The 57,671-nt window shown below is 55.0% G+C and carries 37 protein-coding genes (2 of these 37 cut by a window edge); 17 read left to right on the forward strand and 20 right to left on the reverse strand.

The window, feature by feature from the left end:
* Positions 1–1,569, reverse strand: the 5' portion of a protein-coding gene (locus tag ACOSDM_RS06815) for an ABC transporter substrate-binding protein (RefSeq protein WP_420723750.1). It extends 15 nt beyond the left edge of the window; 1,569 of the gene's 1,584 nt are visible here — the first part of the coding sequence; it begins with the start codon at positions 1,567–1,569; its stop codon lies beyond the left edge, outside the window.
* A gap of 415 nt (positions 1,570–1,984) precedes the next feature.
* Between ACOSDM_RS06815 and ACOSDM_RS06820 the strand changes: the two genes are divergently transcribed.
* Complete coding sequence (locus ACOSDM_RS06820; protein ID WP_420723751.1) at positions 1,985–2,827, forward strand: fumarylacetoacetate hydrolase family protein; 843 nt, start codon at positions 1,985–1,987, stop codon at positions 2,825–2,827.
* 35 nt (positions 2,828–2,862) lie between these two features.
* Here ACOSDM_RS06820 and ACOSDM_RS06825 read toward each other — a convergent pair whose 3' ends face one another.
* A complete protein-coding gene (locus ACOSDM_RS06825; protein ID WP_420723752.1) occupies positions 2,863–4,038 on the reverse strand; it encodes a hypothetical protein in 1,176 nt (391 codons plus the stop codon).
* Between the two features lie 245 nt (positions 4,039–4,283).
* Here ACOSDM_RS06825 and ACOSDM_RS06830 point away from each other — a divergent pair, with 245 nt between their 5' ends.
* Entirely contained in the window at positions 4,284–6,482 is a 2,199-nt protein-coding gene (locus ACOSDM_RS06830) for a tetratricopeptide repeat protein (protein ID WP_420723753.1), read from the forward strand.
* Positions 6,483–6,522: 40 nt separating this feature from the next.
* Here ACOSDM_RS06830 and ACOSDM_RS06835 read toward each other — a convergent pair whose 3' ends face one another.
* Together ACOSDM_RS06835 and ACOSDM_RS06840 are read right to left on the reverse strand one after the other, a co-directional pair.
* Positions 6,523–8,898 (reverse strand): CHASE2 domain-containing protein, encoded by a 2,376-nt coding sequence (locus ACOSDM_RS06835; RefSeq protein ID WP_420723754.1) that lies wholly within the window; start codon positions 8,896–8,898, stop codon positions 6,523–6,525.
* A 94-nt stretch (positions 8,899–8,992) separates the two neighbouring features.
* Entirely contained in the window at positions 8,993–21,898 is a 12,906-nt protein-coding gene (locus tag ACOSDM_RS06840; protein ID WP_420723755.1) for a FecR domain-containing protein, read from the reverse strand.
* Between the two features lie 347 nt (positions 21,899–22,245).
* Here ACOSDM_RS06840 and ACOSDM_RS06845 point away from each other — a divergent pair, with 347 nt between their 5' ends.
* The 4 genes from ACOSDM_RS06845 to ACOSDM_RS06860 all read left to right on the forward strand — a co-directional run bounded on the left by ACOSDM_RS06845 (position 22,246) and on the right by ACOSDM_RS06860 (position 28,929).
* Positions 22,246–24,051: a peptidase domain-containing ABC transporter gene (locus tag ACOSDM_RS06845; protein WP_420723756.1), complete on the forward strand. Its 1,806-nt coding sequence runs from the start codon at positions 22,246–22,248 to the stop codon at positions 24,049–24,051.
* Positions 24,052–24,108: 57 nt separating this feature from the next.
* Positions 24,109–25,434, forward strand: coding sequence for an HlyD family type I secretion periplasmic adaptor subunit (locus ACOSDM_RS06850; RefSeq protein ID WP_420723757.1), 1,326 nt, complete (start codon positions 24,109–24,111; stop codon positions 25,432–25,434).
* A 117-nt stretch (positions 25,435–25,551) separates the two neighbouring features.
* Positions 25,552–27,729 (forward strand): TolC family outer membrane protein, encoded by a 2,178-nt coding sequence (locus ACOSDM_RS06855; RefSeq protein WP_420723758.1) that lies wholly within the window; start codon positions 25,552–25,554, stop codon positions 27,727–27,729.
* An 18-nt stretch (positions 27,730–27,747) separates the two neighbouring features.
* Complete coding sequence (locus tag ACOSDM_RS06860; protein WP_420723759.1) at positions 27,748–28,929, forward strand: SPOR domain-containing protein; 1,182 nt, start codon at positions 27,748–27,750, stop codon at positions 28,927–28,929.
* 109 nt (positions 28,930–29,038) lie between these two features.
* Here the strand turns inward: ACOSDM_RS06860 and rpmG are convergent, their stop codons facing one another.
* The 7 genes from rpmG to dprA form a co-directional block, all read right to left on the reverse strand.
* Positions 29,039–29,206 carry a 50S ribosomal protein L33 gene (rpmG, locus tag ACOSDM_RS06865; protein ID WP_420723760.1) on the reverse strand — a complete coding sequence of 56 codons (168 nt, stop codon included), beginning with the start codon at positions 29,204–29,206 and terminating at the stop codon, positions 29,039–29,041.
* Positions 29,207–29,328: 122 nt separating this feature from the next.
* Complete coding sequence (locus ACOSDM_RS06870; RefSeq protein ID WP_420723761.1) at positions 29,329–30,003, reverse strand: NUDIX domain-containing protein; 675 nt, start codon at positions 30,001–30,003, stop codon at positions 29,329–29,331.
* Position 30,004: 1 nt separating this feature from the next.
* The gene (locus ACOSDM_RS06875; protein ID WP_420723762.1) at positions 30,005–31,591 is read right to left on the reverse strand and encodes a S41 family peptidase; all 1,587 of its coding nucleotides are present in this window, start codon (positions 31,589–31,591) and stop codon (positions 30,005–30,007) included.
* Between the two features lie 71 nt (positions 31,592–31,662).
* A complete protein-coding gene (gene rnr / locus ACOSDM_RS06880) occupies positions 31,663–34,014 on the reverse strand; it encodes a ribonuclease R (protein ID WP_420723763.1) in 2,352 nt (783 codons plus the stop codon).
* A gap of 1 nt (position 34,015) precedes the next feature.
* Entirely contained in the window at positions 34,016–36,721 is a 2,706-nt protein-coding gene (gene topA, locus ACOSDM_RS06885; protein WP_420723764.1) for a type I DNA topoisomerase, read from the reverse strand.
* 118 nt (positions 36,722–36,839) lie between these two features.
* Positions 36,840–37,925 carry a DUF2336 domain-containing protein gene (locus tag ACOSDM_RS06890; RefSeq protein ID WP_420723765.1) on the reverse strand — a complete coding sequence of 362 codons (1,086 nt, stop codon included), beginning with the start codon at positions 37,923–37,925 and terminating at the stop codon, positions 36,840–36,842.
* Between the two features lie 227 nt (positions 37,926–38,152).
* A complete protein-coding gene (dprA, locus tag ACOSDM_RS06895; RefSeq protein WP_420723766.1) occupies positions 38,153–39,352 on the reverse strand; it encodes a DNA-processing protein DprA in 1,200 nt (399 codons plus the stop codon).
* Between the two features lie 193 nt (positions 39,353–39,545).
* Here dprA and ACOSDM_RS06900 point away from each other — a divergent pair, with 193 nt between their 5' ends.
* Positions 39,546–39,935 (forward strand): TerB family tellurite resistance protein, encoded by a 390-nt coding sequence (locus ACOSDM_RS06900; RefSeq protein WP_420723767.1) that lies wholly within the window; start codon positions 39,546–39,548, stop codon positions 39,933–39,935.
* A 34-nt stretch (positions 39,936–39,969) separates the two neighbouring features.
* On the opposite strand, the gene plsY is transcribed toward ACOSDM_RS06900, so the two are convergent.
* The 3 genes from plsY to ACOSDM_RS06915 are packed head-to-tail and all read right to left on the reverse strand — an operon-like array spanning position 39,970 to position 42,854.
* Positions 39,970–40,581, reverse strand: a complete 612-nt coding sequence (plsY, locus tag ACOSDM_RS06905) for a glycerol-3-phosphate 1-O-acyltransferase PlsY (protein WP_420723768.1) — start codon at positions 40,579–40,581, stop codon at positions 39,970–39,972.
* Positions 40,582–40,593: 12 nt separating this feature from the next.
* Positions 40,594–41,895 carry a dihydroorotase gene (gene pyrC / locus ACOSDM_RS06910; protein ID WP_420723769.1) on the reverse strand — a complete coding sequence of 434 codons (1,302 nt, stop codon included), beginning with the start codon at positions 41,893–41,895 and terminating at the stop codon, positions 40,594–40,596.
* On the reverse strand, positions 41,895–42,854 hold the full coding sequence (locus ACOSDM_RS06915; RefSeq protein WP_420723770.1) for an aspartate carbamoyltransferase catalytic subunit: 960 nt from the start codon (positions 42,852–42,854) through the stop codon (positions 41,895–41,897). The genes pyrC and ACOSDM_RS06915 overlap by 1 nt, the downstream gene beginning before the upstream one ends.
* Before the next feature lie 161 nt (positions 42,855–43,015).
* Between ACOSDM_RS06915 and ACOSDM_RS06920 the strand changes: the two genes are divergently transcribed.
* The 4 genes from ACOSDM_RS06920 (at position 43,016) to ACOSDM_RS06935 (ending at position 46,585) form a co-directional block, all read left to right on the forward strand.
* On the forward strand, positions 43,016–44,707 hold the full coding sequence (locus ACOSDM_RS06920; RefSeq protein WP_420723771.1) for a PAS domain-containing sensor histidine kinase: 1,692 nt from the start codon (positions 43,016–43,018) through the stop codon (positions 44,705–44,707).
* Between the two features lie 64 nt (positions 44,708–44,771).
* On the forward strand, positions 44,772–45,731 hold the full coding sequence (locus ACOSDM_RS06925) for a zinc transporter ZntB (RefSeq protein WP_420723772.1): 960 nt from the start codon (positions 44,772–44,774) through the stop codon (positions 45,729–45,731).
* Positions 45,732–45,736: 5 nt separating this feature from the next.
* The gene (locus tag ACOSDM_RS06930; RefSeq protein ID WP_420723773.1) at positions 45,737–46,237 is read left to right on the forward strand and encodes a GNAT family N-acetyltransferase; all 501 of its coding nucleotides are present in this window, start codon (positions 45,737–45,739) and stop codon (positions 46,235–46,237) included.
* A gap of 132 nt (positions 46,238–46,369) precedes the next feature.
* Complete coding sequence (locus tag ACOSDM_RS06935; RefSeq protein ID WP_420723774.1) at positions 46,370–46,585, forward strand: DUF2061 domain-containing protein; 216 nt, start codon at positions 46,370–46,372, stop codon at positions 46,583–46,585.
* A 68-nt stretch (positions 46,586–46,653) separates the two neighbouring features.
* On the opposite strand, the gene ACOSDM_RS06940 is transcribed toward ACOSDM_RS06935, so the two are convergent.
* Positions 46,654–47,364, reverse strand: coding sequence for a hypothetical protein (locus tag ACOSDM_RS06940; RefSeq protein WP_420723775.1), 711 nt, complete (start codon positions 47,362–47,364; stop codon positions 46,654–46,656).
* A 259-nt stretch (positions 47,365–47,623) separates the two neighbouring features.
* Here ACOSDM_RS06940 and argC point away from each other — a divergent pair, with 259 nt between their 5' ends.
* The 4 genes from argC to ACOSDM_RS06960 are packed head-to-tail and all read left to right on the forward strand — an operon-like array spanning position 47,624 to position 50,635.
* A complete protein-coding gene (gene argC / locus ACOSDM_RS06945) occupies positions 47,624–48,592 on the forward strand; it encodes an N-acetyl-gamma-glutamyl-phosphate reductase (RefSeq protein WP_420723776.1) in 969 nt (322 codons plus the stop codon).
* Positions 48,589–49,182 carry a nucleotidyltransferase family protein gene (locus ACOSDM_RS06950; RefSeq protein WP_420723777.1) on the forward strand — a complete coding sequence of 198 codons (594 nt, stop codon included), beginning with the start codon at positions 48,589–48,591 and terminating at the stop codon, positions 49,180–49,182. The genes argC and ACOSDM_RS06950 overlap by 4 nt, the downstream gene beginning before the upstream one ends.
* Entirely contained in the window at positions 49,179–50,114 is a 936-nt protein-coding gene (murI, locus tag ACOSDM_RS06955; protein WP_420723778.1) for a glutamate racemase, read from the forward strand. Before ACOSDM_RS06950 ends, murI begins: the two co-directional genes overlap by 4 nt.
* A complete protein-coding gene (locus ACOSDM_RS06960) occupies positions 50,111–50,635 on the forward strand; it encodes a gamma carbonic anhydrase family protein (RefSeq protein WP_420723779.1) in 525 nt (174 codons plus the stop codon). Before murI ends, ACOSDM_RS06960 begins: the two co-directional genes overlap by 4 nt.
* Positions 50,636–50,639: 4 nt before the next feature.
* Here ACOSDM_RS06960 and ACOSDM_RS06965 read toward each other — a convergent pair whose 3' ends face one another.
* On the reverse strand, positions 50,640–51,893 hold the full coding sequence (locus ACOSDM_RS06965; RefSeq protein WP_420723780.1) for a M23 family metallopeptidase: 1,254 nt from the start codon (positions 51,891–51,893) through the stop codon (positions 50,640–50,642).
* Positions 51,890–53,056, reverse strand: a complete 1,167-nt coding sequence (gene rnd, locus ACOSDM_RS06970) for a ribonuclease D (RefSeq protein WP_420723781.1) — start codon at positions 53,054–53,056, stop codon at positions 51,890–51,892. Before rnd ends, ACOSDM_RS06965 begins: the two co-directional genes overlap by 4 nt.
* Positions 53,057–53,207: 151 nt before the next feature.
* On the opposite strand from rnd, the gene ACOSDM_RS06975 reads away from it, so the two are divergent.
* Positions 53,208–54,926 carry a SulP family inorganic anion transporter gene (locus ACOSDM_RS06975; protein ID WP_420723782.1) on the forward strand — a complete coding sequence of 573 codons (1,719 nt, stop codon included), beginning with the start codon at positions 53,208–53,210 and terminating at the stop codon, positions 54,924–54,926.
* Here ACOSDM_RS06975 and ACOSDM_RS06980 read toward each other — a convergent pair.
* From ACOSDM_RS06980 to nhaA, 3 genes are read right to left on the reverse strand one after another with little or no spacing between them, the layout of a single operon-like run.
* Positions 54,891–55,205 carry a DUF190 domain-containing protein gene (locus ACOSDM_RS06980; protein WP_420723783.1) on the reverse strand — a complete coding sequence of 105 codons (315 nt, stop codon included), beginning with the start codon at positions 55,203–55,205 and terminating at the stop codon, positions 54,891–54,893. The genes ACOSDM_RS06975 and ACOSDM_RS06980 overlap by 36 nt on opposite strands.
* Before the next feature lie 13 nt (positions 55,206–55,218).
* Positions 55,219–56,187, reverse strand: coding sequence for a sodium-dependent bicarbonate transport family permease (locus ACOSDM_RS06985; RefSeq protein ID WP_420723784.1), 969 nt, complete (start codon positions 56,185–56,187; stop codon positions 55,219–55,221).
* A 38-nt stretch (positions 56,188–56,225) separates the two neighbouring features.
* Positions 56,226–57,407, reverse strand: coding sequence for a Na+/H+ antiporter NhaA (gene nhaA, locus ACOSDM_RS06990; RefSeq protein ID WP_420723785.1), 1,182 nt, complete (start codon positions 57,405–57,407; stop codon positions 56,226–56,228).
* Between the two features lie 117 nt (positions 57,408–57,524).
* On the opposite strand from nhaA, the gene ACOSDM_RS06995 reads away from it, so the two are divergent.
* A protein-coding gene (locus ACOSDM_RS06995; RefSeq protein WP_420723786.1) for a helix-turn-helix domain-containing protein crosses the window boundary here: on the forward strand, positions 57,525–57,671 show its 5' portion. 45 nt of this gene lie beyond the right edge of the window; 147 of the gene's 192 nt are visible here — the first part of the coding sequence; the start codon lies at positions 57,525–57,527; its stop codon lies beyond the right edge, outside the window.

The following is a 57,671-nucleotide window of genomic DNA, read 5'->3' on the forward strand; positions in this document are numbered from 1 at the left end:
CACACCATAGAAGATGTGACCGCCGAAGGGATCAATCTTGAAGTCTTTGACTTCCTTGCGGATCGGCTTGAACACAACGGAATGGGCAATCGTGTCCCATGGTGCCTGTTCTTTGAAGACGATCTGCGCTTGCTCATACAATTTGGTCCGTTCGGCAGGATCGGATACGATCTTCGCTTTCTGGATAAGGTCTTCGAAAGGCTGATAGCACCATTGTGCACGGTTTGCGCCGCCAACGGCATCACAGCCCAACAGCACAGCCAGGAAGTTATCCGGATCACCATTATCCCCTGTCCAGCCCAGCAGTACGGCCCCTTTGCGGTCCAGTTCCTTTGACCGTTTCAGGTATTCGCCCCATTCGAAGGAGACGATTTCAACCTCAACCCCGATTTTTGCCAGATCGGCCTGCATCAGTTCGGCCATGCGACGGGCATTCGGGTTGTAAGGGCGCTGAACGGGCATCGCCCAGATTTCCATTTTCAAATCCGTAACGCCTGCATCCGCCAGCATTTTCTTGGCAGCTTCCGGGTCATAAGGATCGTCAACGGTGGCTTCGTTATAGGACCAGATGGTCGGTGGGATCGGATTTTTCGCAATCTTACCGGCGCCCTGGAAAACGGCGTCGATAATGGCCTGCTTGTCGATAGCCATATTCAGGGCCTTGCGGACCTCAACCTTGTCGAACGGGGCGACCTGGGTGTTGTATGCCAGATAACCGACATTCAGGCCTTCCTGTTCCATCACAACCAGATCCGCATTGGCCTTCATCGAGTCGATGTCCGCAGGATTTGGATAGGGCATGACGTGGCATTCGCCCGCTTTCAGCTTTTCATACCGCACAGAGGCATCAGGTGTAATGGCGAAAATCAGATCATCAATCTTCGCCTTGCCAGCCCAATAATCTGGGTGAGCCTTGTAGCGGATCACAGCATCTTTTTGATAGGCGACCAGTTGGAAAGGTCCGGTGCCGACTGGCGCCTGATCCACCATATCGGGCGTCCCGGCTTTCAGCATCTGATCGGCATATTCCGCTGACATGATAGAGGCGAAATCCATCGCCAGATTGGCAATCATTGGCGCTTCCGGGCGGTTCAGCATGAATTTCACGGTGTAATCGTCCACCGCGACGATGTCTTTCAACAGGTCTGGCATGGACATGCCGTTGAAATACTCGTACGTGCCGCCGGAAATCATATGATATGGGTTTTCTTTATCCAGCTGACGCTTGAAAGAGAAGACCACATCTTCGGCGTTAAAGTCGCGCGACGGGGTGAAATTTTCTGTGGTTTGGAATTTCACGCCTTTGCGCAGGTTGAACGTATATTCCAACCCGTCATCGGAAACCGACCAGCTTTCGGCCAGACCGGGGGCAATTTTGGTTGTACCCCGTTCGAATTCCACCAGTTTGTTGAAGATCTGGCGCGAGGATGCGTCAAAGGTTGTGCCAGCGGTAAAGAGGGAAGGGTTGAACCCTTCAGGGCTGCCTTCTGAACAGAAGACAAGGGTTTTGGCTTGAGCCGCTTGCGCGCCAAGAGCCAAGGAAAGGCCGGTCGCGGCCACGAGTAGCATTTTTCGCACTTTTGAGACTCCCTGTCTTACGTCCGACACTGTCACCCCCGTGCCGGATGTGCTGTAGAGGTTTATCAACCGCAGTTTTTGTTTGGGTGTATTCGGGTTCTTGACCCTATTTAACCGCTAAATTGATGGTTAAAGACATCATGGGTATGAAGGTCTGTCAAACCGGAAGTGCGGTTTCACAGAATGGCCGCACAGCCGCGAATCGGCATTCCTTGCGCCAATATCCGGCGTTTCATTGGCCCGGATGGATCCCTTAACATCGATTTGTGTGGATTTTCCTGTTTCAGAACGGAGAAGCATGGGTCAGAAATGGCGGAAATATAGCGGAAATCTGCGAAGCGTTGCAATTCGCCTGACTGGCATGCACCATCCTTTCTAAATGGATGAAACTTAGGGAGGCGTGGCCATGAAATTGGTTCGCTATGGACAAAAGGGATCGGAAAAGCCAGGTCTGCTGGATGGCGATGGCAATTTGCGTGATTTGTCCCATGAATTTTCTGATTTCGGCGCGGAGTCAATGACGTCGCAGGCGCTTCAGGCGATCAAGGATCTTGATATCAAGGATCTGCCGATGGTCGACGGCAAGCCCCGACTTGGTGTGCCGCTGACCGGGATTGGCAAGCTGGTCTGTATTGGGTTGAACTATTCCGATCATGCCAAGGAATTGGGGGCGGATACACCAACGGAACCAGTTATTTTTATGAAAGCGACCAGTTCCCTGACCGGGCCATTTGATGACATCCGGTTGCCGCGAGACTCGACGCGAACGGATTGGGAAGTGGAACTGGCCGTCGTGATTGGCGATGCCGCCAGCTATGTCTCTGAAGACGACGCCATCAATCATGTCGCCGGGTTTTCCACCTTTATTGATCTGTCCGAACGGGACTATCAAAACAAGCGCGGTGGTCAATGGACCAAGGGCAAGAGCTGTGACACATTCGGACCGCTGGGCCCCTGGATTGTCACCCGGGATGAAATTCTGGACCCTCAACGGCTCAGCCTGTGGCTGGAAGTGGATGGGCGGCGCAAGCAGTATGGCAATACCGAATTGATGATCTTCGGCGTTTCCCAGATTGTCAGCTATGTCAGCCAGTTCATGACCTTACATCCGGGCGACGTGATCGCGACAGGCACCCCGCCGGGTGTCGGGGCCGGCATGGACCCGCCGGAATATCTGCGCGCAGGCAATCGCATCGATGCCGGTGTGGACGGATTGGGCAATCAAAGCCACTTCGTGGTGGGGGCGTAAGACAAAGGTCAGGCGCTCTTGCTGCGAAATGGTGGCTATAGGCCGGACGGATTACCGCTGCGATACAGGGCCTCCCCCAGGCTGCGGTTTTCTGCATCAAACAGGCGATAGGTCCCGCCGTCGGTTTCGCTCAGAAACGCGCATTCGGCTTCTTGTGTGTCACCATCGATCAGACAGCGCCGGCCATCGCTTAGAACCGTCCAGTCGCCATGTGCGGGTTCGCCATTCTGAACACCGCGATACGTGCCCGTCGGATCAAGATACAGTTTGTCCAGTGTCCCCCCTGGTGTGCGGCGTTCTTCCGTGTTTCCCCGCAGGATCATGCGGGTGACTGCCGCCTGTGTTGCATCGCTGCGCTGCGGTGCGACCAAGCCTCCCGGATTTCCAAAGACCACGGTGAAGGGGCGCATATCCTTGCCATCCAAGTCCTGCTCTTGGATTGGGACATACAGGTATTTATCCGGGGCGGTTTGATACAACACCGCACATTGGGAAATCGGTAAGGGCGCCTGTTCAATGCAATATCGCCCATCCGCCTGAACCGCCCAGGATCCGGTATCGGCGGTTCCTTCATCTTGAATTCCCGCAGCAAAGCGACCATTCGGCGTATGATACCGGATATAAGGAACCTCTTCGCCAGTCTTCGGGGTGAAGATGAAGCTGGCGTCCGAAATCATGCTTTTCAGGGCCGCTTCGCTCAGCCTGGTCTCTTCCGCTACCTGGATCGGCAGGTCCAAAACAGCCAATTTCTGATCTGGAACAAAGGACAGATTTCCGGGTTTGCTCTGTGGTATTGGAATGGCGGTCGGGAGTGCTTTCTTGGATTGAATGAATTCAGTCAAGGGCGGGGTCATCACGGTGGGAAGGTCCGTATCAACCTGCATCCAGGTGGGTTGTATCACTGTCGCCAATTGGCGGGCCGTATCGATCAGGGCGGCGCGATCCTTGTCCTGGGTCACGATCTGGGCCAGGCGCATCAATACCGGGCGGTTTCGGGCGTCATAGGCGATTTGCAGGGATTGCGCGCCATGGATGGCACTTTTTCGGGACAGGGCATAGATGGCCCCGGACAATCCGGCCTTGCGCCCATCCAGGGTAAAGCCTTGTTCCGCTTCAATTCGTAGGATCAGCAACGGGCGATCCTGCGCCAGGGCGGGCAGGGACCACAGCAATAGAATCGGTATCAGTAGAAAACGGAGTACAAACCGCATTGGAATCCATTCGTACAGTTCAAAAAACCGGACAGTAGATGTAAACAACGATGAGTGAATGTCGACTGAAAATACGACATTCATTGGTATTCTTTCGGACGGGAAAAAGGAATGTCAGGCCATGGCTGCCGATGCAGGTGCAGGATGCGCTTATTGTTGCGGGACTTTTCCGCCGCCCTGACCTAGTTTAAGGCAGGGACGAAACGAACAAGAAGCCAGCGGATACACGCGGATCGGATAACAATATGTCGGAACAAGACGTTCAATCGCAAGCGACACAGGAAACGACACAGGAAACGGGGATTGGGGATAAATCCGCAGCTATTCATCCCGATGCGCGCTATCATGCCGCCGTGGCTGCCTTGCAGGCGGGCAATCTGCAGGAGGCCGAGCGGGGCGTCAGGGACGTGTTGCAGGATAATGATCGCGACGCCCAGGCGATTCACCTGTTGGGCGTGATTGCGCATCAGGCCCGGAAAACGGATGTCGGTGTTCAATTGGTTCAGAAAGCCCTGGAGATTGAGCCGGATTCTGCGGCGTTTCTGAATACTTTGGGTTTTCTGCTTCGTCTTGAACGAAAACATGCAGAGGCCGTGGCGGCATTGCGGCGCGCGGTTGAATTACGACCCAACTATGGTGAGGCCCTGAACAATCTGGGCATCGCCCTGTCAGAATCCGGTCAGCCCGACGCGGCGATTTCCGCTTATGAGGCAGCCCTGAACGCCAACAGCGCATTCCCGGAAGTTCTGAATAATCTGGGTAATGTGCTGGCCCGCAGCAATCGCCTGGATGAAGCCCTTACCCGATATGACGAAGCAATCACAATCCGGGAGGATTATTCCGAGGCTTGGTCAAACAAGGGCGATGCGTTGTTTGCCCGGGGCAAGACAAAGGGGCATCCGGACCGCATCGCCGCAATGACATGTTATGAACGGTCGGTGGAAATTAATCCGCTTAATGTCGAATCCTGGGTAAAACTGGGCACCAGCCGTCATTCGGAAGAAAAACATGTCGAGGCGGAAGCCGCGTTTCGCAAGGCCTTGCGGTTAAGCCCCAATCATCTGCGGGCCTTGTCGACATATGCGATGACGTTGGAAAAGCTGGGGCGTCTGACATCGGCTGCGTCGCATCTGCGCCACGTCCTGACGATTGCCCCCGATGATGTCGGTGCCCTGAAGGGGTTGGGGCATGTAACGTTAAAGCTGGGCAATTCGGTAGAGGCCAAACATGTATTGGCCCGCGCCCGGGATCTGGCCCCGGCAGACCCGGATGTTCTGTATTCCTATGCCAATTGCCTGTTGCGGATGGAACAGCTACAGCCCGCCATGGACCTGTATCTGAGGGTTCGGGAGTTACAGCCCAATCAGGCGCGGGGTACCTTTGCACCCGCTGCAGTCTTGTTGATGGATGGGCAGTATGAAAAGGGCTGGGCTGCGTATGAATCGCGCTATGCGATGTCGGCCTTCAAGCCCAATGTTCCAAACATCCGGGAACGGCTGTGGGATGGATCTCCGTTAAATGGGCGGACCCTGCTGGTGCATGTCGAACAAGGGTTCGGCGATACAATCCAGTTCTGTCGCTATCTTCCCTTGCTGCAACAGAAATTGGGGACGGGGGGCAAGATTGTCTTCCTGTGTGAAAAGGAAGTATTTCGCCTGATGAAGACGCTGGGTGGTGTGGATGATCTGTATCATCTGCGTCAGGAGAACGGCCAGATCGTATTTGATGTGCAGATACCGCTGTTATCCCTGCCGCATCGTTTTGGAACGACCCTGGACACCGTCCCGCGCAATATCCCCTATCTCAGCGTACCGGAAGCCGCTGCACGCCATCAGGGTTTACCAAAATCAAAGGATGGCGTGATCAAGGCGGGGATCGTCTGGACGGGGCGTCCCACCCATTCGGATAACCTGTATCGCTCCATCCCCTTGAAGGAACTGGCAGGCCTGTTCGACATTGACGGGGTTGATTTTCATTCATTGCAAGTTGGCAACGGCGTTTCTGATCTAAAGCCCTATCTTGAACGGGGCACTGTTTTTGATCATTCTGCGGATATAAAGGATTTTGCCGATACAGCCGCTATTTTGAAAGATCTGGACGTGCTGATCAGCGTCGATACGGCGGTCTGTCACCTAGCCGGCGCGATGGGCAAGGATGTCTGGACCATGCTGCCCTTTGGCGGCGAATGGCGGTGGCTGCGCAATCGGGAAGACACGCCGTGGTATCCCACGATGCGCTTGGTGCGCCAGCGCATTCTCAGCGATTGGGGGATTGTCCTGGACCGGGTGCGGGAAGGCCTGGAAGGGGCGGTCAGGAATGCCCGATCCAAAGCGGCTGAGAAGCCGGATGTGCCGACATTTATCGTCGCAGATGATGCGCCCGCGTCAAAGGCCGGAAAGCCATCCAAGAAAGCAAAATCCAAGAAAGCCGCCGCCAAAAAATAAGTATCAGAGTATCCTGTGTGATCTGAAATTGCTCTAGATCTTACTTGCTGGTGGCGACATAGACCCCATCCCAATCGGCGGGAGGGGGATTGTCGCGGAACTCTTCCAGACGCGCCATATAGATATCATAGAATCCGTCCAGTACACCGGACAGGCGTCCTTTCAGGGCGTTCATTGTGCGCGCCGCGTCATCCCATTCCTGCGCGCGATAGGCCCGCAGCATCTCTGCATGTTGCGCTGCGACATTGCTATAATCCGGATCCTGCAAAACCTCAGGACCGCCCAGGATAGTAAAGATACGAACCGCCTCTGTCTTGCCCTTCACGGCGATCAGGTCCAACTCCGCAAGGGGGAAATGACCATCGATGGCAAGGGCGGTTTCTTCCCCAATCACAATCCCCACGCCATAGCTTTTGGATTGACCTTCCAATCGGGCGGCCAGGTTCACGGCGTCACCCAGCACGGAATAGTCGAAGCGTTGCGCTGATCCCATATTACCGACCACGCAATCGCCGGAATTGATCCCGATCCCGATATTCAGTGGCAGGAAGGTTTTATTCTCTTCCAGGGCTTCGCGTTTGCGCTCTTCGTTCAAGACGATCAGGGACTGGAACATTGCAATGGCTGCTTCGGATGCCATGCGTTCCTGATTGGGTACATCCAGGGGGGCGTTCCAGAACGCCATGATACAGTCGCCCATATACTTATCAATTGTGCCCTGGCGCTTCAGAATGTCATCGGTCAGCGGCGTCAACAGGCGGTTGATCAATACGGTCAGACCCTGCGGATCTGCCTTATACTGCTCTGAAATCGTTGTGAATCCGCGCACGTCACAGAACAGCAGGGTCATGCGCTTGGTTTCGCCGCCCAGTTTCAGTTTGTCGGGATCGGCCGCCAATTGCTCCACAAGATCAGGGGACAGATACTGCGCGAAGGCCCCGCGTACCTGCCGCTTTTCCGCGGCGTCACGGGCATAGTTGGCAAAGGCGAGAACCCCATAAATAGCCAGCGATAGGCCCGCCGGATAGGTTGCGTCCAACAACAGGCGCTGTTCGGAAAACAGATACCAACTGGTCCCGGCAAAGCCACCAATGGCGACGGTCAAACCGACCAGGGTGACAACTGGACCAACCCGCGGAATGAAGAATATCAGCAACAGACCCACTACGCCCATGGCAACAAATTCCGTCAATTGCATGGTCTCAGGATACCGGACAAAGGTCTGGCTGAGCACGTTTTCCAGAATATTCGCATGGACCTCAACCCCTGGCAGGCGGGGGCTGATGGGAGTGGCCCGAATATCCAGCAGACCAACGGCCGATGTTCCGACAATTGCCAGACGTCCGGCGATGCGTTCCGGTGGAACGCGCTTTTCCATGATATCAGAGGCCGAAATATACATACGGCCTTCATTATTGGGCATGTTGAAGCTGTCTGGCTTGGCAAAATAGACCCAGATCTGGCCCTTGCTGTCTGTCGGTATTGGGAAATTCCCGCGTGGTGTTTGCAGCCGTACTTCACTGATTCCGCCAACCGTCAGAAAGGCAAATATACTGTTACCGGCGAACCCGACCCGGATCATTTCTGTAGAAAGGGCGGGTTTGATGACATCGCTGATATGCACAACCAGGGGGACCCGGCGCACGACACCATCCACTTCTTCGCCGATGGAAAACACCCCCAGGCCAGAGGCGAATTGTTCCAGTTCAGGTCTGTTATACACAAGCGTTGGAAAACGCACGGCGCGCTTGAACAATTCGTCATTCGGGTCTGGCACGTCCTTTGTGCCCAGCGCCCCTTTAAAAGAGGTTGAATATGCAAAATCACTGGGCGCGAGGGCCTGCGTGGATTGGGTGGACGCCTGTCCCAGAACGGTGCGGACGGTCTTCATCGCTTCGGCCATAATTGATTCATTTGCGGGCGTTTGCGCAAGACTGTCGCGCACGGAAGCTGGAAGGTCCTCGCGGGATTTCGCCAACAGGTCCGGAGACGTCCGATCCAGTTCAGCGAACACAATATCGAACCCCACCACGGCAATTCCATAATCACGAAGGGCGGTCAGCAGGCGAGCGACCTGGGTTCGCGGCCAGGGCCATTGCCCCACTTCTGCCAGGCTTTTTTCATCGATATCAACAATGATGACGGGGGAGGGGTCCAAAGGCACGCGGGGCTTGACGACATTGTACATGTCGAATGTCCGCAGCCGGATTGTTTGCACGGGATCGGGATCCCAGACGCGCACGGTAACACCGGTTGCCAGAACAGCAAAGGCGATCAGGGTCGGCAGGCCGGGCTTCCACCAGGGACCGCGGCGCTTCTTTCCCGACCCACGGAACATCCGGGTAAAGAAGGATAGGATCAGGTTGGGCTTTTTATCGACGCTGCCTTGGGCAGGGGGTGCTTTTGTATCACTCATATCAAATTATAGTCCCCAACGTCTGTAACCGCCAAATTACTGTCCGCCCCGACGGGCAAGCTAAACAATCACACCAAACGAATTTGATGAAATCTTAAATCGATGCCCCCACAAGATCGACCGACATTTCGGTATCGACATAGACATGTGCCCCATTGGATGCGGAATAGATTGCATAGCTGTGGGGCGATCCACCGCCGTCATGGTCAATGGTTACGTTGATGCCTTCCGACGTCCAGTTGCCCATGCTGAGGTCCAGGGTCTGGCCGACATCGCCTTCTATGACCAGCGCATCATCCTTCAGCGCGTCGCTGACACCCAGCGTGCTGACCAGGGCGTTTACGTCTTCGGATGCCCCAAAAGCGAAGTTTTCAGACAGGAAGAAGGTATTGCTGCCCGCGCCAGAATAGTCCAGTGCTTCGATATTGTTCACGCGCCATTCGTTATCCTGAGTCGACGCAAATGTGGTTGATTGCAGATACAGAATATCCGCACCGCCCTGTCCACCATCCAGGAAGCCAATCGTGCCACCCGGTTCCAGCGTGAAGGTGTCATCGCCCCCCAGGCCGAACCAGACGGATTCTCCGCCACTGCCTGTGGTGAAATCCTGACCTGCAGCTGTGCCAAAAACTCTTTCGTTGCCGGACCCACCTTCGAAGGCTCCCGGTTCGGTATTTTCAACGGTGGGATCTTCAGCCAGCAGTTTGAAATTACTGTCTGTAAACACAGGAATAAGGATTTTATCGATTATCGCCAGATTGGCGTCACCGGTTCCGGTTTCATTGGTTATGTGAACCCGCTGGAAAAATCCGGATGCGTTGTCTGTTTGTATCTGGGGTCCGCTGCCAAATTGCGGGTTTAAGGAATAGTCATAGTCATCCCCGACACGCAATTTGAATGTCCCGCCAAAGGTCAGGTCACCATCAACTTGCAGGCCTGCGCTATGGTTTTCAAGAACCGCATTCCCTGACCCCAATTCCATCGTCAGGATGGATTTTTGATTAAGCGTCAGATTTCCAGTTATTTGGAGCGGATTGAAGTCTTCATCCGAGGCAGCGTTGTAGGCCCCGATAAAGATTTCACCACCGGACGTGCCAGCGACAAGATTACCGTCAAAATAGGCACCGCCACGGTAGCTTCCATCGGTTCCATCTACAGAAATTAAGCCATCATTTGTTAATGTTCCGGCGCCTTGATCACCGATGGTGATATTGGCAGAAACGCCCGAGGTGCCTGAGATCAGATTTATGGTACCGGTGTTGGTGAAGTCATCAAAATAGGCGTTGGTTGAGGATTCAACACCATTTGATCCAATAATATTCAGTTCACCCTGATTGGTGAAGCTGCTGGCTGTTATTGTGGTGCCTGTTGAAGACGATAGGTCCCCGATGTTCAGCGTTCCGCTTTCGCCATTCACGAAATTTGACGTAATGGTCAATTCAGTAACATCAAAATCCCGTTGGTTGGTAAAGGTTCCCGCCCCGGAAATAGCTGCATTAGATGACGCCACAATTCTGGAATCTGTGCTGTCATAGCTGAAATTCTCACCAGAACCCAGGCTCAGGGTCGCGTAATCCTGCAACTCTATCGTCCCTGTCCCGGTCAGATCTGTATTGGTTCCCAGGAACAGAGTTGAGCCGCTATTCACATCGAAAACCGCACCGGCCGCCAGCAGCAGGGCGCCATTGACGCTGTTGACCGATGCACCCTGGTGAATACGTAAATAGTCATTCACGCCCTGTGTGATGGTTCCTGTATTGACGACGGAAATGGTTTTGATCTGATTTTCACCACCCCCGTCATTCGTGCCCGCCTTGTCCCCATCTCTAAAGGCAATCAGGCCGGAATTGGTGAGGATGTTCGTTGAGCCGCCACTCAACATGGATTCCGAATTCGCCTGGACCTTGATCGTGCCTGCATTGTCGAAATCGGTATTGAACCAGATCGTGCTGTTGGTATCCGCGCTGTAAAAATCGATTGTGCCGCCCGCATTGTCAAAATTGCTGGAGGCAAGCGTCAGATCGCCATTATTCACCAGGATGGTGCCATCATTATCAATATTGCTGGTGGACAAGGTGGCGTTGGTCAGATTGACCGCACCGCCGCTGATCGCCAATGTTCCCACGCCCGCAATTTCTGCAGCCGCCGCCGATACCGTCGATCCGCTGCCCAATGTTAAAGTGCCGTCGGCAAACAGGGTATGGCCGGTGGCAATTGAAATGTCACCGCCGACGCTGTCCAAATGGTGCCCGCTGGTCAGGGTGGCCGATCCATCCAGGTCAATCAGCCCGTTATTCTGGATATCCAGGTTCAGACGATGGGCACCCCCAGCATCGTCCAATTGCAGGACGCCATTATTGGTAAGCTTTTCATTGCCAACAGTCGTTAATGTGCCCCCTTGGGCAAGAATCCCATCCGAAGCGTCAAAGGCAATGGTATGACCAGACGCGTTTGTGACATCATCTGACAAAACCAGCGTTGCGCCAAAGTCGCTGTTGGTAATGATCGCCAAACTACCCGTGCCGCCAATTGTGTCGGCCCCCAAAGTCCCGCTGGCGCTGTCAACGGTGATCGTTCCATTGTTGGTGATTTCGCCTGGGGCCAGAGTGAAACCGCCAATGTCGAAGCTGACATCACTGTTGACGCGCAGCGTTCCCGCACCGCCAAATGTGCTGCTATTGGCAAAGTCCAAATTGGGCGTCAGCGTGGTCAGGGTGAAGGTTTCCCCCGACGCGATATCCAGTAGGCTGGTGCTTCCTACACTGATTGTCCCTGCGCCGGTCAGGGCAGTGTCGCTTCCAATGGTCAGGGTGCCGTCCACATTCAGCGCCTGGCCGGAGGCAATGTCGATCTGGCCGTCGCGCGTATCAAAATTGTCAGCAACTGTCAGTGTCTGGTCAATGTCGACCATACCCTGATTGATGATTGTTCCAGACGTGTGATTGGTGATTCCCGCACCACTTTCTTTGGCCGATTGCAGCGTTCCGGTCAGGGTCAGCGTCGACCCGCTGTCCACAGCCAAGGTCGCCTGCGTCGCAATCGTGCCGTTACTGATCATACTCAGTCGGATATCACCACCCAGCGTCATATCCGTTCCGATGTCCAGTTCAACACCGGCCGCACGGGCGGAAATGTCCAACAGTCCCTGACTGTTGTTCACCGCACTGTTGTTCAGACGTAAACTATGAGCGGAGCCCACTTCGATCGTGCCTTCATTCAACAGCGCTGCTGTTGTGAAGGTGGCACCATTCATGTTTATGTCGGTATCTTGGGCAACTTTATAGGTGCCAGTTCCGCCGATATGTCCCCCAGAGGCGAAATTCAGGGATACCGTGTCATCGTCAACAGTGAATGTTTCCCCGTCTGCAACGGACAAAACAGCGTTGTGGGCAAAGTCTATTGTGCCGCGGCTGGAGCCTATGCCCGTATCATATGTCAGAACAGAGGCATCGCCGACAATCAATGTGCTGTTGGCCAGGAAGTTTATCACCCCATCTGGGCCATTGTCGGTGTCTGATACCTTTATCGTTCCGTTCACTGAGTCCAGCGTTATGGTACCCTGTACATCGACCTGACCGGCAATATCCATCAGGTTCGTATTGATGATATCAACGTCAAAAATATGCGCAGTACCTGCCGTATCTGTCGATATTGTGCCCTGGTTCGTCAGGGTTCCTGACCCCGTAACCTGCCCCCCCAGGGAAGACTGGAAGCTGCTGGAATAGAATCGCAGTGTCTGGTTGGTATCAATCGTCAGATCGTCCGTCAGCGACAGCGTCGAAGATGCGGTGCTGTTGGACCGAAGCTGCGTGGTTCCGGTGCCTGTAATCGTGCCTACAGACAATTCTGCCGTGCTGTTATCGATGCGCAGGAAACCATTGTTTTCAATCGTGCTCAGGCTGACAGATGCGCCTGCAGCATAGAAATACGAACTGTCATTGATCTCCAGATCGCCATCGCCGGAAATGGTGCCGCCTGCGGTGAAATCCATGTCAGATGTATTATTGGTGATGGTAAAGACTTCACCGGAAACGATGTTCAGCTGCGCGGAGTCGCCAAATGTCAGAGAGCCGAACCCCGTAATGCTGGTATCATTACCAACAGACAAGGTGGCGTTGCCATTGATCACGATTTCTGATTCAAAATCGAAATCAATGTCGCCATCATGCGTGTCCAGGTTCTTGCCCGTCTGGATTTCAGCAACCCCATCTATTTCAAGCAGACCGGAATTGTTAAAGTCTGTTCCGATTATCAGGGACCCCGGATTCGATTGCGGGTCTTGATCAACGGTGAAAGTGCCGCTGTTTGTGAATGTGCTGCCGTTATCGGAATTCACGACAACATTTTCACCCTGCATTTGAGTGCCACTGAGATATGCGACGATTTTGCCGGCATTTGTTACGGCGCTGTTGATCGTCAACGTCGATCCACCCATGGAATCCGCCGAAAACGTAACTGTCCCATTCGTGTTATCAAATTCAGACGTGTTCAGGATGACAGCACCACGATCAACAGAAATCGTGCCTTCATTTGCCAGAGAGCCCGCTACGCTGAAAGATCCGCCACTGAGTTCGAATAATCCGGAGTTTGTAACCTCGCCCTCTGTATCGATGGCAAAGTCGGTTCCTGTCATGGTGCCATCATTCGTCAGGCTGGCCCCATTGGATACTTCCAATGTTTCAAAACTGGTTATGGCGTCATTCGTTAAGACGCCTGTGCCATTGATAAAGGCCTGACCCTGAAAATTGACCAGCGCAGAAGACAGCGTGCCGCCGGAATTTCCAATTGTGAAGGTTTCGCCCCCAACCACCTGGAAGGAAGACTGATCCCCAAGCGTCAGTGTACCTGACCCGTTCAGGTTTGTATCTGCGCCGACAACCATCGTGCCGGAAATCAGGAAATCCTTACCTGAACTGATTGAGACGGTGCCGTCCTTCGTGTCCAGGGTTGGCAATTCAAAGGCTTCACTTTGCCCTAAGCGGGTGTCCTGTTGGATGTCTATCGTGCCCTGATTGTCGATATTGATCTGTAACAGATGCTGCGCCGTTGCGGTCCCATACAGGTTTGTTTCGATAACGCCGGTATTGACCAGGGTTGCATCAGACAGATCGTTCGAAACCTCAATCGTGCCGCCATAGGGACCTTCCAGTGCATACAGCGTTAGGCTACCGGAATTTGTAAGGTCCTGTGTCAGGGTCAGGACGGAGGAGGCGTTAACGCCTATCAGCGAAAGTTCTCCGGCATTGGTCCATTGGTTGTCCGTTTCCAATAAGCCGCTATTGACCGAAATGGTTCCGTTGGCTGTCGTCTGGAATGCGGAGGATGAGACCGATACATCCGTTTCTTCGATTCTCAACACGCCATTTACAATAAAACCACTGGAATCGATGTCGACGGCTTCGTTACTCAGGGCAAGTGTGCCGCTGGCTACGGTGAATGTCGCATCACCAAAAATCGCGCTGTTGCCTTCATTCTGTCCGCCGGATATCCCCAACTGGATTTCTGGCATTCCGGTGGCATTGTAAGAAAAATCAACACCATCCGCCATGCCCAGGCTGGCTCCGGAAACAAAAGACAGGGTTCCGTGATTGTCCTCAAACCCTGCACCGGAGTCCATTATCCAACTGTGGGATTGAACGCTGATCGTTGCATCGCTGGACGACAGGGTCAGAATTCCCGACTGACGCATCGTCACCGATGTTTGCAGAATTTCACCAAAACCATTCAGCGTGCCGCCGGTGACATTGAAGTCGCCATCACCGCTGATCTCTGCGATTACCTGGCTCAAATCAATATCCAGATCGCCCTCAACGGTACCATTCACGGTGAAGGTATCTGCCGTGGATAGAAGCTGTATATCGCCGGTATAGGTTAGCCCAGAGTCAATTGTTACGCCCGCAGCTTCAAGGGCCGCATAGTTTGTGATCGACCCGCTACCGGCCAGTACACCGCCACTTTCGACGGTAAAATCAGCATAACTGGAATTGGTCAGGCTGCCATGGACCGTTAATGTTTCGCCCGAAGCGACATCAATGGACCCGACGCCACCTTCTGTCGTCGCATTTTCGAAAGTGGCATCGATAATGACGCCACCCAGATCCATATCTCCATAATTCAACAATGTCCCCGCGCCGCCAAGACTGGCGCCGCTGTTCAGTATGATTTTGCTGGCGTTGGTGTTTTCAAACTGGAAGTCGTCACCCAGATCAAGAACGCTGCCGGACCCGATCACCAAGGAACCACTGTTGTTATATTCCGTGTCCGATCCGACTGTCAGTGTTGAGGACAGGAAGGAGAGTACGCCCCCGTTATTAATCGTGATCGTGCCATCCAGACTGTCAAATCGCGTTCCCTGAATTTCCAGCCGTGATCCAACCTCAGTAAAGCCGGGAACCAGAAGCACGCCGTCATTTATGATCCGTCCGGCCTGAATAATGCCGTTCTCAAAAAGGATACTGGATTGACCTTGCAGGGTTCCTTCATTGGTCAGCGTGCCCAATCCGTCGCCCACGACCAATGTCGCGGCATTATCAACCTGTAATGTCCCGAAATTGGTGAAATCCTGCGAGATTTTCAGCACGCCATTTTCGTTCTGATTGACTGGGTCAACCTGAACGAAGCCATCATTTTGAAACGCCCCGGTAATCAACAGCGTCCCATCGCTGCCACTGTCGCCACCAATGACGATACTGCCACTTTCGCTGACCACCAGGTCCACACTGATCACATTTGTGCCGCCTGCGGCATTGCTGGATAAGGAACCATCCAGTTGAAAAACGTCCAAGGTAGAGGCACCCGCAATCGTGGCACCGTCGTTCATCCCAATGGAACCGTCCAGAGTTACCGTGCCACCACCGGCGATTGTCATCATCGCACCGTAGTTCAGTTCGATCGCGCCAGCGTTGTTATAAAAAGTGCCGGAACCAAGGGTCAGACCAAGGGTCCCGACATCAATCTGACCCTGGTTGTTGAATGTGACATTGTCGCCAATCGTCAGCCCTGAAACATCCAGCGTTCCCTGACTGAGATACATGCCATCGCCGCCAATAGTGGCGCCGCTCAGAAAGTGGATTTGCGCTTCGGTACTGTCCGCGTCGTAGGTGAAGGTTTCACCGTAAGCCACACTTAACGTACCATTTTCGGAAAATTCTGTGACGCCGGTTTCGCCTAAATCCGTGGTGCCGCCAAAGATTGCTGTGGCCTCAAGGATGGTCAGGCTGTCCGTGGATGAGCTTGCGACCAGCGTTCCGGTCGTCATGTCCAGCGTGCCGCCCGTGAACGTCCCATCGCCTTCAGAGAAATCAATCGTGCCGTTCGAATTGTCAAAATAGTTGACGGAAATCTCCGCACCGTCGCCCAGATAAATCGTTCCATTTGAGTTAATGACACGGCCATTGCCCATAAGGGTGCCATCGACACTGACCGTCCCGGTATTGGTCAGTGTATTGTTCATCGCCATGGTGCCGTTGATATCGATACTGCCGGATGACGTCATGTCGGCGTTGAAGGTCGTCGTCCCGGAATTGATTTGCAGCGTGCCTGTATCGAGATTGGCAAATTGGATGTTTACGGTGTCGCCACTTAAGGTCAGGCTGCCGGCATTGGAGAAGTTGCCAGATCCATTGATCGTCGTAGATTCCGCTTCTGCCAAGCCATCGAAAGTTTCGTATTCTCCGATCGTTGCAGAACCCAATATTTCTAAGGTTCCGCCGGATTGGCTTTCAAAGACAGAGGTTCCTGCTTCGTAGAATTCTCCTAAATCAAAGGATTCACCTGCGGCTATCCGCAAAACACCACCGCTGAAGAAATTGATCCCCCCATTGTCGAAGTTATCAAAGGAAGTATTGCTGCCGATGATAAGAACACCACCGTCGACGAGATCTAAATCTCCCTTGGTGCGTTCTTCTTCAGAATACAATTCTGCATTGGTGATATCCAGATTTCCGGCTATGTCGGCTTCACCCAATACAGAAAGGGTTCCATTCACTTGGGTGTCGGAAAGGTAAAGAGATGATTCTTCGTTCAGGATCAGGTCATCGACGCTGATTTGACCACTGCCGCTGAGCACAGACAGGGATTGGACGTTTATTACCCCGTCACTGATGATGCTGTTGGTTCCATTGACGCTTAAGGCGGATCCTTCCGAGACTACTATTGTCCCACCGTCATTGTCGACTTCGCCCTGTATATCTAAGCCCGTGGTGCCGACCGTCAGGGTGCTGTCATTGTCGATATGGGCACCCACAGCCAGGGTGACGCCATCCATGGTTTCCGCATCGGAAACGACATACGTGCCCGTGCCACCAATTGTGGAGCCAACTTCAAGGTTAAGGGCGGTGCCGTTTACATCATCCGCGGTGTTGCCAAAGAAAATATCGGTGCCATTCGTGCCGTTGCTGACATAAACAAATGTCACGCCATCGCCGCTTTCATTGGGGATAGCCACAACATCTGTTTGCGCGCCGGATGAATTCGTAGTGTCTGCGATCAGGACTCTATCGCCCTCTGCGATACCGGAAGAATTAAAGGACTGCATGTAAATCGCGGCAGCCGTCGCACTTTCATAGAAAATCTGGAAGCTGCCATCCGCGAAGGCAACAATGGAAGGGTCGGTGCCATCGATGGCACCATTCGTAACACTTATCTGGCTTCCAACTTGCTGGGTTGCACTGCCGAACCGTTGCGCAAAAATCTCCGAACCGTTGCTCCACGCAATGACATAGCCATTACTGGGCAATGCGGCGATGCCCAGCTTTCCTTGCGCGCCTGGCGCATCCAGAAATGTCTGGCTGCCAATGCTGCCGCTGGTAGGATTTAAAACCTGATGGTAGATTTTGTTGTCGCCGTTAATTTCCGTTCCGAAAATTGCAACCAGGGATCCGCCTGTACGTTCAACAATTTGTGCCCCCTGAACAATCGGGCCACCCGGGATCAGGGTGAACGGACTGGTCGTGCCGCCATTTAGGATTTTTACCGTAAATGAACTGGTGTTTTCTGAGCGCGTGATATAGCCATATCCGTCGCTTCCAAAGGAGAAAGCGTCAAAATCTACATAATTTATTCCAGATTCGTTTGATAACTCATGGTAGGCATCGACATAGGTTCCATCATTGTTGAACAAGGCCCATTTCTGAACAACGGTCGAGCCATTGGGTTGGTTGTAGGTAATAATGAAGTGGTCCGGGCCCGCCGCTGCAACGCGGGGGCTATGCGTGCCACCCATTGTTGCCGTTGCATCAAATTCGGCAATGACAGTGCCGGATGCGTTGACGATGGCACCCTTGTCATTGCCAGCCTGTTCCCAGACAACGGCATAATTACCGTTGCCCAGCAGCGTGATATCCGGATTGGACTGGTTGCCCAGAGCCGTCTGATTTATCTGTGAATCATCGCCTGGCGAGTATCCCCCGACGTGATCGAAACGCCCTCCGGCTTCGATGCTGATCGTCCCGCCGCTGCCGATATTCAGGGTCCCGTCACTGCCAAGGTCAGTTTCTGATCCAACAATCAGGGTACCATTTGTGCCAACGGATAATGTGGCTTGTGAATCTTCAAAGGCCAATGTTCCTTCGTTGATATCCAAAATGCCCGTGACGCTGCTCGTTCCCTGCAGGTTAACGGTCCCGATCACTTCTGTGTAAGTCACCGCCAGGGCAGCCCCATCGTTCAACTGCAGCATCGACAGGTCCGCAAGCGACCCGGTACCGTTAAGCTGCGCATCATTAAACAGGGTAATTGATCCACCGGTTATGGTGGAGTTGACGGTGAAGCTGCCGCTGTTATTGACATAGATATCACCGTCGGCTTCCTCAGAGGGGTTTTCGTTTTGGATATCGATATTCAGAATATCGCCATTAAACGAAATCTCACCGCCATTGATGACGGTGCCTGTCCCATTGATGACCGAGCTGTTCAGACTGGCGCCGAATCCATTGAATGTGTCTGAATCAGAATTCAGCCAAGTTCCATTTACCTGTAATGTCGATGTGTCGTTTAGAAAACGATACTTGGCATTGGCCAGGGAGGCCGTTTCGCCTTCGGCAATCTCAACAATGCCATCTGATCCGACATTTATGCTGAGCGCCGACAGCGTGCTGCCAAGATACCCGGTGTCCGTCCCGATGATCAGGCGACCGCCATCTGAGATATCCAATTGCGATGAATATCCAGTGAGGTGGAACGTGCCATCGCGCATGTCCAAATTGCCGATCAGATCCGCCCCTGCGGAATAGTCGAACTCAATCGCGCCCGTATTTACAAATGTGCCGGGCCCATCGAATACAGGCGCAATATAGTTATCCAAAGTAATCGTGTTCAGGGTTACCTGACCGGTCGCGTTATAGGTCCCGTTGCCGAGGGACAGTGTGCCGCTGGTCTGTTCGACAAAATCAAAATTCTCGAATGTTTTGGTTACTTCGCCATCGGTTAAATAAACATTGCTGACACTGCCGCCCAGATTCAATAGCAGGGCGTCGTCACCAATCACCAATGTATCAGACCCGCCATCCCCACCGCTGGCGGATTGAGAGATTTCGTCGACAGTGATCTTGTCATTGCCTTCACCGCCCAGGACGTATTCGAAATTGGTGAAGGTCGAACTGGCGCCGTTTTTGTTAAACACATCATCGACAAAGCTGAAGGTGACATCGCCGCCTGCAAAATTCAGGCTCAACGTGTCTTGCCCTTCCGAGCCATTAACATCGACCCCGGCCTCATACACTATTACTGTGTCTTCGCCATGGCCCAGACGGATGAAGTCAACATTGGTTAAGGTGTCGTAATCAATAATTTCTGCGCCATAGTCATTCACCGACGTGGTGCCGGAAACACTGTACAGGTTTACCGACAACGAGGTTCTGTTCTGGCCGGAGACGGAATCATAGGTGACGCTGTCATATCCTTCGCCGCCATCATAGAAGTCATTGCCTTCGCCCGTACCGCCGATAATCGTGTCATCTCCGGTGCCTGCATTGACGGTATCATCACCCCCACCGGTCGTGATCGTGTCATTGCCCGCCCCGGTATTGACGGAATCATTTCCGCCACCCGTTGTTATGTTATCTGTACCCGATCCGGTCGTGACCAGATAATTGGCATTGGGATTTGAAAAATTGGCGCTGTTGAAGGTGGTATCGGCCGTGCTGTTGGGGGCCTGATATCCAAAATCAAACCCGGAGGAGGGGGAGGATTGCAAACTGCCCTGGGTGACATTGAACGAACTGTTGCCATCTCCAACCGTGGATGAGGAACCGGTTACCGGCGTGACCGATTCGTTGAACGAGTCATCTTGAGAGAAAACAGGGGATTGGGTTGATGAGGGTGTTTGATTTGGGGTGACCTGACTATCGTTACCCGTTGTCTGTTCCGTGTCATCCGACCCACCGGTATAGGGGCTGGTAACATTGATTACTTCATCACCGGGCGTATTGGTCCCGTCATTACCGCCGCCTTCGTCATCGGGATCCTCACCGCCCTCTATATCGCCAATCTCTTCCTGTTCTTCTTCGTCGTCGCCTGCGCCTTCTTCATCCGTTTCTTCGGCATCCTGAAGATCCTGCAGGTCTTCTTCGGTCAGTTCAGAATCTTCACCGCCACCGCTTTCGTCAGTTTCACTATTTGTTGGCGACTCTTCATCGTCGCCGCCGCTGTCTTCGACTTCCCCTGCTGAATTGTCGTCATCCTCTTCGCTATCGGATTCATCGTCGGAATTGGAATCCGGTGCGTTTGTCACAAGATCTTGCAAATTCAGATCAATGGTTTGGCCGGTTCTGGCCTCAATAGTCGTTTTAATAGCATTTTCAATTGTTTGCAGATCACTGGGCGACAGGGCCTTGAACTGGCTGGAGTTCCGGGCGATCACGTTTTGCGCCGTATCGACGAAATCAAATATGGCTGTGCCGCCGGTCCCATCGGCGGTGCCGGTAGCGGTGGCGAAATTCTCACTCAAGACGATGGTCTGGGTGCCCGCCGTGATGGCGATTTCCCCATCCACAATAGTGAAGCGGAAGGTCTCTCCCGTGCTCAATTGCTCGCCAGACACTTCCCCGGTCACGATGGTTCCGCGAATCCCGATGGTCGCGACAGGCGTGGTGACGGTCATGTCGTTTGGATTGTTCTGGGCAATCTGACCCGATACGAACAGGAACCCGCCTTGCAGGATGGAGAAGGCAGATTCCCCAGAACTGGTGGCCGGATCAAACACCATTTCATCCAGCGCCAGTCGCGCATCGCCGCCAAGGGTGAACAGCGTGCCATCGATGAAGGTCATTTTAATCGACGCGCCGTCTGCCGTTTCAATCTGGTCGCCCTGGAAAACGGGATCACCGGCCTGCAGCCGCACGCGGGTGCCATCGGGCCGAACCGCATAGACTTCACCGGTAATGGTTTCCACGGTGCCAATGCTGTTGCCCTGGGACTGCGCGACCTGATTATCGGTCAAGGCAGCCAATTGATTGGGCGCGACCGGGTGCAGGAAGGATTCGACCAGTTCCGGCGTTAACCGACGCCCGCCAGCCCCTAAAATATCGGGGGTGAATTCCACGGCGAAATAGTTTTCAATCTGAACAGCCGTTCCATCCGGCTTGATCAACAGCAGGTCCGAGCCTTGGCGGACATAATCGCCGTCATAGATGTAGGAGATGTCGGGCAGGGAAACAGTGTCGCCATCGCGGGCATCAAACGATATTACGATGCTGACATCAGCGCCGCCCAATGTTCCGGTTTGCAGCCCGGTCTCTGATGTCGCCTGGAATCCGGGTAAGGCATCACTGCGTGCCGCCAGATCAGATAGATCATTGTCTGTTAGAATGATGTTGGAAACGCCGTTGGGGCTGGCTAAGGCATCGCCATCTTGATCGCGCGGGGTGTTTAACGCTGGATCGAGGGTGGGTGAAGCAGAATCACTATTGGCTTCGTGGTTGGGCTCCACTGAAAAGTTAGAGCCTTCCTCAGACGAAGCGCCATTATCGCCTGGGCGAAGCGTTGATTCTTGTTTTGCCATTTTCAATCCCCAGGAGCCCCAGTTTATCAGTATCCATAGCACTTCTGTGCGAGAATGCATTCATAAACCAGCAACGCCTCAAGCGCTAAGCGCCCCTCCTAAAATTTATATAGCATTTGATGGAAGTTTTGGAAAGATTTCAGGCATAGTTTTTTATGTTTGGTAAAACTTTAATGATTTTTTTGAACCTTTCTATATCGCCTTGCCATTCGATGGGGTTGCAGCGTGTCACTTTGCCCGTATGGTTCTAGTCGCTTTAACTATGCTATTGTACCCGTCGCGTTGGGATAAAATGCAGCAGTGCTCCGAATAATGGGGCTCAGGTTAATTCGAATAGGGAAATGGAAATGTCCGAAGGACAGGTGGGGAAACTGTTGCATCGCGCCTTGAAGCGCGCCAAGGGGAAACTCTTGGAAGCATTGTTTTCTTCCCTGTTTATCAATGTGTTGGCCTTGGCTGTGCCGATCTTCATGCTGCAGGTCTATGATCGTGTGGTATTCCATGCGGGATTGACCACGCTGCAGGGGCTGGTCATCGGAATGGCCGTTGCCATCGGGTTTGATGGTCTGTTGCGCCTGGGCCGGTCGAAACTGTTCCAGCGAATCGGCCTGGATATTGATATCGATGTCGGTCGGGCCCTGTTCGAGAAGATCATGAACCTGCCGTTGCGCGTGCTTGAATCCCGCACGACAACCTCTTGGCAAACTCTGTTTCGCGATATTGATGCTGTGCGGGGCGGGGTCTCCGGGCCCTCTATGGGCTTGCTGATGGATTTGCCCTTCGCGGTGGTGTTCCTGATTGCCATCTTCTGGCTGGCTCCGCCTTTGGCGATGGTGGTTCTGATCGTGCTGCCGTTTTTCATGATTTTGGCATGGCGGTCGGGCTCCAGCGCAGCGACGCTGACCGAAGAAGAGCGTCTACAGAGCACCAAACGTGAAACTCTTGTTTCTGAAATCATTGCCGCGCGTGCCACTGTAAAATCCCTGGCGCTGGCCGGTCGGTTGCGGCCCATCTGGGCGCAACGTCATGCTGACACCATCAAGGCGTCGCTGGCCCGTGGTTCGGCAGGGGATGCCCATGTCACGATCAGCCATGTCATGAGTCTGGCGACGACGATTTCGATCACATGTGTTGGGGCTTTGCTGATTCTGGATCAATCCATGACGATCGGGTCTTTGATCGCGTCGAACATGCTGGCGGGACGCATGGTCGCCCCGATTGCTGGTTTGGTCGGGCAATGGAAAACCTTGCAAAGCGCCAGAGAAGCCGCGCGACGCCTGGAAGTCGTTCTGGCGATGGCAGATGATGTCAGTGCCCCCGAACTGCCGTTTGATCGCCCGGAAGGTGTGCTGCGCATCGAAGAACTTTCCTTCCGCTACAGCCCTGAAGGGGAGGCGGCGATTGAAAAGATTGATGGGACCATTGGCCCCCGAGGGCTGCATTGCATCGTTGGGCGGAATGGCAGCGGCAAGACCACATTGTTTAAGCTGCTGGGTGGACTGTATGCGCCTGATACCGGCCGGATATTGCTGGATGGTGCTGATATTGCCCAGTTTCCCAGGGCCCAGATTGCCCGATGGATCGGCTTGATGCCGCAGGAAGTGGTGATGTTTAGCGGCACTGTTCGGGAAAATATCCTGATGGGCGGCCCGGATGCGCAGGATGAGGATATCGTGACGGCGGCAAAGCGGGCAGGGGCCCATGAAGCCATTGCCCAGTTACCGCAAGGATATGAATCTGAAATCGGGGAGTCCGGGGGCCGGCTGTCCGGGGGGCAGCGCCGTCGGATTTCTGCCGCCCGTACCATGATCAGCGATCCGCCGGTTCTGTTGCTGGACGAGCCATCCGGAGATTTGGATGGGGAGGCGGAACAAGCCCTGGCCCGAAGCCTGCGCCAGATGGCCGCCGATCACACGATCCTGGTGGCGACGCATTCGCCTTCTTTGTTGGCGGTTGCAGATACGATACTGGTTCTGGATCGCGGGCGTGTCGCACTGGCCGGGCCGGCGCGCTCTGTGCTGGAACAATTGCGCAAAGGGGGGGCGGCAGAAAAGCAAAACCCGGCGGTTCAGGGGGCAACACCTCCTGGAAAAATGGGCCCTGGAGCGGCGGGATCTGTGAAAAAGGAAGTTTCTCCCAATGCGGCGGAATAGCAACATTTTGGCCCAGTCTGGCTTCAGGCAATCCTGTATGTTTGGGGGGCTTTAGCAATGGTCGCCACCCGTATTGATCCGAATTCCGACAATCCGCTGGACGCCCTGCGAGCGTCGATCAAGACAGGATCTTCTCGATTCGCGATTTGGGGGCCTGGCGTGTTGCTGGCAGGGTTCTTTGGCTGGGCGTCGATGGCGCAACTGGATGAAGTCTCTGTTGCGATCGGGGAGGTTATTCCTGAACAGCAGACCCAGTTCGTACAGCATCTGGAAGGCGGCGTGATCGAGTCCATAATGGTTAAGGAGGGGGACCATGTGACCGCCGGGCAAAGTCTTATGCAGTTGAACCTGGCGGGTGTTGGCATTAACCGGCAGGAGTTGCAGGTCCGCCTGGATGGCCTGTATCTGGCGAAGGCGCGTCTGACGGCGGAGGCGCAGGGCGGTGAGTCTGATCCCCAGTTCCCCGCCGATATCGTTGAAAACCGCCCCGACATGGTCGAAGCGGAATTGCGCAGTTTTGAAGCGCGCAAACGTGATCTTCAGTCGTCATTAAGCGTGCTGGATCAACGCTCTAAACAGCGTCAGTTAGAGATTGCGGAATTGGAGGCTCATACCAGCTCCGTTCGCCGGGATCTGGCGCTGGTTCAGCAGCGCTTAGAAATGTCCGCTAATTTGTTAAAGGAAGGCCTGACCCCTAAGATGGAGCATGTCCAGATTGAAGGGGAAGTCGAAAAGTTAAAAGGGGAATTGTCGGTTTTGCAGCAATCCGTTCCGCGTGCTCGATCTGCGTTAAGCGAGATTGATGCGGAACGTGAACGGGAGATCGAACAGTACAGCAGGCGGGCGCTTGAGGACCTGGTCTCTATTGAAACCAGAATTGCTGAAATGAAAGAAACCCTGACCACTGCGACTGATCAGGCGTTGCGGGCCGAAATCAAAAGTCCAATAAATGGGATCGTGATGGATTTGCGGACCAATACGATCGGCGGCGTTATTCGCCCCGGTGAACCGATTGCTGAAATTGTTCCGGTTTCCGACGACCTTCAAATTCGGGCGAAACTGAACCCGAAAGATCGAGGGTTTGTTGCCGCCGGGCAGAAGGCTGTCGTTAAAATCACCACCTATGATTATGCCCGGTATGGGGGCTTGGACGGCGTTGTCGAACGTGTATCAGCCAGCACCAGCACAGGGCAGCAGGGGCAGACTTACTATGAAGTTGTGGTGCGGACGGATAAGACGTATTTAGGGACACAAGAAGGTGATTTTCCGATCACACCGGGGATGGAAGCGACTGTTGATATCCACACAGGAACGCGAACTGTGCTTGATTACATGGTCAGGCCCGTACTGAAGCTGCAACATGAAGCGTTCCGGGAGCGGTAAGAGTCTGTTGGTAGACTGCCGATCTATCTGGTAAGAATAAGGTGGTTGGCGGTTTCGTTTATTGCACTGGCTAAGAATCAGGGCATTAAGCGAGGAATAGGGGTAAGAGGGGCGTCGGTGGCTAGAGATTTGAACGGTTTTGGAATGGCTGTGCGCGGCATGTATTTTGGCGCGCTGGCTTTCTGCGTTCTGACCACGGCACAGACCCCGCAGGCACACGCCCAGTTAATGGCCGAAGAGCTGCGGTCCCTGATCCAAACAAATCCAAGAATTGAAGAACAACGGGCGATTCTGCGCCGCACGCAGGAATCAGTGCGCAGCGCGCGGTCCGGGTATCTGCCCACTGTCACCGCCACCAGCAGCCTTGGTAAGGAACTGGTTTCAAACACCACGACCCGCGCGGCGGGGACCCAAGGGGACTTTCAGCAGTTCAAAGCTTTGGGCATCCAGATCCGACAGGTTCTGTTCGATGGTGGCGGGACTGATAACCGCGTGTCATCTGCATTGATGGCGCGTGACAGTGTGGCCTATGCGCTGGAAAGCACCGTTCAAACCGTCATGTTGCAAGGCGTCACAGCCTATCTGGGTGTCCTGCGATTGAACGAACTGATCCGCGTGGCGCGCGCCCGGGAACGCACAATCCGGGAGCAATTGAATCTGGAAACCGAACGGGTTGAACGCGGCGCGGGGATTGAGGTTGATGTGCTGCAGGCGAAATCGCGTCTGCAATTGGCGATTGAGGCCCGCGTTGATCTGGAAGGCCAGCTTCGCCAGGCAGTTGCCTCCTATATTCAGTCATTCGATTCGTCACCAGACATTACCCAGATGCGCCTGGAACCGGTGCCGATGGAAGTCATCCCACCAACCATTGATGACGCGCTGTATATTGCCAGGGATGAAAACCCCTTAATAACCGGCCGGGAGTTTCTGGCCAGAAGTGCCCGTTTCACGATTGAGGCGGAACGCGGTGCCTATCTGCCCAGCCTCAGCGCTGTTGGGCGCATGAATTATGAAAGCAATGTCAGTGGCACCCGCAATGTTGATAAGGACATGGCGGTGTTGATTGAGGCAAGCTGGGAAATCTTCTCAGGCTTCCGCACAGATGCCGCCGTCGCCAGTGCGCAGGAAAGCTGGCTGGAACAATTGGCTGCAGCAGACCGCACGCAACGCGAGGTTGAGCGTCAGGTCCGACAGGCCTGGACGAAGTACCAGAACACCTCTGAACGCAAAGAATTGCTGTTCAATGCCGTTTCTATTGCTCAGGAGGTTTTTGTCGCGCGGCAGAAGTTGCGGTCGGCCGGGAAGGAAACAACCCTGAACGTTCTGGATGCGGAAAACGAGGTTTTCCAGGCGGAACAGAATCTTATCCGGGCCGATTATGATACCCGTATTGCCGTTTATGAATTGGCGACTGCGATGGGCTTGATGACGCCGGGCTTTATGAAGCTGGATGTCGACGTCATTGAAGACCTTGAGTTTTATAAGAGCAATGACGGGGATGTGCAGGAACTGCCGCCCCTGGAAGATGTTCAGGCGCGCCAGATGAAAAACAAGCTGAGGTCAGAAGCACCCGCCCCGCTTCCGCCGGCTGAGTCATTAGCACCGCCTGCCGAACCAAGCGCGCCTGCCTCTACGATCACACCACCGCCGGAAACATCCTCAGATGCGCCCGCAGCGGGCACCACCGCGCCCTCATCCGCTGAGCCCGAAACTGTTCCCGCCCCGACGACCGGCATGGCGCCACTGGATGCCCCTGCTGATAGTCCGGCAACAACCCCGGTCGCAGTTCCTGAAGTCAGTACCGCGCGTCTCACACCGCCAACTGTTGCGCCTTCACCCGCTGTGGTTCCATCCGATTCGGGGGTTCAGCCTGTCTATGAGACCGCAACCGTGAGCGAAGCTGCTGCCACGGTCCCTGACGAATCAGAGACTTTTTTCAGTTCTGTGCGTCGTCTGCTTGGCGGGTCGTCTGAAACCAGTGTCTCAGCGGTCGACGCTGCGGTTGTTCAGGGGCCGCTGGATCGATCGGTAGCGGCAGTTCCCGCTGCGGATTCTGCAAGTCCATCGCTGAGTGCTGCGCCGGTATCAGACCCCCTTTCTTTGCAGCCCCCAACCGCTGGACCGGAAGCACCTTCGATTACGCCCGTTGCGGCCCCGACGATTGCACAGGGTCCTGTTCCGGTGGTCGGCGTTGAGGAAGTGAATGCAATCTCTGTTACATCGGCGTCCGGGGCCAATAGTTTTGAGATACCTGGATCTTTCCTGTTCGGCGGGCCAACTCCGCCGCCACAGTGATCGGGGAGGGCAGGTCCAATGCCACATAAAATTCCATCATCCGTCGCTTCCCTGGCCTGTGTGTCTGCCCTGTGCCTGACCTTGTCGGCCTGTCTTGGCCTGGGGGAGGACGCGCCCCCAAACGGCATGTCGCAGCAACAACTGACGCAGGTTCAGATGGCAGCCAGCGCCTTGCCCCGATTACAGCCGGGGAACCGATTTACCTATGACAATCCTGATGTCACCTGGGAGGTTGCGGCAATCGTCGAAGAAGGGCGCATTGCATGGCGGTCATCGGGCGGAGAAAGTCAGATCACAGACGCCAATCCCCTGCTGCCTGCCTTGGAATGGTCCAGCCCGGACCGTGGCCGTGGTAAGCGCCTGATTACGGATATGCAGGGGTCGATGTTCCCCCTGAAGCCGGGCGGAAAAATCACATTTCGATCCACTGTTGATACGGATGTGCCGCCCTATGCCTGGGAATATGATTGGCAATGCGTCACCGGTGGCTTGGAATCCGCGATGGTTCCCGCGGGAACTTTTGCGGTCTATCGCATCGGCTGTGGTCGTGAAACGCCCGATGAAGTAACCTTTCTATATGCGCCAGAGATCGGGAATTACGTGACGCTGATCGCGCGCGACAGTGCGGGCGGGCCACCGGTCATTCGGCGCTTGCAGAGCTATAGCAGAACCGGACAATCGGCCATGATGCCGGAAGGCACCGCTGTGCCGCCCCAGGGGCAGGTTGTGATGGAAGCAGAGCAACCAGACCAGATGGCGACAATGCAGGGTGATAGCCAATCGACCAGCGGACCAAAGGCGCTGGGCATGATCGCGGGCATTCCCCAGCCGGGGGAAGGCACACAGCCTGCGATACAGGCGGCACCGTCCACCGCACCGCAATCCAGTATGGCGACAGATACGACAGCGCAGCAGGGCGTCGCCCAAAGCGGGTCTGGTGTTACACCGGGCTCATTCGGGTTGCATCTGGCATCCTATAAGGATCAGGCCCATGCGGAAGAGGGATGGAAGATTCTGATGAATGGGAATCGCGATCAACTGGAAGGACTGCGTCCCATCATTCGCCGCGTTGATCTGGGCAGCAAGGGGATCTTCTATCGCCTGCATGCCGGGCCGGTCGACAGTCAGTCTCAGGCGACCAAAATTTGCTCAACCCTGTCGCAACGGGGCGTTTATTGTAAGGCCATGCCGCTTTCGTAGGGGGCTGGCATAGTTACACGAATTCCAAAGGTCCAATTGGCAACGCAAAAAGCCGCTCAAAGAGCGGCTTTTCAACATTTGGCACACCCCGAAAGGGCGAGCGGCAAGATTACTTCATCTTGCTTTCTTTATACGCCACATGCTTGCGCACGATCGGATCGTATTTGGTGAATTCCATCTTTTCCGTCATGGTCCGCGGATTTTTCTTGGTCACATAGAAATGACCGGTATTGGCGGTGCTTACCAATTTGATGCGAATGGTCGCGGGTTTAGCCATCGGAGTAATCCTTTTCTACTTAATGCGTCGCCCCCCGCCTGTCGGGTGCGCCGCTTTCAACGGTGCTGGAAAATAGCCGTGCGGCCCGCGATGTCAAGCGGATATCCACCACAAAGCGTTTCTCAGGCCAATCCGTCTGACTGGGACTCGCGCCGGATCAGTCTGGCACCGTGTTCATAGGTGTAAACCCGCACCGGGCGGCTTGGCTCGATCAGGCCTTCGCCGCGCTGCCACAGGCTCAGCGCTTCCCCCAGGACGAACTTTGTGACGCCGCTTAATTTCGTGCTGGAAAGGGCTGTAACGACCGGCATCCAGACGACTTCGGGCAATTCCCCAATGGCGGTGGCGGTTCCATGCATGTCGTCTGTGCCGGTCAGAAAGAACCGGGTATCGAACCGGATAGGGGATGTCGCGGGGGTTATGGCCCGGGCGATATACTGCAACGCCTCCGCAGCAGGGCGCAGGCCCATTGCATTCAGGGCAGAAAAACAGGGATCCAGAGTGACCAGATCGGCGTCTAATGTGCCGGGTCTGGCCAGGCTGACGCCCGCTTCCTCCCAGGTTTCGCGAATTGCGGCTGCATGAAAGCGGCTTCCCGGCCAGTCACTGTCGGCCAGCGCAATATCCGGCGCATCCACTGCCCCACCCGGATAGACGAAATAGCCCGGCATGAAACGGGCGGTGTCCCGGCGGCGTCCCAACAGAACATCTGGCGCATCCACGGGGCCGCGCAGAATGATCAGACTGGCCGCCTCTGTTGGGGTGACGGGCATGGGTGTAGGGTCTGTGGCATCCATATCAGGCACCATCCGGTGCCCGCGCGATTTCCAGGGCGCGTCGCAGCAATGTGGGTGACTCCAGCAACAATTCAGCAATCGACAAGTCAATATCTCCCGAAGCATGCGGTTCCCAGGGACACAGGGCCAGAATGTGTTTTACAGCCGCCTCGTCATTGATATCGGCAGTGCGCCGTTGCTTTAGCAGGCTGCGAGCGCCATCCGGCCCATCGTCCAGGGCAGTATTTAGTGTGCTGACGGCGTCTGAAGCGCCGCTGGTACAGATTGTCGGCATGACGCCCATCCGATGCAGGGCATAGCCGCTGGGCGCAACGAAGCGGGCCCAGGTGACATACAACTCTCCCCCATTTGGCATATCCAGCACTGTTTGAATGCTGCCCTTGCCAAAGCTGTTCATGCCAACAAGGACGGCGCGGCCGTGGTCCTGCAGGGCAGAGGCGAGGATTTCCGCAGAGCTTGCCGAAGCCCCGTTGATCAGGACGATGATGGGCAATCCGGCGGCAATGTCTCCCAGTTCCGCCATGAACCGCTGGTGGCTTTCAGGGTGTCGCCCGTCCGACCGAGAAATAAGGCCGGAATCCAGAAACAGGTCAGAGGTATCGATGGCCTGATCCAACAGCCCCCCCAGATTTCCCCGCAAATCGATGATCAGACCAGACAGGTTTGGCCCGATGTCCTGGCGCGCCTGGCTGACAGCTTCGGACAAACGCTTGGATGTGCGCTCATTGAAACTGGAAATCCGAATTATGGCGTGGTCACCATTTGGTTCCAGATTGACGGTGTTTGGCACGATTCGGGTGCGCCCTGCGGTCACGGCAAGGGGTTCTGGCAATCCAACACGGACGATGGTCAGGCGTACCGGCTTATCTATGGGGCCACGCAACAGCCGCTCTACCTGTCGCACCGACATTCCGGCGATACGCACACCATCTATCGCCACGATGCGATCGCCGGTCAGAAGGCCTGCGCCCGCAGCGGGTTTCTCAGGGTCGACCTGAACGATTCTGGCCCCGTCGGGGTGGCTGTCAATCGTGACGCCGATGCCACCAAAGCCCTCTCTTTCCGCTTTCAGGTCAGCCGCAGCCTTTGGCGTCGCATAGCGGGAGAACTTGTCCAGGGTTCGCAAGGCGGAATTTATGAATTTTTCGTAATAGATATCCTCAGGGGCGTCTCCCAAGGCGGTACCGGATGCTTTCGCATATAATACCAGCGATGTTGCCAGATCCGCCCATTCCTGTGGCGAGTCAGTTGGACCAAGAAGACGGGCCGAGGCGATTTCTGAGTCATCAAGCGTCAGGACAATATCATCCTCGTCTGTCATCACGTTGAAATCCGGGTCGATTCCCCGCAATCCCTGCAGTCCGGCCAGGGTAAAATGCTGCATATCCATAGGGTTGATGTGCACTGTATCGACATCGACATAGACCGCGCGGAACATGTCATGCATGCGGTTGGACAGAGCGGGGTCGACATCGGGTTGCGATGCACAGGCGGCCAGCAGAATGGGCACCGCGAGTAAAATTCCGGGTGTGTTGTCCATCTTAAAGAAATGAGGGCGCAATTGCATAATACCCGACAGGATAAACATACGCCGCGCCTGACGCCATGCCCTAAATGCAGATTTGCGGCGTAAATGAGCGGAAAACACTGGGTTCTTTATTACTTTCCGGAACCACCGGGACGTTTGGCCTTGCGCTTGCTGCCGCCTTTTTTCTTTAGGCCTTTGGGGCGGCCTTTTCCGGGTGGGCTGCGGCGGCCCTTATGGGGACCGGCACCACCGCGGGGGCCCTGACCGTGACCGGGCGTGCGTTCCTTGCGGTCTTTTATGATATGTCCGCCATCAACGATTTCAAAGGCCAGACCGCCTGTGATCGTGTTGGCTTCGGTCAGCTTCACGGTGACAGCTTCCGCCAATTGGAACGCCAGGCCGTCGTGCTGGCCAATCAGGCGCTGGGACACTTCATCATGCCAATAGCGGTCATAGGGCAGGGAATTGACCGGGACCAGGCCATCCGCACCGGTTTCATCCAGCCGCACGAACAGGCCAAACCGCTTCACACCTGTGACACGACCAGAGAAAGTTGCCCCGATCCGCTCTGACATATAGGCGGTCAGGTAGCGATTGGTGGCATCCCGTTCGGCCTGAATGGCGCGGCGTTCTGTATTGGAGATCAACTCTCCATATTTCTCAAATTCCTGCGCCTGTTCGTCAGGCAGACCGTTCTTGCCCAGGCTATAGGCGGAGATCAGGGCGCGGTGGACCAGCAGGTCCGAATATCGCCGAATGGGGGAGGTGAAATGACAGTACCGCGCCAGGGCCAGACCAAAATGCCCTTGGTTCTCAGGGGCATAGACCGCCTGGCTTTGGGATCGCAAGACCATGTCCGACACCAGTTGCGCGCGATCTGTCCCGGCAACATTGCTTAGAATCTTGGTGAAATCATGGGGCTTCAAACTGCCTGTTGCAGCCAGTTTGATATCCAGCGCACCCAGCGATTCCCGCAACCCTTCCAGCTTGTCCAGGCCGGGTGGTTCGTGCACGCGGTACATCACCGCGCGCGCGCGTTTCGCTTCCAGCAATTCTGCGGCGGCGACATTCGCGGCGATCATGAATTCTTCGATCAGCTTGTGGCTGTCGAAACGACGACGGGGCGCGATGCGCTCCACTTTACCGGTCTCACCCAGAACAACCTGCAATTCCGGGATATCCAGTTCTAACGTGCCTCTGGCAGCGCGGCCCCGCAACAGGCTGTCATAAGCGGCATATAGGGGCTTGATGACCGGTTCTATCAGATGTGCGATATCGGGCAGGGGGCGGCCCTCCATCGCATCCTGCACCTGGGTATAGGTCAGGCGCGCCTTGGACCGCATGATACCGCGCAGCATCTTGCGGTCTAAAAGGGTGCCGTCCGCGCTGATCTTCATGCGAATCGCCAGACAGGCACGGTCCCCATCCGGGCGCAGGGAACACAGATTGTTAGACAGTTGCTCCGGCAGCATGGGAACAACGCGATCGGGGAAATAGACGCTGTTGCCGCGCTCTCTGGCCGTGCGATCCAGCGGTCCTTCCGGTTTTACGTAATGGGCAACATCGGCAATCGCGACCAGGATTTTATGGCCACCGGCATTGGCAGGGTCCAGGTCTGGTTCCGCAAAGACGGCATCATCGAAGTCGCGCGCATCTTCGCCATCAATCGTGACCAGCGCAATGTCACGCAGATCGGTTCGCCCCTCTGGCGTCACAGGTTGCGCGGCGTCTGCTTCTGCCAGGGCTTCGTCAGGAAATTCAACCGGTATGCCCTGGGCATGGATGGCGATAAGGCTGAAGGCTTTGGGTTCGTCCAGCCGCCCAATGATTTCCGAGACCCGCGCTTCGTGATTGCCGCGTTGTCCGCCGCGCAAAGGTTCCGCCAGAACCAGATCCCCAGGATTTGCTTCATTCATATTATCGCGATGGATGAACCAGGTCTTTTCCTTCTGCTTCTTGTCGGTGGGGACCAGGGTTGCACCACCACGGCATTCCTCCAGCACGCCCAACAAGCGACTGGGGCCTGGCTGCAATACGCGGATAACGCTGGCTTCGTAGCTTTTATCATTCAAACGGCGCAGGCGCCCTAGAATGCGGTCGCCCATCTTGGGGGCCGGACCGTTCCGGGCACCGCCAGAAACCAGGATCTTGGGCGCGACACCATCTTCTTCGATATCCCAGGTGGCAGGCCGGGCCCAGGGTTCCCCATCCGCATCCAGGCGATCAATGATCAGCACCAGAACCTCTGGCAGGGCGCCCTTTGGCGCGATCTTTTTCTTCGGGCCGCGTTCAATCAGACCGTCATCTTCCATTTCTTTCAGGATTTCACGCAGGGCTGCACGTTGCGCGCCTTTCAGACCAAAGACGCGGGCAAGGTCGCGCTTGTCCAGGGGGCGGTCACTGTTATCGATATAGGCCTTGATCTGGGCCTTGTCGGGCAGTGTGCCCTTGATTTCGCGTGCTATGTCGTCTGGGTTGTCCAAATCAGGACGCCTTTCGGGCTGGCGACTTTTTCGCCCCCGATTTCTTTGCACCCGCTTTTTTCGCGCTGGCTTTCTTGCCACTGGACTTTTTAGCGGAGGACTTTTTAGCTGTGCTTTTCTTTGCGCTGGCCTTCTTTGCGGCGGGGGCTTTTCCGGCTGCCTTCTTAGCGGCCTTGGCTGCGATCAGCTCCAGTGCCTGCTCCAGGGTCACGTCATCAGGCTCCGTGCCGCGCGGAATGGAGGCGTAAATCTTGCCATGCTTCACATAGGGACCAAAGCGCCCAGCGCCCAGAGAGACTGGTTTGCCGTCGCTTGGATGATTGCCAAGCTCTTTGGCGACTGAAACACGCCCTTTCCCTTTCGGGCCGGCTTCCGCCAACACGGTAACGGCACGGTTCAGGCCGATGGTCAGCACATCATCATCGGCGGGAAGGGAAACAAAGGCATCGCCATGCTTCAGATAGGGGCCATACCGCCCGATCCCGGCCTGGACCAGCAGCTTGCTTTCAGGGTGATCGCCCAAGGCGCGCGGCAGGCTCAACAGGCGCAGCGCGGTCGGCAGATCAATTTCTGACGGGCTCATGGATTTCAGCAGTGACGCGCGGGGGGGCTTGGTCTTTGCCTTGCCCTTTGCATCCTTCTCCGCCTCGCCTGCCTGGACGTAATAGCCATAGGGACCCTGGCGGACACTGATGATTTCTCCGGTATCGGGATGCGGGCCCAGAATGCGGGGATATTCCGTCGCATCGGGCGACTCCCCATTCAGATTAGCGGCCTCGTCCAGGTTTCGGGTGAAGCGGCAATCTGGATAGTTTGAGCAGGTGATAAACGCCCCAAAGCGCCCGAAGTTCAGGCCCAGTCGACCATTGCCACAGGACGGGCATTTGCGCGCTGCTTCCGTGCTGCCAGTCTCGTCAGCGGGGAAAAAGTGCGGGCCTAGAACTTCGTCAATCTTGTCGCGCACTTCCTGTCCGGACAGTTCCATCGCCTGTTGGGTTGTCGCGTTAAACGCGGTCCAGAACTCACGCAAGACGGCCTTCCAATCAATGCGACCACCGGAAACATCATCCAGTTTTTCTTCAAGTGCCGCCGTAAAATCATAGTCGAAGTATTTGTCATAAAAGGAAGAAAGAAAAACCGTCACCAGTCTCCCCCGATCTTCCGGGACAAAGCGACGCTTGTCTAAAACGACATATTCGCGGTCCTGCAAAACCTTCAGGATAGAGGCATAGGTAGAGGGGCGACCAATGCCCAACTCTTCCATGCGCTTCACCAGACTGGCCTCGGTAAAACGGGGTGGGGGCTGGGTGAAATGCTGATTGGCGTCCGCCTTGGTCAGGGACAGGGCGTCGCCTTCATTCATATTGGGCAGGCGACCGCCGTCGGCGTCGTCCTCGTCCTTGTCGTCTTCGCTCTCAATATACAGCGTCAGGAAGCCATCAAAGCGCACGACGGACCCATTGGCGCGCAGGGTTGCGGATTTGTCCTTGGTGACAATATCAACGGCGACCTGATCCAGGGTCGCGCTTTCCATCTGGCTGGCAACGGCGCGCTTCCAGATCAGCTCGTACAGCCGCAATTGATCCTTATCCAGATAGCGCGCGACCTGTTCCGGGCGGCGGCGCATATCGGTGGGGCGGATACATTCGTGGGCTTCCTGGGCATTCTTTGCCTTGCTGCGATACTGACGCGGGCCGGATGGCAGATAGTCATTGCCATAGACATCGCTGATCATGCCGCGCGCCGCGCCGATGGCTTCGCCAGACATAACCGTGCTGTCGGTGCGCATATAGGTGATCAGACCAACAGTCTCACCGCCCAGGGTGATCCCTTCATATAAGCGCTGTGCCAGGGTCATGGTCTTGGTCGCGCCAAAGTACAACTTTCGGCTGGCTTCCTGTTGCAGGGTTGAGGTCGTGAAAGGCGGGGCAGGGTGCCGCTTTACCTGTTTGCGTTCGATCGCGCTGACCGAATGACCGCCGGATTTCACGGCTGTCAGGGCCGAATTGGCGGCGGTTTCGTTGCCCAGATCAAATTTATCGAGCTTCTTGCCCATTAAATGGGTCAGGCGGGCGGTGAAGGGCACGCCGTCTGGCGTTGCCATCAAGGCCTCAACACTCCAATATTCGCGCGCTTTGAAGGCTTCAATCTCCGCTTCGCGTTCACAAATCAGGCGCAGGGCGACGGATTGCACCCGTCCGGCGGATTTTGCGCCCGGCAGCTTGCGCCACAGAACCGGCGACAGGGTGAATCCAACCAGATAATCCAGGGCACGGCGGGCCAGATAGGCCTCGACCAATTCCTGGTTCAGATCGCGCGGATTGGCCATCGCCGTGGTAACGGCCGATTTGGTGATTTCATTAAAGACAACACGGCGCATCGGCAGGCCGTCAAATCCCTTGCGCTGTTTCAGTTCCTCCTGGATATGCCAGGAAATTGCCTCACCCTCGCGATCCGGGTCAGTTGCCAGGAACAGCGAGGTTGCGCCCTTACAGGCCTTCACGATGTCATCAATGCGTTTCTTGGCCCGGGCGTCGACTTCCCATTTCATCGAGAAATCTTCATCGGGCTGAACGGATCCATCCTTGGGGGGCAGATCCCTTACATGTCCATAGGACGCCAAGACATAAAAGTCCTCACCGAGGTACTTATTAATGGTCTTGGCCTTTGCCGGGCTTTCGACGACGACAACTTTTTGGCCTGTCATGGGTGGAAAATGCCTTTATAGATCACGTATTGCATGGGTGACAGAATTGGCATTCGGAACAGGCAGCGTCAACTGCTCGTTTCTAAGTCTTTGGATATCTTGTGAAATTTAGGGTGTTTTAGGCTTCTGAGTCGCGAAAATCGGGTGCCCGCGTCTTCCAATGGTTCACCACCATGGCTGCGGTTTTGGTGTCGATACGGTCAAAATATGCCATCAGACGGTCCAAAGCATCCGTTTCCTGACCTCTGCCCAGATGGTCCAGAACACTGGTAAATCCATCCACCTCCATGCCAATCGCCTTCATTGCAACGGCCAGAGTTTGATCGTCTGCACGTTCAAAGAGCCAAGTCGCGACATCTAATGGCAGATGTGTCTGTTCGGAAAATGCCAGCGCGGCCCCACTGCGACCATCGCGGAACAATCGTGTCAGCAGCTTTGTGGCAGGTAGGATTCCGCCGCGAGCTTCCAATTCGGCCCAGCCGGTTCCCATGGCATCCGCCAGCGGGTCAGGGCGATCCAAAGAGTCCAGAACCGCCATATCCATCGCCTCATAGGCAAGGGCTTCATCCACATCATAGTTTTCTACGATATGCCGGCGCAACGCCTCCCCAACAACAGTGTACAGGTTGCGCGCCAAGTCGTTACCCAGGTCGCCCCGATGCGCCAGGGGCGCGCGCAGCCCCACATTTTCGACGGAACGATCAACCAGATGCGACAGGTCCGAATGACCAATCTGTGCCGTCAGGTTCTTTGCCAGCGTTGTGTCGATCAGGTCATCATTCATGGCGACCAGAATGGCGCTGACCGGTTCTGCCAGGTCCGATCTTGTCGCAATCGCCATGGCGTGACCGTGCCCATGATCGGATATCAGTCGGATCAAGTCCGCGTCGGTCAGCAGCTTTGAATTGCGCAGAATTGGGTAGGCGACATGAACGGTGTCATTGGCCAGAAAGGCGATAAGATCTTTGGGAACATCTATGCGCTCTGACAGGTAATCAGAAATGTTGCGGCGCACTTCGACTTCAACCTTGTCGATCAGCATGCGCAATATTTCAAATGTCAGGGTCAATTCCCGCTCGGTCAGGTCTGAACGGGATTCCAGGCACATTTTGGCGACAGAAGCGGCCAGTCCGCCCTTGCCATCCAGGGCGCGCTGGTGCGCGAGGCGTAATAAATGCTCATATGAAACTGCGCGATCACTCATCGTTCGGTCTTCTTCCTTGCCCTGCCCCGGGCGCTTCCTGGACAAATCCAGGAAGACGATAAATTTCAGACGGCATTCTGCCGTTCCTGCATACTCTATTGCGCAGTTAACTATGTTTGACTGGAAATGAGAAGCACTATCAGTAAAAATTTCAGTAAAAATAGATATAAGTGATTTTAATTATTTGATTACAAAATCTATCAAATATGCAGAGTTCATCGGCCGGATTAAAAGAGGTCTGCTTGTTTCTGGAGAGAAGCTGGCTTTTTTGTAGGTTTTTCACTGTTGCTTTCGGTGCTTGACGGCTCTGGCGCAAGGCGTGAAATGCGGTTGCCGGGATGGCGTTCGGCCAGTCCCGCCAATTCCAGTTCCAGAATGACCATGGCGACCAGTGCGGGCGCTAGGTTCAAATCCGCAATCAAATCATCAATCGCCACAGAGGTCGGGGACAAAGCCTGATCCATCAAGGCGCGGGCGCGCAGCAGCTCTTCTTCTTTTGGCAGGGGGCCGCTGCCCGGCAGGAATTCAGGATTAGACGGCGCATCCAGTTGCGGGGCTGGCATATTATTCAAAATGCCGATCATTTCTTCTGGTGTTTCAATCAACGCGGCACCTTTCCGGATCAGGTCGTTCGCACCGCGCGCTCTGGGGTCCAGGGGAGAGCCGGGAATGGCAAACACTTCGCGGCCCTGATCGGCAGCCAGCCGCGCCGTGATCAGCGATCCGGATCGTTGGGTTGCTTCCACGACCAGCACAGCCGATGCCATGCCTGATATGATGCGGTTGCGTCGTGGAAAGTGACGGGCCTGACCCACCGTGCCGACCGGCAATTCGGCAACGATGGCACCCTGATCCACGATCTGATGGTATAGGTCGGTGTTTTCCCGCGGATAGATAACATCAACACCCCCGGCGACTGCTGCAATTGTGCCACTGGACAGGCTGCCGAAATGCGCGGCGGCATCAATACCAGAGGCCAGGCCGGAGATGACGCAGTAGCCAGCTTCCCCCAAAGCTTTTGAGAATTGCTGGGCCAGGCGCTTGCCATTTGTTGAGGCGTTTCTGGAGCCAACGATGCCGATACAGGGTTTGGTCAGAAGATGAAGGTGACCCAGGACGCTGAGCACGGGGGGCGCATCTTCGGTCGCTGCCAGTGCGGCAGGATAGTCTGGTTGACCCCAATGCACCATTTGCCCGCCAATTCTGGTCAGCGCGTCCAACTCGCTTTGTGCTTCTGCACGGCTGGCGATACGCAGGCGGCGCTTGCGGCCCCCCTTATTGGCGAGGGAAGGGATTGCCTCCAGGGCGTGGGCGGCGGAACCGAAGCGGATCAACAACTGGCGAAAGGTGATCGGGCCTACATTTTCGGATCGGATCAGGCGTAACCGATCCAAACGTTCGGACATATCCAGGGGGGCAGGCGTCATAGGAACCGTTCCGGGAAGCGAGAGTGTTTCATTTGGTATCAACCTTAAAGGGCGATGTCTGTTCCATAAAGCGAAATAATCAGACGGATTAACCGGATTTAACGGTACTATGGTTCTATGGAAGCCTTGACGTTTGCTATCGCAAAAGAGTGTTATGCTGTAACCAGGGATATTCGGGATTGGGGCAGACGCTATGACGACTCCGGGGAAAAACTCGACAGCGGCCTGTTTGTGGTTGCTTATGCTTGTACTGGATGCGGATGGAAAGCGGCGGGATATCGAATTTTCCGAAATTCAGGGCTGCTTGAATGATCTGGCACCTGCTTTGGCGGATGATCCCAAGGGACAACCCGAAGCCCTGATGGCCTCTTTAAATCAATACTATGTTGAAATCGACTCTGGCGGTATCGAGGGCATTCTGGATACCGTGCTGCATCAGATTGATGATATTGATCTGCGCCAAAAGGTCTATGTAACCTTGATGCGGGTCGCGATTTCTGACCGGGAACTGCACAGGCGAGAAGATACGTTGTTACGTCGCATTGGCCTGGCCTGGGGCTTAAAGTTCAATCCGTCCGCGTAGGAAAACTACAATAAGGTTATCGGCCAGATCGGGCTTACTTCTTCTGCCCGATTTTTGGTTCTTCGCCACGCAGTAAGCGTCGAATATTTGTGGAATGGCGCACCCATCCAACTACAGCCAGGAATGCAGCGGCGGCTTGAATCAGCGGGGCAGGGCCGTGCAACAGGGGCACCATCGTCCAGAATGGTGCAGAAGCCAGAGACAATAGCGCGGCAAGGGATGAATAGCGAAACACCGCCGCCACCACCAGCCAGGTACCACAGGCAGCCAACCCAACGGGCCAGCTCAGCGCGGTCAAGGTCCCCAGGCTTGTCGCCATGCCTTTCCCCCCTTTGAACTTCAGCCAGACAGGAAAGTTGTGACCCAGGACGGCCAAGGTTCCTGCCAGAACCGCTGCTAACGGAAGATCAGGCAGCAGGGCTCTTGCGACAAGGACAGCGATTGCCCCTTTACCGCTGTCTAAAACCAGCACCGCGAAAGCCAGGGGTTTGTTCCCGGTTCGCAAGACATTGGTCGCGCCAATATTGCCAGATCCGATTTTACGGATATCGCCCATGCCCGCCAATCGGGTCAGGACCAGACCAAATGGAATGCTGCCCAGCAAATAGCCGCCACAGGCTGCAAGGAATAGGGTTGGATCAAACATGTTCAGGACCTGTTAAAAGCCGTCGGCTGCGAAAAGGGGGCGACCATCAACGACCGTGCGCAGCACTTTACCCTGCACCGGGCGCCCGCCAAAGGCAGAGTTCTTCGATTTGCTGTGCATCTTGTCCTCGTCGATCTTCCAGGGCTTGTCCAGGTCGAAAAGCACCAGATCCGCGGGCGCACCCCGTTTCAGGCAGCCCCCGGTCAGCCCAAAGCGCTTCGCCGGATGGGTTGTGACCAGGGCCAAAGCCTCGATCAGTCCCAAATGGCTGTTGTGATACAGGCTTAACACCATCGGCAGCAGCGTTTCCAGGCCGATAACACCAAAGGCGGCCTCATCAAACGGCAGGCGCTTTGAATCCTGATCGTGGGGCGCATGGTCCGACGCGACAATATCGATCGTACCATCGGCCAGGCCCGCAATCACAGCCTGGCGATCTTCTTCGGATCGCAGAGGCGGAGAGACCTTCGCAAAAGTGCGATAGTCGCCAATCGCAAGCTCGTTTAGCGCAAAGTAATGGGGGGCGGTGTCGCAGGTGACATTCATGCCAGCCGCCTTTGCCTTGCGGATCGCCTCAATTGCCGCTGCTGTGGTCACATGGGCGAAATGCAAACGCCCGCCGGTTCCTTCCAGCAAGCGCAAGTCGCGTTCGATCATAATGACTTCCGCGACAGGCGGGATGCCCGACAGGCCCAGCTTGGACGCCAATTCGCCATTGTTCATCACCCCGGATCCGGCCAGTGATGGTTCTTCCGGGTGCTGGACAATCAAGGCGTCAAACGCTTTGCCATAGCTCATCGCGCGGCGCATGACCTTTGCATCCGCCAGCGCGCGCTCTCCATCTGTGAAGGCGACGGCACCGGCTTCCGACAGAAGCCCGATTTCGCTAATTTCACGGCCTTCAAGACCTTTGGTCAGCGCGCCATAGCAATAAATCTTGGTGCGTTTTAGTTCGCGTGATCGCCGGGCGACAAATTCCAGCACCGGCACATCATCAATAACCGGATTGGTATTTGGCAACTGCACCAGGGTCGTAATTCCGCCATGGGATGCTGCCAGGCTTGCGCTGGCCAGGGTTTCCTTATGCTCTTCTCCAGGCTCACGCAATTGCACGCGCACATCGATCAGGCCGGGTGCCAGGCATTTACCCTGACAGTCGATCACTTCATTAACGGATGGCGCGCCTGTGCGGAATAGATGCGCGCCGAAATCTGCGATCAGGCCGTCTTCAACCAACAGGGCGCCAGTCTGATCCAGCCCGGTTTCAGGGTCCAGCAATCGGGCATTCAGATAGGCGATGCGACCTTCCAACATCACGGTGCCCCTGTTTCTCTGAGCGGGCGCGTCAACAGATCCAGGCATGCCATGCGGATCGCAACACCCATTTCAACCTGATCCCGGATCAAGGACCGATCCAGATCATCCGCCAATTCGGAGTCGATTTCCACGCCGCGATTCATCGGGCCGGGATGCATGACCAGGGCGTCTGGCTTGGCAAAGGACAGCTTTTCACGGTCCAGACCAAAGAAGCGGAAATATTCCCGGACAGAGGGGACAAAGGCTCCCTGCATCCGCTCTAATTGTAGGCGCAGCATCATCACGATGTCGACATCTTGAAGGCCTTCGCGCATATCGGTGAAGACCTCAACGCCAAAGCGCTCCGCCTTGGCGGGCAACAGTGTCGGGGGGGCGATCAGGCGCACACGCGCACCCATCGTTTGTAATAGCTGGATGTTGGATCGCGCGACACGGCTGTGGGCAACGTCGCCGCAGATTGCGACGGTCAGGCCGCTGATTTTTCCAACACGCCGACGGATCGTCAGGGCGTCCAGCAGGGCCTGGGTCGGGTGTTCGTGACGTCCGTCCCCGGCATTGATGACCGCGCCGTCCACCTTTTCCGACAGCAACCGCACGGCCCCGGAATTTCCATGGCGCACGACCAGGACGTCTGGATGCATGGCGTTTAGGGTCATGGCTGTGTCGATCAGCGTTTCACCCTTTTTGATCGAGCTGGCCGCTACCGCCATGTTAATGACGTCGGCCCCCAGGCGCTTGGCCGCAGCTTCAAAAGACGTGCGGGTGCGGGTGGAATTTTCAAAGAAAAGATTGATGACCGTCAGACCACTTAACAGATCAGACGTTTTATGGACCCGCCGGGACTGTTCTACATAGCCGCCTGCTAGGTCCAGAATTGCCGTGATGTCGATAGGAGAAAGGCCTTCGATGCCAAGAAGATGGCGATGCGAAAAGGCTGTTTCCGGTGTCTGCTTCATCAGCGCAGGGTTATAAAGATTTATGACCGGTTGGCAAGCCTGTCGATGCGCAAAATTAAGGTTCTATTAACACAAATCTATTTATAGTGCACATTAAGAAGTTCCGTATTTAAATTTAAAGTTGTGAGGGGGTGATGGGTAACAAGGGGAACATCATTGGCATGATGGTGTGGTTGGCATTGTTGGCCAATACTTTCCTTTTTGGTTACCTTCTACATAAATTCTTGATTGAAAATGAGCATCCGAATTTAACCATAATTGTTCCTGGCTTATTGATTGTTTTGGTCATCACACTTTTGGTTCTGTTTTATCGACATAATTACATTGTGAAACTTCAGCTAAAGCGGGCTGAAGAGGCGGAAACTCGATCCCTTCATCTTCGCGCATTGTTCGATAATGCGCCTGTCGAGATGTATCTGAAGGATCTGGATGGTCGGTACATGCATATTAATGCCCAGTTTGAGAAGCTGTTTAATGTGAAGAACGAAAATGTCATCGGAGTGCTTCCTGACCAGGTTCACTATGAGGCTCTGGCAAAGAGCACCCGAGAACATGATCTGGAAGTTATTAATAGCGGTAAAGTTGTTGTGCGTGAGGCTTATTCCGAAACGGCACAGGGGCTTCGCTATCTGCAGACGATAAAATTTCCAATTTCGGGGCCAGATGGTCAAATGACCAGTATTGGGGCGGTTGTAACGGATGTGACGCCCATGCGTGAAATGACTGAATTGTTGAAGAATACCAATCGGCAAATGAACGCTATTCTTGAGAATGCCCCGGTTGGTATATTCCTGAAGGACGAAGAGGGCAATTTTACCCTTACCAATCCGGCCATATGCCAGTTTATCGGGGGTACGAAGGAACAGATTCTGGGGCGAAAAATTGAGGATCTGTATAATGGGGAGCAATTGCAGAAGTTTCAATCCACGGACCGGCAAGTATATTCAACAAAAATGCCGATATCCTACGAAAGCCGGACCATAGCCCCCGGGCAGATATTGGACGTCAAGATATACAAGTTTCCAATTTTTGATGAGCTTGGAGAGGTTGTCGGCCTTGGGGGCATTGAAGTCGATATTACCGACCATAAGCATTTCCAGCGGGAATTGTTGATCGCAAAAGAGCAGGCAGATCAAGCCAATCGGTCCAAATCTGATTTTCTGGCAAATATGAGCCATGAAATCCGCACCCCGTTGAATGCCATATTGGGGTTCTCTGAAATTTTAAGCTCAGAGGTCTTTGGCCCCATCGGGTCTGAAAGATACAAGGTCTATGCGCGCGACATTTTTCAAAGTGGCAGCCATCTGTTGGATCTGATCAGCGATATCCTGGATCTGTCTAAAATTGAGGCCGGGCGTCTGGACCTGGCTGAGGACATCCTTGATCTGAAAGAGGTAATGGATGGCAGTTTGAATGTTGTTTCAAACTTAGCGGCCGAAAAAAATGTAAAACTGGCGGTTTCCTCAACAGTTAAGGCAGTGATTGCTGCGGACCGTCGCGCCGTTCATCAGGTTATGATCAACCTGCTGTCAAACGCCGTGAAATTCACACCTTCTAATGGGGAGGTGGTTGTGTCGGTGAAAGATCAGGCGGATGGGACCCTGACCATTCTGGTTCACGACACAGGCATCGGAATCCCGGATAAGGACCTGGAGGCTGTTTTTGAGGTTTTCACCCAGCTTAAACCCAGCAATACAAGCGATCAGTCCGGGTCTGGCATCGGCCTGGCGATTGTGAAGCAATTGTGTGATGCGATGGGATGGACCATAAAACTTAAGAGTGAGTTGGGTAAAGGGACACTGGTGTCATTGAATCTGCCCGCTTCTTCTGTAATCAAAACTAACAGTGCGTGACGCCTGACGTCAGGCGGGCAAAGCCCTCTCGACCTTTGGGAAGAATCCCGCATTACTGTCGGCTATGATAGAACCACTATTCATATGTGCATATCTTTTGGATGGCACGGGCAAGGCCACCTTGATTGATGCGGATCAGGCACAGCAAGCCTGGACGGATGCGGTCGATGGGCTGTGGGTCCATATCAATCGGGAAAACCCCCAGGCGCAACAGTGGCTGAGGGAGCAATCTGGCCTGGATTCGTTAATTGTTAAGTCCATTCTGGCCCCTGAAACGCGCCCGCGTTTCGATACTGTTCCAGGCGGGGTGCAGGTCAATCTGCGGGGTATCAATCTGAATGAAGGTGCACAGCCAGAGGATATGGTGTCCATTCGGTGTTATTGTGATGGCAAGCGGTTGATAACCGCCCGTTTGCCGCGCCTGCGCGCCGTGGATGATGTGCGCGCCAGCCTGGCAGAAGGGCACGGTCCCAAAACGCTGGGTCAGGTACTGACCGCGATTGGGGACCGGCTGACCTATCGCATCGGCGATCTGGTGCTGAAAATGGATGAGCAGGTCGATGATATGGAGGAGATGGAGGCTCCCAACGAATCGGAATTGGGCGATCTTCGGCGGCGTATCCTAGAGCTTCGACGCTATGTCGCGCCACAGCGAGAGGCCCTGACCCGCGCTTCTGCGCAGTTTGATGACACACTGGACGATCGCGCCCATGCCCAGTTTGGAGAGATCCGCGAGCGCACGGCCCGCCTGTTGGATGACCTGGAAGTCTTGCGCGACCGCACCCAATTCATTCGGGAAGAAATTGCGGATCGGCGGAATGATAAAATGAATCGGGCAATGTATTCCCTGTCCCTTGTCGCCGGACTGTTTCTGCCCCTGGGATTTATGACAGGGTTGCTGGGTATCAATGTTGGGGGCATGCCCGGTGTGGATGATCAATGGGCTTTTTGGATTGTCTGCGTCTTGATGGTTTTTCTGGGCATTGGTGTGTTTGCCCTATTCAAAACGAAACGGTGGTTGTGATTTGTATGAATGTCATTCTGCGGGATATTTCTGAGGACGATTCTGACTGGCTGCATGACTTGAACGAGGCATGTTTGCCAGCCGTTAATCAATTGAGTCAAAAGGATTTGTGGGCCCTGGTTCGTAAAACTGCTGTGACACGGGTTGCTGAACTGGATGGAAAGCCGGTTGGGGTTGCAATGACTTTGCCCCCCAGAGTTCCTCATACCAGCATGAATTACCTGTGGTTTGATCAACGGTTTGATGACTATTTGTATCTGGACCGCATTATGGTGGATGACCGGGCGCGCGGGGCAGGGATCGGCAAGGCACTCTATCAGGATGTCTTTCAATTTGCTGCGACTTTGCCTGGCATTCGCGCTGTGACATGTGAAGTGAACTTGCGCCCCTTTAATGCGGGGTCGTTGAAGTTTCACGCTGCCTTGGGATTTGTCACGGTCGGTGAACAGGAAACAGAGGGCGGTAAAAAGGCTGTCAGCCTGATGCGGCGCCCCGTCGGGTACTAAAATTCTGTAACACTGATCGGCGACAGATTTGTTGTTTGCAATCCAAAAATATTTTCTTGTTTCTCTCTTGATGCGAATGAGAATCATTCTTAATTATAGGAGACAGTAAACAGCAAATGATAGGGCAGTACGATGGCCAGACAGATCAAAAAGACAGCAAGTTACGCGGTGATGCACCTGACGGTCGCGATAACGGTTGCCTATATCCTGTCCGGTGACTGGCGCATTGCCTTGGGGATCGGGATCGTGGAACCGATGGTCCAGACCGTCGCCTATACCCTTCATGAGCGGTTCTGGGCACCCAAAGCAGGGGCAGAAAATACGGCTACAACCCCAGCGACTGCGTAGAGCAAAGCCTGAGCGAGCGCATGCGGGCGCATGAAAGTCTGAGTGAGCGCATGCGGGCGCATGATGCTCTAGGCTGCGTTCTTCAAATCCATATAGACGACAACGCAGACGATACAGCCATATGCCAGAAACAGCGCATCAACCGCTGTCAGAATAACCGAGCCGATTATGCCAAAGGACATTACCAGAAACAGCGTGATGCTGCTGACGACAAGGCTGATAATAAAGATTAGTGCGACCAGGGCGATGATCATGCCCCGCGCATCTGTCGTCAGCGCCATACTGCGCGTTAAGGATTTTATCACGCCAGAATTTTCAACCATCAGCACGGGCCCGGCAACAAACCAGACGGCCAGAATGATCAGGCCCGGAATAATCAGCAACATCATGCCAAAACTGACCGCAAACCCGGTGATCAGACCTAAAAGAATCAAAGGGACAGATTTTCGCAGCCCTTGTTTTATGCAGTCCCCAATGGTTGTCGGATCGCCCTGCAAATAGGCGACTGTGCCCACGGTTATCATGCCCAATGCCAACATGGATGGCGCAATCGTAGCCAGCATGAGGGAGGCATAGCTGCCAAACAGGCCACCTGGAGTCTGGGCCATGTCTGCGGGGCTCATCATGCCGATTTTCATCAGGTCATAGACCCCTAAAGTCATCATCAGCAGAAGGGTCACAATCTTCATGAGGAAGCTGATCATAAAAAAAGCAGCAAAATTATCTTTCAGAGTCGTCAAACTGCGGGTGATAATGCTGGAAATAGAAAGTTTCTGCATGCGATTGCGAATTCCTGTTCAGCCTTGGGGCAAGGTAAGGGACTAATTTGCTCACCCCCTATATAGGGGCCGGACTGTGGCCTGTCGCCCCCCCGTCCTGCAATAGAAATCGGGGGTGCTAAAAATATATCATTTTAAGACGGCAGGTCAGCTGTCGATCCAAAGGAAATGCATTGCAGTTGGCGCAATAGTCCTTATTTGCGAGAGGTGGCAAAGCCCTGTATCAAGGGCACCTTGTTGGGACAGAAGGACATTTGGAATGGCTGCGACGATTTTCATTGATGGCGAAGCGGGAACCACCGGTCTGCAAATTAAAAGCAGGATCGAAGGGCGCGAGGGTTTGGATTTTATCCGGCTGGAAGGCGACCGTCGTAAGGATCCCGCTGCCCGTCGCGAGGCATTGAATGCCGCAGATATCGTGATCCTGTGCTTGCCAGATGATGCAGCAAAGGAAGCCGTTCGTCTGATCGATAACCCAAACACACGGGTCATTGATGCCTCGTCTGCGCATCGGGTTGCGCCAGGCTGGGCCTATGGGTTTCCAGAATATGCCGCCAACAGCCGGTCAGATATCGCGTCCAGCACGCGGGTCACCAATCCCGGTTGTTATGCCATCACCTCTGTCGCGATGCTGCACCCTTTGGTTCAGGCGGGTCTGGTGCCAGCCGATTGGCCTGTCACGATTAATGCGGTGTCAGGGTATAGCGGCGGTGGTAAACAATTGATTGCAGCCTTTGAGGATCCCGCATCGCCTGACCATACCGATGAAGCCTTTCGGGTCTATGGCTTGGGGCTTGCCCACAAACATGTACCGGAAATTCAAACCTGGGGCGGCCTGATGCATCGGCCGCTTTTCGTTCCCAGCGTTGGTCGCTTCGTGCAGGGAATGCTGGTTCAGATACCTCTGCAATTGTGGGCGCTGCCTGATAAACCCAGTGTTGAGGAAATCCACGCCGCCCTGGAGACCCATTATGCGGGCCAGACCTATGTGACCGTCGCGCCGTTGTCAGACAGCCTTTCTGCAACAAAGCTGGACCCTGAAGCGTTGAACGGCACCAATCAATTGCGCCTGCATGTGGTTGGTAATGCAATGGAAGGGCAGGCCGTCGTCATCGGCCAGTTGGATAACCTGGGCAAGGGTGCATCCGGTCAGGCGGTGCAGAATCTGAATATCATGCTGGGCCTGCCTGAGGGTGAAGGCCTGGACCGCACCGCGCGGATTGAATGACCCCGCTGGAACAGGGCCCCTTGGCCGACCAATTGACCGCGGCATTGCACGCCGATGAAACCCGAATGCGGCGCCTGGAAATCTGTCGCGCGGTTCTGGGGGCGGATGCCTGGATCGGGGCGGGGTTCCTGCGCAATCTGATCTGGGATCGTGACTTCGGCGATGGGGGTGTTGTGCCCCTGCAGGACGATATTGATGTGCTGTATTTCGACCCCGCCGACCTGTCGCAAGACAGCGAAGCAGCCTTTGAAAATCGATTAAACACAGAAGAGCCCGGTGCCTTATGGCAAGTGCGCAATCAGGCGCGCATGCATCTGAAACATGGCGACCGACCTTATCGTGATATTAAGGATGCGATATCTTTCTGGCTGGAAACCGCGACGGCAATTGCTGTTCGATTGCACAAAGTGAATGCTGTTCAGGATCGAATCGAGATTATCTCAGCCTATGGATTGCAGGACCTGTTTGCTGGTTTCTTGCGCCCGACGGCACCGGATCGCGTGGACCGGTTCTTGCAGCGGGTTCAGCAAAAGCACTGGCAAGGCAGGTGGCCTGGCATCAGGGTTTTGGCTGAGGAGCCGCATGAATGATTGGCGTGTTTGATTCTGGTCATGGTGGGTTAACCGTGTTGCGGGCATTGGCCGCATCGCTGCCAGAGGAACGGTTCGTGTATCTGGGCGATCATGCTTATGCGCCCTACGGCATGCGATCCGATACGGAAATTTATCAACTGACGCGGCGGCGCGTGAAGGACCTGATCGATCGCGGCTGCGGGTTGGTCATCATTGCCTGCAACACGGCCTCAGCCATCGCATTGCGCAGGCTTCAGCAGGAATGGCTGCCGGGCTATGCGCCGACATGTCGGATCCTGGGGGTCTTTGTGCCAATGGTGGAGGCACTGACTGACCAGAGCTGGTATGTGCAGGGACCTTCGCCTTATGCGCCCAAGCAACAGGCAAAAACCATCGGCATATTTGCGACCCGGCGCACGGTGGAAAGCAAGGCCTATCCAGAGGAAGTGAAACGCAGGCTTCGTTCCGTTTCTGTTATTCAACAGGCGTGTCCCCGACTGGTGGAGGCGATTGAGGAAGGGTTGAGTGACGACCTGATCACACGCGGGGTTGCCCGCTATTGCGAACAGCTTTTGGCGAAAGCGGGGCGATCAAAGCTTGATCTGGTCGTATTGGGGTGCACGCATTTCCCGCTGATCGAACAGGATTTCAGGGCGGCCTTGCCGGCGGAGGTCAAAATTATGGACCAGCCCAGCGTTGTCACCGCCAGCCTGATATCCTATCTGGACAGGCATCCCGAATACCGACGCGCACCCACAGAATTGCCGGGGGTGGATTTTCTGACCAGCGGCGATCCGACCCGTGTCCGTGATATTGCCCAACGGTTCTATGGTGCACTGACACCGTTTAAACATCTCAGCGGCATTGCAGCAGATGAGCCGATGTCTGAAACCGACCAAGAAGAGCCCAAATTGGAGGGCCCGAATACAGATGAAAGCGAAACGGTATGAGCGATGATATCCTGCCCTTTGAGGGCGTGATGCCAGTACTGGGAGAAAATGTCTTTGTTGCGCCCGGCGCCAAAGTCATCGGGGACGTCCATATCGGGGCACAGTCCAGCATATGGTATGGCTGTATCCTGCGGGGTGATGTGAACGAAATTCGCATCGGGGCCCGCACGAATATTCAGGACGGCACCGTGATCCATGTGTCTTCAAAGGGGCAGGGGACCTATATCGGTGATGATATTGCCGTTGGTCATATGGCGCTGTTGCATGCCTGTACGCTGGAAGACCGCGCCTTCGTTGGGATGAAGGCGGTGATTATGGATGGCGCGGTGGTTGAAACCGGTGGGATGGTTGCTGCGGGTGCCCTGATCACGCCTGGAAAGCGCGTGAAAACCGGGGAATTGTGGACGGGGTGGCCTGCGAAATACGCCCGCCCGTTGACCGACAAAGACCGGGAAATGATGACCTGGACGCAATCCCATTATGTCGGGCTGGCGCAGAAACATAAAGCCAGCCTGACATAAAGGCTTACTGGACCTCGACAGTATCTTTCAGTGAAATGATCTGCAAATCCGTGTCGCTGGCATCTTTACGGAAATATCGGAAAGTGCCGGTATAGGTTCCAGGCATCAGAGGCTCCGCCAGATCCTGCTTTCCAACCGCCAGCAGCTTGGACATGCTGAATTCCTCAAACCGTCGTCCGGATCGCACAAATTGATTGCCCGCCGGGTCGGTGATTTCCGCAACAAACCCGTCACCGGGCTGAATTCCGGCAAGATAGACATGGAATACCAGGGCGGTGGATGTGGTGGGGATGGGGTCGGCATTGAACAGTGCATAGTCGACCGCAGCCCGGTTCAGAACCTGATCGGCAAAGCCGGTGCGCATTACCAATGTGCGTGGATAGGTCAGCAGGGATGCAACGTCGTCCTGCCACAATGACGTGCCACTAATGCCGCATCCTTCATGACGCGCGGCGCTTGTGAACGGATCAATAAACAGGCCGTCTTTCATAACTTCAAAATGGACATGGGGAAATTCAGTCAGTCCCGACATGCCAACCGTACCCAGAACTTGCCCACGCACGACCTCGTCGCCTGGTACGACTGTGATAGAGCCGCGCTGCATATGGGCATAGGAGGTTACATAGCCATTGCCATGGTCAATGGCGACAAAATTGCCCCGACCCCGTTTGGTGACAGCGGCGCGGCCGAACAGTTTGAAATTCGCATCGGGCATACCATCGCGAATTCTTGTGACCGTTCCGGCGGCGGCGGCAAGCACTTGAGTGCCACTTTCCAACTGAACGTAATCGTACAGGCGAAAGTCGGTACCACGATGTTCATCATAGGTCATCGGGCCGCATGTATAGTCGCGTGGCTCAGTCACAGAGCCAGCATTCACGAAGCTTAAAATATAGCAATCCCGCCCAATTTCACAGTCGATAGGCAGGCTCAGCCGAAATGGACCATCTTCTTGCGTGGCCTGCAAATCCGGCAGGGGCGGCGGTAATGACGTGTCATCCGTGCTGTTTGTATTGGAATCGGTTGCAGGTTGGGGGGGAACAGATTCCGCTACGTCACTGGGTAGAGGGGGTATGGGATCTGTAACCGATTGTTCCGTCTGCTGTGTTGCACCATCCGTCGTGGTTTCTGTGGAGGTTGAGATATCCGTGATATCCATCGACGTGCCGGAGCCGCCAATATCGAGAAATCGTGCGGCAAACCCGAGCCCGACCAGAATGGCAACAACGAAAACTACTCCCAGAATGCGCCTGATCATGGCTCCCTCCGAATGACATCAATGCCATTTTTCCCGCCGGTCAATGCAATGACGCCACTTTTCAAGGCCAGGGCGTCCTTCCCGAATAATTCTTTGCGCCACCCCTTCAGGGCGGGCACATCCGCATTATCATAGGCCGCGATCTGTTCCAGATCATCGCCATTTGCGACCAGCCGGGTCGCGACACCTGCGGTTTCACAATTGCGTTTCAGCAATACCTTAAGCAAATCTGTCATAGGACCCAAGCCCTGTGGCAGACGTTCCTGCTTTTCTGGGACCGGCAGTTGATCCTTTGGAATGGCTTGCGCGGCTGCAACTGCATCCAGCAATCCCTTACCCAGCTTACCTTCGGCAAAACCCCGGTTCAGGCCCCGAATGCGGGACAGGTCATCCAGAGATTTTGGCGCGCTGCCCGCAACATCCAATAGGGAATCATCCTTGATGATGCGATTGCGCGGCAGGTCGCGTTCTTGCGCTTCCCGTTCCCGCCAGGCGGCAACCTCCCGCACGATCTGAAGAAATCTTGGCTTGCCACCGCGCACTTTGACCCGTTTCCAGGCATCTTCCGGCGCATTGCGATAGGTATCAGGATTGGACAGGATAGACATTTCCTCTTCAACCCATTGCTCACGATTGGTTTCTTTCAGTCGCTCGGACAGGCTGAGATAGATATCGCGCAGATGTGTGACATCTGTCAGGGCATAGGTCAGTTGTCGATCCGTTAGCGGTCGGTTCGCCCAATCAGTGAAGCGGGAGGATTTGTCCAACTCGCCGGAACAGATCTGCTTTACCAACGCCTCATACCCGATCTGATCACCATAGCCGCACACCATGGCTGCGACCTGGCTGTCAAACAGAGGCGCAGGGACCTCCCCCATCAAATTATAAAATATTTCAAGGTCCTGACGGGCCGCATGAAAGATTTTCAACGTCCTTTTGTCACGCATCAGGTCGAAGAGCGGGGTCATATCCAGGTCTGGCGCAAGCGGATCGATCGCGCGTTCTGTGCCAGGGTCTGGGGATGATATCTGGATCAAACACAGCTTGGGCCAATAGGTCTTGTCACGCATAAATTCCGTATCAACGGTGACCCAGGGGGCACCGGCGAGCGTGCGGCAATGCGCTGCCAAGGCATCGGATGTGGTAATAAGTTTATCGGTCATGACCTGATGGCTATACGTGAGTCTTATCCCAAGGGGAAGGCGTAAAGCGCATCATTTGTATTTGATGTCGCACCACCGGCGTCACCCCTTTCCGTCTGCAATCAATGGGATTAGGGTAAGGGCTTCTCGCCTTTTTTGGATTGATCATTTGATGTCAACAGGACGCCCACCAGACCCCGACCAAACGGTTGGATTCCGGGATTTGTTCACCCCGAAACTGTTGACAGTGTTTCGGGAAGGCTACGGCCTGTCGCATTTCCGGTCCGATGCGCTGGCCGGATTAACCGTAGCGATTGTCGCCATGCCGTTGTCCATGGCTATTGCAATTGCGTCTGGCGTATCCCCTGAACGGGGCCTGTTCACGGCGATTGTCGGGGGCTTTCTGGTGTCCCTGCTGGGGGGCAGCCGGTTTCAGATCGGGGGGCCTGCCGGGGCGTTTATCGTCCTTGTGGCCGCAACAGCGGAAAGGCATGGGATTGATGGCCTGATCCTGGCGACGATGATGTCGGGCGTCTTCCTGTTGGCGATAGGCTATGCGCGGATCGGGACCTTCATAAAGCTTATTCCCTATCCCGTTACAATCGGTTTCACTGCTGGAATTGGCGTCATCATTTTCACGAGTCAGATCAAGGACTTCTTTGGGCTTTCTCTTGTAGCGAGAGAACCATCAGCCTTTGTTCCGAAAGTGACCGTTCTGGCGGAGTCTGCGGGCTCCATCACACCTGCGGCCGTGGCGCTGTCTTTGTTAACAGTGTTGGTGATTCTGGCGCAGCGTCGGTGGCGGCCGTCCTGGCCCGGAATTCTGATTGCCGTTGTTCTGTGTTCCCTGATCGCCACCTTTTTGGCCTTGCCGGTGGAGACGATTGGCACGCGGTTTGGCGGCATTCCATCCAGTCTTCCCGTGCCGGAATTGCCGGATTTTTCATTCAAGAAAGCATTGGCGGTGCTGCCGGATGCCATTGCTTTTGCCCTGTTGGGCGCGATTGAATCACTGCTTTCCGCTGTTGTCGCAGATGGTATGACGGGGCGGCGTCACAGGTCCAATTGTGAATTGGTAGCCCAGGGCGTTGCGAATATTGGATCTGCCTTTTTTGGTGGAATTTGTGTGACCGGCACGATTGCCCGGACCGCCACCAATGTTCGTGCCGGTGCCAGGGGGCCTGTCGCCGGCATGCTGCATTCTTTGATCATTTTGGCGTTCATGGTGTTGGCGGCACCCTTGGCATCCTATATCCCGCTGGCCAGTCTGGCGGGCGTGCTGGTGGTGATCGCCTATAATATGGTGGAGAAACACGCTATGCTGGCCGTGGCAAAATCCTCTAAAGGGGATTTGCTGGTATTGGTGGTGACATTCCTTCTGGTGGTGCTGCGGGACCTGACAGAAGGGATTGTCGTTGGCGTTGCACTGGGCGCGCTGTTGTTTATCAACCGCATGGGTAAGAACCTGGCGATTGAAAGCGAAACGCCGCTGATGGTCAGTGATCAATCAGACCGTATTTCGGAAGATAAGGACCTGATAGATGCCGGGCAGGGGAATGCGCTGGATGCGGAAGTCTATCGCATTTCGGGGGCGTTTTTCTTTGGGGCGGCCAGCACTGTCGGGCGCGTTCTGGATCGCATTTCAGAACGGCGCAAACACGTCATAATCGACCTGTCACAGGTGCCATTCCTGGATTCGACCGCTGCCAATGTTCTGGAAGGAACGGCACGAAAGGCACAGCAGGTCGGCGTGCGGTTTTTCATCACCGGGGCCAGTGACAATTTACGATCCATGCTACAGGCCCATGGTGTCGGCGGTTCGATGGCAGAGTTTGAACAGACGATTGATCAGGCGCTAGAAAAGCTCCGGTCTCAGAACCTCAACATCTGACAGGGTGACAATCCCGATCTGTTGGTCCAGCACTGTCCGGATTTCCTGCAGAACGGCGGGCACCTTGCCCTGATCCAGAACGATCAGCACCTGTACCATGCGGCCCGCATCCGAAGACAGCGCGTCGCGACGCCAGGATCGGCTTTTACCGCGCCCAGCTAAGGCAGGCAGCGCCGTATAGCCAGGCACATCCAGCCCGTCCAACAGGTCCAGAAGCCGGTTCAGAAAAGGGGCTTCGATAATGATCGACAGCCGCTTTTTGGGATAGGTTTGTGTCATCGTTATGCCTTTTCTAGGATAGCCACCCGGCCAGGGCGATATAGAAGGGGATGCCGATGGTCAGATTAAAGGGGAAGGTAATCGCCAGGGAAAGCGTCAGATACAGCGCGGGCTTTGCCTGTGGCAGGGCCAGGCGCATGGCTGCTGGCACCGCGATATAGGATGCGCTTCCAGCCAGGATCGCCAACAGGGCAATGCCCCCATCTGGCAAACCGATCAATGCGCCCGTCACCCCACCAATCATGCCTGCGATGGGCGGCATATACAGCCCAAAAGCCAACAAGGATGGTGTCAGCGTCTTTCGGACCTGGCGTAATTCCCGCCCGGCGACCAATCCCATATCCAGCAGGAAAAGGCACAACACCCCTTTGAACGGATGGGCGATGAACGGTTCGATATCGCCATACCCTTTCTGACCGGTGACCATCCCGATAACAAACGCGCCAATCAGCAGGACGATGGATCCATTCAGGGCCACTTCCCGCCAGGGGGCTTTTGGCGTCTGGGGGGTACCAGCCTGTCCCCGATGGGCCAGAAACAGGGCGATGGCGATGGCGGGTGCTTCCATCGCGGCGGCGGCGGCGACCATGATGCCCGGAAAGGCAATGCCAGCCGCATCCAGGGCGGCTGTTCCGGCAATGAAGGTGACAATGGAGATGGACCCGTAATGCGCCGCGATTGCCGCCGCATCGATCTGTGATACTTGCGTGGTTGCTCGTAACAGCCAGAAGGCCAGTATGGGGATGCTGGCGCTCAGCACGCCAGCCGCGCCGATCACCAACAGCAGGTCCACGGTCAGACCATTATCACTGGCGGCGACCCCGCCCTTGAACCCGATCGCCAGCATCAGATACAGCGACAGGGCCTTGGCAATGGCTTCTGGAATGGAAAGGTCAGATCGGGCTAACGCCGCAACCAACCCAAGGGCAAAAAACAGGACAGGCGGTGAAATCAGGTTCTGTATCGCAAGGGCCCAATCCACCGCCGTATCCTATCCAATAAGGCTTGCCATCTATCGCGTCAGTTCGATGTTTTATTCGTCGCACGCAGCAAGGTGTATCCTGCAAGGGCGGCGATGATGGATCCTGACAACACACCGATCCGAACCGATGCGGCCTGGTCTGGCGTGTCGAAAGCCAGGTTACCGATGAACAGGCTCATGGTGAACCCAATCCCCGCCAACAGCGCAACCCCCAGCATGTGGTGCCATTTGATGCCTGTGGGCAGGCTTGCAAACCCCAGTTTCACGGCCAGGAAACAGGCCCCCATGATGCCGATTGGCTTACCCAGCAACAGACCAAGCGCGATGCCAGACGCAATGGGTTCCAGCAACGCAGCCGGGGTCATTCCGGCAAGCGACACCCCTGCATTTGCAAAAGCAAACAGGGGCATGATCCCAAAGGCGACCCAGGGCGTCAGGGCATGTTCCAGGATATGAAGGGGTCCTTCCTCATCCTTTGTTGCGCCGGTGATCGGAATACAGAAGGCGACCACGACCCCTGCCAGGGTGGCATGGACGCCTGATTTCAGAACCGCAACCCACAGCACAAGGCCCAACAGCATGTAAGGCGTGATGGACCGGACGCCATACCGGTTCAAGACCATCATGGCGGCAATCATCAGGGCCGCAATGGCAAGCGCAAGGCCAGACAGATCGGCGGTATAGAATAGAGCAATGATCACAATCGCGCCCAGATCGTCGATAATGGCGACAGCCAGCAGAAATACCTTCAGCGCGGTCGGTACGCGTTTACCCAGCAAGGCCAAGATACCTAAGGCAAACGCGATGTCGGTTGCTGCGGGAATAGCCCAACCTTTAAGGGCGGTGGGGTCCCCCATATTGATGCCGACATAAATCAGGGCAGGGGCGATCATCCCGCCAATAGCGGCCAGGGCGGGAAGCGAAGCAGATCGAATGCTGGACAGCTCACCTTCAACAATCTCGCGTTTGATTTCCAGCCCGACATGCAGAAAGAAAATCGCCATCAGGAAATCATTGATCCAAAGGATCAGGGCCTTGGACAGGCCGATATCACCGTAGGAAATGGTGAACTTCGTCGCCAGTGCCTCTGTATAGGTGCCAGCCAGGCCTGAATTCATGACCACCATCGCCAGAACGGCGGCGGCAATCAGGGTCAGGCCGGGGGCGGTGTCATGACCAAAGGCTTCCGCGACGGATTTATAGATCTTTTTGACTGGCATCCTGCCCCCCAATGAGTGATAAACACTAATAAACATGCTTTAAATACGATATAACCTTGAAAACATCAAGATACAGCGTTAAACTTTTCGAACATTTTCCGGTGAAAAGATACTGAAATGCTGAGCCAGCCGCTTTTAACCCTGCATGAAGTTGCTGATCTGTTGAAGGTCAAGGAAGCGACAGTGCGGGCATGGATCCATGATGCTGATCTGCGCGCCATTAAATTTGGCCGCGAATGGCGCGTGTCGCAAAAGGACCTGGAA

This window comes from Hwanghaeella sp. LZ110 (assembly GCF_048892525.1).
In the GTDB taxonomy this organism is placed as follows: Bacteria; Pseudomonadota; Alphaproteobacteria; order UBA8366; family Aestuariispiraceae; genus Pacificispira.

Bases quoted from the DNA above. Each gene is read 5' to 3' on its own strand.
- ACOSDM_RS06915 (WP_420723770.1), bottom strand. From the start codon at position 42,854: ATGAAGCAGACACCGGAAACAGCCTTTTCGCATCGCCATCTTCTTGGC.
- ACOSDM_RS06840 (WP_420723755.1), bottom strand. From the start codon at position 21,898: ATGGCAAAACAAGAATCAACGCTTCGCCCAGGCGATAATGGCGCTTCG.
- ACOSDM_RS06920 (WP_420723771.1), top strand. From the start codon at position 43,016: ATGATGGTGTGGTTGGCATTGTTGGCCAATACTTTCCTTTTTGGTTAC.
- ACOSDM_RS06860 (WP_420723759.1), top strand. From the start codon at position 27,748: ATGCCACATAAAATTCCATCATCCGTCGCTTCCCTGGCCTGTGTGTCT.
- ACOSDM_RS06940 (WP_420723775.1), bottom strand. From the start codon at position 47,364: ATGCAGAAACTTTCTATTTCCAGCATTATCACCCGCAGTTTGACGACT.
- rpmG (WP_420723760.1), bottom strand. From the start codon at position 29,206: ATGGCTAAACCCGCGACCATTCGCATCAAATTGGTAAGCACCGCCAAT.
- ACOSDM_RS06890 (WP_420723765.1), bottom strand. From the start codon at position 37,925: ATGAGTGATCGCGCAGTTTCATATGAGCATTTATTACGCCTCGCGCAC.
- ACOSDM_RS06870 (WP_420723761.1), bottom strand. From the start codon at position 30,003: ATGGATGCCACAGACCCTACACCCATGCCCGTCACCCCAACAGAGGCG.
- ACOSDM_RS06845 (WP_420723756.1), top strand. From the start codon at position 22,246: ATGTCCGAAGGACAGGTGGGGAAACTGTTGCATCGCGCCTTGAAGCGC.
- pyrC (WP_420723769.1), bottom strand. From the start codon at position 41,895: ATGTTGGAAGGTCGCATCGCCTATCTGAATGCCCGATTGCTGGACCCT.
- ACOSDM_RS06875 (WP_420723762.1), bottom strand. From the start codon at position 31,591: ATGTTTATCCTGTCGGGTATTATGCAATTGCGCCCTCATTTCTTTAAG.
- ACOSDM_RS06975 (WP_420723782.1), top strand. From the start codon at position 53,208: ATGTCAACAGGACGCCCACCAGACCCCGACCAAACGGTTGGATTCCGG.
- nhaA (WP_420723785.1), bottom strand. From the start codon at position 57,407: ATGCCAGTCAAAAAGATCTATAAATCCGTCGCGGAAGCCTTTGGTCAT.
- ACOSDM_RS06835 (WP_420723754.1), bottom strand. From the start codon at position 8,898: ATGAGTGATACAAAAGCACCCCCTGCCCAAGGCAGCGTCGATAAAAAG.
- ACOSDM_RS06825 (WP_420723752.1), bottom strand. From the start codon at position 4,038: ATGCGGTTTGTACTCCGTTTTCTACTGATACCGATTCTATTGCTGTGG.
- ACOSDM_RS06850 (WP_420723757.1), top strand. From the start codon at position 24,109: ATGGTCGCCACCCGTATTGATCCGAATTCCGACAATCCGCTGGACGCC.
- ACOSDM_RS06930 (WP_420723773.1), top strand. From the start codon at position 45,737: ATGAATGTCATTCTGCGGGATATTTCTGAGGACGATTCTGACTGGCTG.
- ACOSDM_RS06830 (WP_420723753.1), top strand. From the start codon at position 4,284: ATGTCGGAACAAGACGTTCAATCGCAAGCGACACAGGAAACGACACAG.
- ACOSDM_RS06950 (WP_420723777.1), top strand. From the start codon at position 48,589: ATGACCCCGCTGGAACAGGGCCCCTTGGCCGACCAATTGACCGCGGCA.
- ACOSDM_RS06960 (WP_420723779.1), top strand. From the start codon at position 50,111: ATGAGCGATGATATCCTGCCCTTTGAGGGCGTGATGCCAGTACTGGGA.
- ACOSDM_RS06925 (WP_420723772.1), top strand. From the start codon at position 44,772: ATGATAGAACCACTATTCATATGTGCATATCTTTTGGATGGCACGGGC.
- ACOSDM_RS06935 (WP_420723774.1), top strand. From the start codon at position 46,370: ATGGCCAGACAGATCAAAAAGACAGCAAGTTACGCGGTGATGCACCTG.
- plsY (WP_420723768.1), bottom strand. From the start codon at position 40,581: ATGTTTGATCCAACCCTATTCCTTGCAGCCTGTGGCGGCTATTTGCTG.
- ACOSDM_RS06900 (WP_420723767.1), top strand. From the start codon at position 39,546: ATGACGACTCCGGGGAAAAACTCGACAGCGGCCTGTTTGTGGTTGCTT.
- argC (WP_420723776.1), top strand. From the start codon at position 47,624: ATGGCTGCGACGATTTTCATTGATGGCGAAGCGGGAACCACCGGTCTG.
- murI (WP_420723778.1), top strand. From the start codon at position 49,179: ATGATTGGCGTGTTTGATTCTGGTCATGGTGGGTTAACCGTGTTGCGG.
- ACOSDM_RS06820 (WP_420723751.1), top strand. From the start codon at position 1,985: ATGAAATTGGTTCGCTATGGACAAAAGGGATCGGAAAAGCCAGGTCTG.
- ACOSDM_RS06980 (WP_420723783.1), bottom strand. From the start codon at position 55,205: ATGACACAAACCTATCCCAAAAAGCGGCTGTCGATCATTATCGAAGCC.
- ACOSDM_RS06965 (WP_420723780.1), bottom strand. From the start codon at position 51,893: ATGATCAGGCGCATTCTGGGAGTAGTTTTCGTTGTTGCCATTCTGGTC.
- dprA (WP_420723766.1), bottom strand. From the start codon at position 39,352: ATGACGCCTGCCCCCCTGGATATGTCCGAACGTTTGGATCGGTTACGC.
- topA (WP_420723764.1), bottom strand. From the start codon at position 36,721: ATGACAGGCCAAAAAGTTGTCGTCGTCGAAAGCCCGGCAAAGGCCAAG.
- rnd (WP_420723781.1), bottom strand. From the start codon at position 53,056: ATGACCGATAAACTTATTACCACATCCGATGCCTTGGCAGCGCATTGC.